This window comes from Sulfurimonas sp. C5 (genome assembly GCF_029872055.1).
GTDB lineage: Bacteria > Campylobacterota > Campylobacteria > Campylobacterales > Sulfurimonadaceae > Sulfurimonas.
On the sequence record NZ_JARXNQ010000003.1, the window covers coordinates 229,626 to 287,296 of the forward strand.

Genomic DNA, 57,671 nt, shown 5'->3' on the forward strand with positions numbered 1-57,671 from the left:
TATAATATAAGACAACCAAGTATATTCAAGGAGTATTTCACTTAAATTTTGGGGAATAGCTACCGTAATTAGAGCCCCTACCAAAAGTCCTACCAATAATGACGGGGCAATATCACCAAGCAAGGTAACAAATGCATACCTGAACATCCCTTTTATCGAAAACTTTGTTTTTTGAGTATTAGAAGAGGATGAACAACAACTCCCGCTACTGCAACAGCTTTGAACTTCTGCAGTCTTTTGTATTGTCTGCGGATTAAGAGAGAAACTTGCCGTCTTCGCCTCTGCTTGTGTTGTAAAAAGCTCTTTTTTGGTATAGAAATTTGCAATGATTCCGGCAATGATCGAAATAATTACCGAAGTGATAACACGATAAATCGTAAAAGCCCATCCAAACATCCCGTAAGTGGCCAAGATCGAATCTACTCCCGTAATCGGTGTCGAGATCAAAAACGAGAGTACCGAGCCGTTACTAGCTCCGCTTTTTTTAAGACTTGCGGCAAGAGGGATGACACCGCAGGAACATACAGGCAGAGGAATTCCAAAAACTGCCGCTTTTATAACGGAACCTATAGAGTTTTTGCCTAAATGATTTTTTACAATTGTTTCAGGAACTACTTCATGTAAAAAACCGGCAAAGATAAGCCCAAATAAAATATACGGAGCCATCTCATTGCTCAGTTCAAATAAAGTAGTAAAAAAAAGTGTCAAAAACTCCATCAATTTCCTTTAAAAATTTATGTTAAAATTCAAAATTACAACATCATATTTTAAAAACAGTAAAGGCTTCCTTATGAATTTAGAGGTATTTGATTTTTTTAGCAAACTAGAACCAAAGACAAAAGAGTACCTCAAGATGAGACTCCATCCCATAGAGGTACCTGAGAATACAACTCTTTTTTTTCAAGATGATATCTGTGACAGTATCTTATTTTTAACTTCGGGAGAAATAGAACTTGTAAAGCATATAGACGAAAATGAAACAAAGCAACTGTATACTCTTAAAGCAGGAGAACAATGCATCGTAAATATTGCTTCAACTCTTTCGCAAACTCCGGCTCTAGCAAGTGCTACGACAACAACACCGATTGAGGGTTATATCATCGATATGTACTCTTTAAAAGATCTAATGAGAATGAGTGAAGTGTATCAAGGTTATGTGTTTTCACTTTACAAGGTAGAATGCTAATTTGTCATTTTTTAGTTTTTTCGTTATAATTCCAGTTCAAAATTTTTACAGAAAGTGGGTGATGTGATATGCCAGGTATTATGCTACGCACAGATGATAATTTTGATGCAGCTTATAGACGTTTCAAAAAGCAGACTGACCGTAACCTTATCGTTACTGAAGCTCGTGCTCGTCGTTTCCACGAAACTGAAACTGAAAAGCGTAAAAAATTCAAAATTGCATCTCGCAAGAAAATGCTTAAACGTCTTTATATGATGAGACGTTACGAATCACGCCTGTAATATAAGCCTTCGGGCTTATATACCTCTAAAAACCTTTTAATTTTCCCCTAACATTATAATCAACATTCAAACTTCAACTTTTAAAGATTGTACTTTTTATATAACTGTAGTTTCCATCTTCTTTAGATATATCACCATATCTTCAAACTCATCACCTAGTTCGCAGCGTATATCATTTATGTGAGCATCAATAAATGTCGGTGTAAATTCAACTTGAGACAGCGGTACAAGGGTCTCAAATGTTATCCCCAACTGATCAAAACAGTAGTCAAAGTCTGTGATCTCTTCTTGATTAGCAATCTCAATAGCATGAGTAATTGCCTGTATATTAAGTCTCATCACTAAAAGCTGTATCTCTTGCTCTGATAAATTTTCAAGAGCACTTGCCAAACCATTGATGATATAATCATATATGATTCTAGATAGTACGATCTGTCTTTTAGTTTTTAATGACAATTCTTCCATTGGATCACTTTATTGTTAAAATCTTCCCGTAATTTCGTTATACATATCAAGTGCATAACGGTCGCTCAGTCCCGCTATATAATCAGCTACAACACGATGTTTTTTTCTCTCTTGTAATTGCTCGTAATAAAACTTAGGCAACATTTTCGGCTCTTCCATAAGCCCTTTGTACAAGCCTTTAATTGCCTGTGAACCCGCATACATCTTACGGACGATGTCTTTATGCTCATACATCTTTACATGAAGCAGTTTTTTTAGTTTTTTGATCTTTGTTTCAAGCTCTTTTTCATACCCTATAGGAAACTCTTCCTTATCTTCTACTCTTTGCTGTGAATATTCAAGAAGTGAATACACAAGGTGATTGATCATGTGTGAGCTGAATCTATAACGAAACATTTCGTCATTTTCACTACCAACCCCTTCTTGTGCAACTTTTTCAAGTATTTCACATACCAGTTCACTCTCTTTTAAATCATCAAAAGAGATAAGTCCTGAATGAACTCCGTCGTCAATATCATGACTGATATACGCAATCTCGTCCGCACGGTCAACAATCATAGCTTCATATGTAGGATGTTTTTCAAGATCAAAGTATTTATCTACCACATCCGGGATAAAAGATTTTCTATAAGGATAGGAATGTTTCAATATTCCTTCTAGAGTTGCAAATGTCAAGTTAAGCCCGTCAAAATTTTTATAACGTTTTTCTAACTTGGTAACAACTCGAAAACTTTGAAAGTTGTGTTCAAAACCGTTATTAAAACCGTCAGCTTTTAAACACTCATCTAAAGTATCACCGCCGACATGTCCAAAAGGAGTATGACCGAGATCGTGTGAAAGAGCTATAGCTTCTGCTAAAGATTCATTGAGTCCAAGTTCTGAGGTGATTGATCGGGCAATTTGAGAGACCTCGATCGAATGAGTGAGGCGAGTACGGAAAAAATCACCTTCGTGATTTAAAAATACCTGCGTTTTGTATTCTAGTTTTCTAAAGCTGCCAGAGTGGATAATTCTATCCCTGTCTCTGGCAAAGGGATTTCTAAAATCTTTGTCGATCTTATAAAATCTGTCTGTGAGTTCCATTACGCTTTTTTAATAAACTCTGTTTTTAAGAATATTTTTGTTCCGTTTACACGTCCTTCGATGTGTGTAGGATCATTAGGAGCAAGTGCAATTCTAGTAACTGTTGTACCGCGTTTTGCAGTAAATCCGGCACCTTTAACCTCTAAGTCTTTCATAATTACAATACTGTCACCGGCATGCAGTTCAACACCGTTACAGTCTTTATAAACTAACTTGTTAGCTTCTGCATTGATCGCTTGATCAGCCAGTTTTTGCTCTTCCTCTTCTAGATACATCATATCAACCATATCTTGACGTCCAAGTTTGTTTAGTAAAATGTAGCTAAGAACTTTCACTGCCGATGTTTCGCTCCACATAGAGTCATTTAGGCAGTTAAAGTGGTTATCATCTAGATCACCACTCTCAATCTGTCCTTTACAAGTAGCACACACGTATACGCTTTGTTCTTCACTACCGTCACTAACAGGTAGTTCCATTAACGTTACGTCTTCATTACTTCCACATAATTCACATACTTCGCTTCTTGCCATATTTTTTATTCTCCCGTCTTATCAAATTCTATATCTTTATTCGATACTTTTTTATCTTCACTAACTTTATGAAATGCCTTGTCGGCCTCTTCTTCGTTATATGCTCTACACTCTTGAGGGATCTCGCCGCTTTCTGTATTTACCTTATCACACATAGTACCTGTCACTGTAAAGTACGAACAGCCACTAAAAAAAAGTAATCCTAAAAGAAGTAATTTAACCATAATTTTTCCTATTTATTTTTTACAATGAGATCAATATATTTTTTCGGAGTAGCAGCTTTCATTGCCTCAGCTAACCATCTGATTTGAAAGTATGCCGCACCACTGTCTCTTAAAGTAAAATAGTTTTTCAAACTTCTTAAGTTAAATGTTACAACCATATCAACTTTCACGTTGTCAGAGATGATATGTTTAAAGGCATCCCCTACATTGCGCTTTTTCTTTCCTGCTTCTAATGCTTCGTAAAGCTTCTGTGCATCACTGCTAAACTCTTCAATAAAACCTAAAGAGCTCTTTGCAACAGCAATAGAAAGAAAATCTTCCACTTTTTTTGATTGAAACAATAATTTGTCATACATAGCACCGATCTCTAAACGATTGTAGTCTTCATCAGCTGTTACAAACATATCATAAGAAAGTACTTTTTGGATAAAAAATTCTTTGTCCCCACCGTAAAGTGAAGCTACAAATGCATTAATAATGCTGCTCATCGTGTAACGAGTACTTCTTACACTAATTGCTTGAAGTCTGTGTCTCGCATGTTCTTGTAAAACACCTCGGCTTGTTCCCCTAACTAAGTAAGAGAGATTAGCATGTTCTAAAATAGAATGGTGGAAATAGGTCCACGCCAGATCATCAAGTAAAGCAGAATCTTCAATAGTGTTGAGCTCATCTTTCATGCTCTCATCCGGTAAGATGTTGCGTATAGATTTAATAACCTCGTTTTCACTGTTTTCAAAGCTATCGTAACATGTCCTCGCTGCCGCTTCAGCTACTCCTATACCGGTATCCTGTAGAAGCACTACCTCAGGTTTTGTATATTTGATCCCGTAAATCTCTTCCATTCTTCATATCCTCAAACATGCGATGGTGTATTCTACTATAATAAATATTAAATTATTTAACGACACCGTTGAGAATCGGAACAAAATCACAATCCTCCAATTCCTCTTCGATAATCCGCTCACCCCTTTTCATAAAACGGGTAATTACTTGCTTGTTTCCTTTTTGCATCGGAGCGACCAAAATCCCGTCATCTGCAAGTTGATCAAAAAGTTTTGCAGGGATCTCTTTAGCCGTCGCCGAAAATAAAATACGGTCATAAGGTGCATACTGAATCCAGCCATTTTGCCCGTCATCCGTGCGTGCATGAATATTATTAAGTCCCAGATCACGAAAACGCTTTTTAGCTTCGAGGATCAAACTCTCAATTCTCTCGATCGTAAAAACACCGCGAAAAAGATGTGAGAGAACAGCTGCTTGATATCCGCTTCCGCAACCCACTTCTAAAACTCTGTCAGCACCTCTAGGAATAAGATATTCCGTCATTTTTGCAACTGTCAATGGAGAACTTATGTATTGATTAGAACCTATCGGTAACGCATCTAATTTATATGCATTATGACGGAATCCCATTGGAACAAATGCTTCCCTATCTGTTAAAGCTATTGCTTTTTTCACATCCTCATCTAAACCGCCGATTTTTGCATCGCAATCCTCAGCCAACTTTGCCGTTTTTGTTGCCTTTATCCTGTCTAACACCTATTTTATTCCTACATCCAAATATCGTCTCATTATTGAGATCTCTTTTTTCTTATACTCTTGCTCTAAGCAAGGCGTATTCCCGTTTCTACTCTCTATTCCCTGTGGCGTAATTATCCCGCTTAATGCACTGCAGGCATATTCTGCGGAATCACTTGCACAAACATAACACTGATTGATAATTGCTAATGTTTGCGTAAGAGCTCTAAAGTGTTCACTTCTGGATTTACCCCACCAAGCTGGGATTGCAATAACATCTGCACCCTCACATTTTTGCCATAATTCTTTAAAGCGAAGCTCAAAACAAATGAGCAATGCAAGTTTTACCCCTGCAATTTCGATAATCTCAAAATCATCATCGCTTCCCTCTTGCATATACTTATGCTCATCACCTAACTTAAAAAGTCTTGCTTTTGCCCTTTGGTATACTAACTCACCGTTAGCAAATACCTTTGCCATATTAAATACTTGACCTTCAATGAGTTCTAACATAGTAAGGATAACAATCTTGTTTTGTGAGTGTTTTTGAATTTGAGATGTAAAATATGAAGCGCTTGCAACAGCATGATCTAAATTATCATAATCAAATCCTGTAAGACACACTTCCGGTGCTGTCACTAAAGAGTTTTCTTCTATATTTTTGAGCTGCTGTAAAAACTCTTCAAGATTTTTTTCATAATCTGAAGAGGTTTTTAATGAGAGAGTTACGAGATTTTTTACTTGCAAGTTTTAGAAATCGTCATCAAATGTCAAACTACCTTTTGAATAGTTTGTAACATTTCCTTCAAAGAAGTTTGTTTTTTGATCATTAAATCTTGAGAAATCATCTACCCATTTGATTGGATTTTCTACATTGTAAAGTTTTTCAAATCCAACAGACACAAGTCTGTCATCTGCTAAGAACTTAATATACTGCTCAACAATAGCGTCAGTTAAACCTAGAATCTGTCCCTGAGTTATGTATTTACCCCATTCGACTTCAAGCTCTACCGCTTGTTTAAACATCTCAATCACTTCCGCTTTTAGTGTTTCTGTAAAAAGATCAGGACGTTCTTTTCTAAGTGTATTGATAAGGTTTTTAAATAAAGCCAAGTGAGTTACTTCATCACGTTGAATAAAACGGATCATTTGCGCTGAACCTAACATTTTTCCTGAACGTGCAAGTGTATAGATATATGTAAAACCACTATAGAAATAAATACCTTCTAAGATTTGGTTAGCAAAACACGCTTTTACAAAGTTTGATTCTGTTGGATTTTTTGCAAGTTCTAGATACACTGCTGCAATTGCATCATTTTTGTGTTTTAGCATCATATCACGGCGCCATAGTTCATAGATCTCCGCCGAATTTGTTGAAATCGAGTCAACCATAACTGCATAACTTTGAGAATGAAGAGCTTCTTCAAAAGATTGACGCACTAAAATAAGGTTGATCTCCGGAGATGTTACATATGGATTGATATTATCGATAAGATTGTTTGTTTGCAGAGAATCCATAAAAATAAGTTGTGAAAGTGCTTTATCGTACGCTGTTTTTTCAGCTGTTGTTAGATTTTTATAATCATTTACATCTTTAGTCATATCAACTTCTTTTGGAAACCATGTGTTATTTAACATAACCTCCCAAAGGTTATATGCCCATTGATATTTGATGTTGTTTAATTCAAAAATCCCTGTCGGATTTCCACCAAATATTCTTCTATCGTTAACATTTTCTTTTGTATCTGGATTATATATTTTTTTTCTATCCATAATTATGCACTCCAACTTTTAATGTATAAAATTATAGCTTTGTAAGTTTAAAATGAAGCTTTTAAAAAAAGAAAAAATTTTGTAGATTTATAAGAGGAGATTATCTCGAAATATCAAAAGCAATATTTCGAGATAAAAGAGGAATTATATTTAGATAAAGTTTATTTCTCTACTTTATTTATTTTTTCCTCATCATATCTATAGTTTTTAGCAATATCATCAGCTTCTTTTTCAGCAGACTTCATAAGTTCATCGCTAAACTCACCTGCAGTATGACCAGTTTCGTGAGAATATACAATATAAATACCTATTAAAATAACTAAAAGTGCTAATTTTGGATGATTATTTTGATAAAAATTAAATGCAAGAAGTGCCAATAATACAAGCGGACCTAAATAAAGTAAAGTATCCATACAATCCCCCTTTAAACATTTTATGGGATAAAGTATATCATAGATCGGTATCTCCTCCTAATAATTTAGAGGAGATACATCAAGAGAGTTATTTAGTTTTTCTAGACTCTCTACGGCGTTCCGCTTCAGTTAAGTATCTTTTACGGATACGGATGTTTTCAGGAGTAACTTCAAGAAGTTCATCATCTTCGATCCACTCTAGTGCACGCTCTAGAGACATATCACGTGGTGGAACAAGTTTAATAGCTTCATCAGCACCTGATGAACGTACATTTGATTGCGCTTTACCTTTAATTGCATTTACAACTAAGTCATTATTTCTTGAGTGCTCACCAACAATCATACCTTCGTATACTTTTGTTTGCGGAGTAATAAATAATACACCACGATCTTGAAGGTTAAATAATGAATATGCTAACGCTTCACCATTTTCCATAGAGATAAGTGCACCGTATGAACGTGATTCAACGCTTCCAGAATATGGACGGAACTCTAAGAAAGAGTGGTTCATTACACCCTCACCTTTTGTATCTGTTAGGAATTGTCCACGGAAACCGATAAGTGCACGTGCAGGGATTTCAAACTCGATACGTTGGAAACCTGAACCCATTGGAACCATTGATTTCATTTCAGCTTTACGTTTACCAAGTCTCTCAATTACAGTACCGCCTAATTCTTCAGGAACGTCAATTACAAGGTGCTCGAAAGGCTCACATTTAACGCCTTCGATCTCTTTAACAATAACTTCCGGACGAGAGATACTGAATTCATACCCTTCACGTCTCATGTTTTCAGCAAGAACAGTGATTTGAAGTTCACCACGTCCACTTACTTTAAATTTACCCTCACCGATAACTTCTAACTTCATCGCAACGTTCGTACGCATTTCAGCTTCAAGTCTGTCTTTTAGTTTATTTGAAGTAACGTGTTTACCCTCTTGACCTGCAAGTGGAGAATCGTTTACTGCATAAACAACAGTAAGTGTTGGCTCTTCAATGTGCATTGGATCAAGTGCTACCGGATTAACAGGATCACAAACAGTATCACCAACATCAACAGTTTCCATACCAGCGAAAGCAACAATGTCGCCAGCTTCAGCTTGGTCAATCTCCATACGGTTAAGACCGTGGAAACCGATCAGTTTTGTAATACGTCCTTTTACGATCTCGCCGTCAGCTTTTGCAAGAGCTACTTGATCACCTTTGTTAACTGTACCGTTGAAGATACGGCTGATACCGATTTTACCTACATAGTTATCATAGTCAAGTGTAAATACTTGCGCTTGGAAATCGTTATCTGCACTTCCTTCCGGCTCAGGAATCTCATTGAGAATAGTCTCAAAAATACATTCGAAGTCACCATCTGGCTCTTCCATGTCTAATTTTGCGATTCCGTTACGAGCAGCAGCATAAATGATAGGGAAATCAAGTTGATCATCAGTTGCATCCATATCAGAAAAAAGGTCAAACATCTCATCTACAACACGCTCTGGTTCAGCTGAAGGTTTGTCAATTTTATTAATAACAACGATAGGTTTTTTACCAAGTGCTAGCATCTTTTTAACAACAAATTTTGTTTGAGGCATAACACCTTCATACGCGTCAACAAGTACTAAAACACCGTCAACCATTTTAAGAACACGTTCAACTTCTCCACCAAAGTCGGCGTGACCCGGAGTATCGATAATGTTAATTTTATGATCTTTATATCTGATTGCCGTGTTTTTAGAAAGAATCGTGATACCACGCTCTTTTTCTAGAGCGTTGCTATCCATCGCTCTTTCATCATGATGTTCGTGAGAACCAAATGTACCAGATTGCTCTAAAAGCCCATCAACCAAAGTTGTTTTACCGTGGTCAACGTGTGCAATAACTGCAATGTTTCTAATCTTTTGCAAGTGTGTTCCTTTTTAAGGCTAAATATTTTCGCAATTATACCCTAATTTAGGTTAGAAACTTGTAAAAATATGTTATACTCATTCAATAAGTAGTTTATTTTTTTCTTTTAAAAACCCCAAAAACATATATTTTTTGACCTATTCTTTTATAAATCAAACTTAAAAATAATTAGAAAGTCAGTGATGCAAAAAATTCAATATCCCATTATTTTAAACATTATCTTTGAAAAGTTAAATCTGTTCGGTATAAAACCTGTGATTATTGGTGGTTATATACGTGATCATTTACTTCAAAACGATTCAAAAGACATAGATATTGAACTTTATAACGTTGAAAACATCGATCAAGTAGAAGATATTCTCAAAGAATTCGGTAGTGTAAACGAAGTAGGTAAGGCATTTTGTGTTATTAAACTCAATATTGAAGATCTTGATCTCGATTTTTCACTTCCAAGGATCGATAGTAAAATAGGATCCGGGCATCGCGGCTTTAAAATAACAACCGATTCGCATCTTGATTTCAAAACTGCTACTAGCAGACGAGACTTTACGATCAATGCTGTAGGATATGATGTTATTGAGCACAAACTGCTTGACCCATTCGGCGGTATTGAGGATCTGACTAACAAACAACTAAAAGCGGTAGATCTCAATAAATTTGCCGAAGATCCGCTACGTGTATTTCGGGCAATACAGTTTGCCTCAAGGTTTGAACTGGAGATTGATGAAAAGCTTTTACATCTATGTAAAATAATGGTAGATAACAATCAACTAAACTTTTTATCTAAAGAGAGAATCTTTGCAGAAATTGAAAAACTTCTTTTAAAATCTAAAAATCCTTCAAGTGGTTTTATTTTTCTAAAAAATATTGGTCTCTTTAAAATGTTCGTGGAGTTTAATACTCTCAGTCATGAAGAGTTTATTGAAGTTATTACATTACTGGACAACTATAAAAGATCTTCTGAATTTACTAACAAACTCTCACTCATAACCATGTTTGTCATTCTCACCTCAAAGTTTCAAATAAGGGATATAGAGATTTTTTTACACCGTCTGACAGACGATAAAGAGATTATTCATAAAGTACTCAATATCCATAATTTTATAAGGACTCCGAGTTATACTCTGTCAATGAGGATTGATAAAAAAGTATTAGAAAGCTATCTTCAATCAATTCAAATGAAAAACTATAAAGCATTTATGGATATGGTAGAACCAAAAATAAAAGGGAAAGATCTTATAGCTCAGGGAATTAAACCCTCTGTAGAATTTTCAGAAATTTTGGAGGAAAAATACCAAAAACAGATAAAAGGCTATTTATCGTAAGTCTAACGTTTTTTCTATGCTATTGATTTTATAAACGTTTTCTATCGCTGTTTCTATCGCTTTTATTAAACGTGAGTGATAGATATCTTTTTGCTCATCATCATAATCGTTTATGATATCTCTATAAGTTTCTACAAACTGCTGCATCAACTCTATTGCTGTGACAGAAATTTTTATTGAACCTGCAGCTAACAAAACTAACTCGAAAGCTTTTTTCTTTTTAGAATCCGTATCGTCGGCTTTGAGGTAAAGTTCCCCTTTCTCATTGAGAGGAGTAACAAGCTTTTTTAATACTTCGTTCAAGCCGATTGCAGAGAGTTCAAAGTCTTTCATGCCGTTTTTGACATAAAGCCTCATATCACTCAAATTCATTTTGGAAATTTTATCAATCATTTTTGGATCAATACTTCCCTTTTTATGGAAAACATTTTTTATCGATCCAAAAATATTTTTCATCATCTTACTAACTTTGAATAATTTTAGAACTATCAATCTCTATAACAGTATGTACGTTTCCTCTTGGTTTGAAATCAGCTGTTAATTTCATATATTTAGGCTTGATCTTATTATATATTACATCGTAAATTTCATTTGCTGAATTTTCATGAGAGATATAACGTCCCATAAATGAGTTGATATAAAGCTTCAATGCTTTAAGTTCTACAACATATTCATCCGGCGTGTATTCCAAATAAATTGTAGCAAAATCCGGATATCCGCTTCTTGGACAAAGTGCCATAAATTCCGGTAAAGTTACTTTTATAAGATACTCTTTTTTATTTTCGTTAGGCCAGATCTCAAGATCTTTTTCAACGTCAAACTCACGTATCTCTTTTTCTCCATATTTCATATTAAACCCCTATTTTTCGTAAAACTTATCAATTTCAGATATATATCTGCCTTGGATAAAATCTATACCTAATTCATTAACCAAATTATATCCATCTTTCTCTTCAATATTTTTTATCCAAGTTTTTATATTTTTATCATGTGCCATCTTATTAAAACCGTCAAGTATATTTTTACTTTTTTCCATCTTCTCATAACGGGAATAATAAGTATCAAAACGGATGAAGTCTATATCTAGTTCTCTGAGATATAAAAAACTTGTATGAATCGAACCTATTCTATCTATTCCTACAGATATATTGTATTCTTTTAAAGAGTGAATAATAGTGTTATATCTGTTAGTATGTGAAAAATATTCCATCTCATATAACACAAAAATGATTCCCAAATTTTTCTTATCTTTCATAAGCTCTTTTACTTTAGACAAGAACTTTTCATTTCTCAAAGTTGTAGGAAAAATATTTATAGCAACTTTTCCTTCATTGCCGCATAAAGAGACTATATGTTCAAAAACCATTAAATCATATTCGACACCGAGTCCAAATTTGTTAATTATTTTTATAAATGTTTTTGGAAAAATATATTTTCCGTTATTAGCTTTTAATTTAACAAAACACTCTTTAAAACGTTCATTTTTTCCTATAACATCTTGCGAGCTGATTAATAGTTTACTATTCTTGATTGCACCGATAACCATAGATTCTAACTCATTAGGATCAATATTATCTTCTTTAGTATTCTCTTTTGATAATCTATTTCCTTCTTGAATCTCAAGAAGGTTTTCAAGAAGATAGTCTAAATTTTTAGAGTAGTTTATATCTGTGATACCGCCTGATATCTTTACCTCTATATCACCTACTTTGAACTCTACACTTTTAAGGCACATAAGGTCTAAAACTGTTTTATAGTCCTCTTTATTTCCATCCAAACCTACTAAAAAATCTCCGCCTCTAAAATGACCTATAGGAAATCCTTCGATTCCCTCGTTTTTAAGATAATCAGCAATCCATCTAGCAACTTTTTTTAAAACTTTATCCCCGTTTTTTATTCCATATAGATTATTGATATCACCTAAATTATCTATACTGATTAAAATCAGAGTGTAATGTTTTTTCTTTTTTATTTCCGATTTTAAATACTTAAATAGATATTCACGTGCAAATGTTTTTGTAACGTCATCCGTAATTTTTACGTTAAAACCATTATATATGAGATAAAAAATAAAATAGACTGTAAAAACTAAAAGGAAAATTGCTTCAATATAAAATGAAGGTTCTAACGTAGTATAGTTTGTTATAAGAGTGTGGGAAATAAAAGCGACAATAAGTGCAAAGATAGGAAGTCCCATTCTAAGCGCTAACTTAAAACGGTATTCCCTCTCTTTTGTTTGTGGTAAAAGCATTATACGTCTAGATGTTTTACATCTTTTGCATGAGTTTCAATATAGTTTCTACGAGGTTCAACTTCATCACCCATAAACAGTGTAAATGCATCTGAAGCAGCCTCTGCATCATCTATAGTTACTTGAAGAAGTACACGATTCTCAGGAGTCATAGTTGTTTCCCATAATTGATCAGGATTCATCTCACCAAGACCTTTGTAACGTTGAATATATGCACCTTTTTTCGCATAATCTTTAATATCTTCTAGTACTTCTAAAACATCTTTGTCAAAAGAGATATCCCAGTCGTTGATCTTTCTGTAAACATAATCAGCTTCACTAAAGTGTGGTGCAGCGAAAAGTTCATCATTTACTAATAACTCTTCCATCCCACCTTCAGTTTGAACAAACAGATGAATCTCGTTTGTTTCTTCATTAAGTGTATGTGTAAGAATATTATTATTGATTGAATCCAAGAAAGTTTTAATATCTTCAAACATATCTTTTGCCGGCTTAGCAATGATATCCGGATTTTCAATAAAATGACGGATCAGTTTAACTAATGCATAACGACGTTCTAGTGCTTCTAATGATCCTGCATAATGATCAACCATTTTGAAAAATGCTACAAGATCGTTATGTCCTACACCCTCGATCTCTAAAGACTCAACACCGTTGTCGATTAAATAATCATTCATGATACGATCATCTTTGAAATAGATCTCTTTTTTACCTTTTTTGTAACGATAAAGAGGTGGCTGTGCAAGATATAAATAACCGTTTTCTACAATATTTCTAAAATAACGGAAGAAGAATGTAAGTAACAATGTCTGGATGTGACTACCATCAACATCGGCATCGGTCATGATAATGATTTTGTGATAACGCAGTTTTTCTTCATTATACTCTTCGCCGATACCACAACCCATAGCAGTGATCATGTTAGTAATCTCATCAGACTTTAAGATCTTGTCTAAACGCGCTTTTTCAACATTTAAGATCTTACCTTTAAGCGGTAAAATTGCTTGGAAAACACGATCACGTCCCATTTTAGCCGAACCGCCCGCAGAATCCCCTTCCACCAGGTAAAGTTCACAGATAGAAGCATCTTTACTTTGACAATCAGCCAGTTTACCAGGAAGTGTTCCAACACTCATAACATCTTTACGACGTGTTAGCTCTCTTGCTTTTTTTGCAGCTTCACGACCGCGAGCAGCCATCAGTGCTTTAGCAACGATCGCTTTTGCTTCAATCGGATTTTCTTCAAAATACTTGCTTAACGCTTCACCTGTGGCTTTTTGAACTAGTGGACGTACATAAGTATTTCCTAGTTTTCCTTTTGTTTGACCTTCAAATTGAGGTTCAGGTACACGAACTGAAACGATTGCAATAAGACCCTCTTTAACATCATCACCAGAGATCTTTACATCTTTCTCTTTCGCAGCACCGTTATTTGCATTATATGTTGAGATAACACGCGTTAAACCAGCTCTAAAACCAGCTTCGTGAGTACCACCGTTTGGAGTACGGATATTATTTACAAATGAAGCAAATTTTTCATCATAAGCATCGTTGTACATGAAAGCAACATCGTATTCGATATCTTCAGCTTTTCCTGTATAGAAGAAAACAGGTGCAACTGTTTGCTTTTTATTCATATCTTCAACATATTGAGAGATACCACCTTCAAAGTGATACACCTCTTTTTGTCCGCTTCTTTCGTCGTTAAATTTGATAGTGATAAATGGATTTAAGTATGCTAGTTCTTTAAATCTTTTTGCTAAATATTCATATTCAAAAGTTACAGTTTCTGTAAAGATCGAAGGATCGGCACTAAATTCAATTGTAGTACCAGATTTTCTTGTTGTTCCTGTAACTTCTAAAGCTTGTTGTGGGATACCTTTTTTAAAGTCTTGCTCATGGATCTGACCGTTTCTGTGAATAGTCATATGAAGATCAGATGAAAGTGCATTTACAACAGATACACCAACCCCGTGAAGACCACCAGAAACTTTATAAGTATCTTTATCGAACTTACCACCGGCATGAAGAACTGTTAAAACAACAGTAGCCGCACTCATACCTTCTGTCGGGTGCATATCTGTCGGAATACCACGACCATTATCTTGTACACGACATTTCCCATCTTTTGTAAGTGTTACTTCAATAGTATCACAATGTCCTGCCATTGCCTCATCGATAGAGTTATCAATAACTTCATATACTAAGTGATGAAGACCTCTGTGACCTGTATCTCCAATATACATACCAGGACGTTTACGAACAGCTTCTAAACCTTTTAGAACCTTAATGTTACTAGCACCGTAATTTTGTTCCATTTATTTACTCCAAATACTACTAATTTAGCATAATTATAGATATTCTATCGAAAAAAATATAAAAGTTAGATTTATAGGGTTTTATAAGTAAAATATATCTATTTTTAAAATTCTATATTCAATACTATGCCAAAATCTTGTTCTTTAGCTATTATTGGTCGTGCTTGATATATATAAATTTCTTGTTGTTTTATTGAATGCATAGGCTGATAGGTTTCAAATTTTACAGTAACATGAAGATCAAAAGTATCACTTAGACTATTAGAAATACTTCCTATTGGGTTTAATAAAAAATAACTGATATTTCCTAAAACTTTAGAGTTAAGTACTCTTCCTTCATTTTTATCAATCTTTTTTTCTAAACTATAAAAATATTCACCAAAAAATAAACCAAGAATGGGTGTAGAGATAAGATCTTGCCATGAGGGAATTTCTGCAACCGACTCATAACCATATTCCCACATAAACGTTGATAAGAAAGCAGAATATAAAAATGAACCTTCCTTAGATATTCCGTAATCTCTTGCTGCCATATAGTACCATGCACCAGTAAAAGAATGTCCTACATAGTTGACAACAAAACTATCTTTGTCCCATACAGGACCTTTTTTTATATTATTCTCCCATCTTTGACCAAGAGATTTTTTTCTTAATTCACTTTTATCCCATTTTGAAACTGATTCAGGTAAAAGGTAAATAACACCAACTGATCCAATCATGAGTATTTGAGTATAAAACGTACTTTCCGCTAATCTTCTTTGAGGTTGTGTTAATTGTTTGTTTATATTGATATTTTTGGGACTGTAATCTGTTTTTTGTTCAAGAAAAGTGTATGTAGGTTTTAGTAATAAATTTTTGTTGTAGAGTTTAATTTTTTTATTTATATTATCGGGATTTAAATTGACATTTTCACTCCCGTATAAAAAAATATACGAAAGTAAAAAAAGAGGTAAAAAAAATTTTGCCATGAATGCAATTTATTAGATAACGATTGGCATTACCACTGTTATAAAATTTTCATCACTTAAAATAAACGGAAGATTTCCTTCATTTAATTTCATAGTAAACTCTGAAGAGTTGATAGAATTTAAGAAATCAAGTAAATATCTTGAATTAATAGCTATCGAGAACGGTTCAGAAAAACCTGTTGAAATAGAGATTTCCGTTTTAGCTTCGATATTGTCATCACTTAAAGACTCAAAAGTGATGCCATTGCTAGAAAACGTGATTTTCACATCTGTAGAGATTGTAGTGATTTGTTTGATAGAATCTATCATATTTGCTTTTGGTAAAACAAGATTGTATTTTGTTTCTTTAGGGATAATTCTAGAATATTCAGGGAATTTTCCGTTAATAAGTTTTGTAAAGAACGTGTATTGGTTAGAGTGAATAATCAAGTTTGTTTGATCGTAATAAAGTTCAATATTGTCAAAAAACAGTTTTTGAATTTCAACAATAGCCTTTTTAGGGATGATAATTGAAAGTTGATTATCACTGCTGTTAGTAATATTTACAACAGCTAGTCTTCTTGTATCTGTAGAAGCAAAGTTAATTGAATCGTTTTGAATATCTATAAGAGCACCGTTTAATTCAAACTTTGGATTGTTTGTGTCGATTGCAGGTGTGATCTTTTTTAATGATTCGATTAAAGTATGTGACTCAATAGAGATACGTGATTTGTTTTCATATGTTGGGAATTCAGGAAAATCTTCATGTGAAAAAGTTGGTAGTTTGAATTTAGAACTTCCTTGTTCAATATGAAGCATACCGTTTCTAACTTCTAAATTAATATTTCCATCTTTTAAAATTCTTACAATGTCCAAGAATTTCTTACCGTTAGAAGTGATGCTACCTTCTTGTTCAATATTGATATCGTTAATTGTTACTAAGAAACCTATTTCATAATCTGTAGCTTTTAGAGTAAGTTGATTATTACTAGCATTTAAAAAGACATGAGATGTAATTTGTGAAGTATCTTTTTTTTCTAAGAAAGGTCCAGCATGAATAAGTATATTTTCAAGTATAGATTTCGATATAGTAATTTTCATATAAATTTCCCTATATATTTATATTTTTTTAGTAGTTAGTAGTAGGTGATCGTGAATATGTGAAAACAGATTCAAAACCGCTATAAACCAGTACTTTATTGATGTGATGAAAATTTTTTTTCTATTCACATCTGTTCACTTTTATAATTATATCTTTTTTTTTACAAAACTACGAAGAAGATGAAAGTTTATTTGTGAGTTCGTCAATTTTCACTTTGAAATCTTCATCATTTTCTATGAGTTCCGTAATCTTTTTAATCGTATGTGAAATAGCCGTATGATCTTTCATACCAAAGTACTGAGCGAGCTGAGGCATCGTATTTTGTGTAAGTTCACGGCAAAGATAAATAGAGATTCTTCGTGCATACACAAGATTTTTAGCACGTCCTTTTGAACGAATCTCACTTGGTTTAATATTGAGATCTTTTGCCACTACATTAGTGATAGTATCTAAAGTTAGGTTTTGACGGTTTTCTTTGATTTGATCTTTTAAAACATTTTTAGTAAATTCAAGATCGATATCCACATGCATCAATTGTGAATAAGCATGAAGTTTTGAAAGGATACCTTCTATCTCACGAACGTTACTTTCAATAACAGTTGCTATGTAATTTACGATCTCGTTAGAGAGTTTAACTTTGTTGATTTCACATTTTTTCTTGATGATCGCAATTTTTGTCTCTAGCTCAGGCGGTTGAATATCGGCAACAAGTCCCCATTCAAAGCGGCTTTGAAGACGCGCTTCAAGACCTGCAATTTTTTTAGGATGCTTATCGGCCGTAAGGATGATCTGCTTGCCTGCACCTTTAAGTGCTTCAAATGTATGGAAGAATTCCTCTTGGATACCTTCTTTGTTAGAAAGAAATTGGATATCATCAATCAGGAGTACGTCACATTTTCTGTACTTCTCTTGAAATCTGTCCATTGTTTTGTTTTTCACATGGCGGATGAAATCATTTAAAAACTGCTCAACCGTAGCGTAGATAACAACTTTACCGCTGTTTTGAAAAACGTTACCTGCTGCTTGCATAAGGTGGGTTTTTCCAAGACCTACACCACCGTAGATAAATACGGGATTATAAACTTTTCCTGGATTTTCACTTACACTTTTGATCGCAGCATAGGCAAACTGGTTAGAACCTCCGACCATAAAGTTGTCAAATGAATAAGAGGGATTAAGAAGTGAACTGGTTTTATTGGCAATCTCTTTGGCAGCTTTTACTTTCTTTGTTGTCTGCGCAGATTTTAGCGTGATGCTGATAGTAACTTTGTTTCCCGTCTTGATTTCAAAAAGGTGTGCCAGTTTATCAGTATATTTGTTTTTGATCCAATTCACAACAAGTGCATTTTGTGCATAAAAAACGGCCAAGTCACTTGAAGATTTTTTCACATCATATTCAAGATGTTTGATATATCTGTTATATTCCAGTTCAGTTATCTCATTTTTGAGCTCTTCTAAAACCTCTTGACCTATATTCACATTTCACTCGCTTATTTCAATATTATATGTGAATATTATCTATTTGAACCATAAAATAGGGTTAAAATGATGTGAATAAATAAAAAATTTCGGGGTGATTATTAGGGTATAATTCACCTTATGAATAAAATTAATATACTCGGCATAGATCCCGGAACTAGAAACATGGGATATGCGATCATTTCTCTCGAAAATCATAAAATTTCTTTAGTTGAAGCGGGTCTTATTAAGATGAAAGCAGAAGATCTGCAGTTTCAAATACCCCAGATGGTAGAAGGGCTTGAACAATTGTTTGCCAAGTATACTATTGATGAAGTGGCAATGGAAGATATCTTTTATGCACACAATCCTTCTACTACCATTAAACTGGCACAGTTTCGTGGAGCAATTATGCTAAAACTACTGCAGGAGTTTGGACAGTTTAGTGAATACACAGCCTTACAGGTGAAAAAAGCGCTTACGGGTAAAGGAAAAGCATCTAAAGAGCAAGTTGCTTTTATGGTTAAACGTCTTTTAAACATCAAAAAAGAGATAAAGCCACTAGATATTTCAGATGCTATGGCAGTCGCTATTACACATTCGCAAAGAGTAAAATTTAAATAATTTAGTTATGATTGCATAATTATTTTGAGGAGATACAATGTCAAAATTTGAAAACGTAACAATTGTAAAAGAAGCAAACATTTATGATGGAGGAAAAGTATCAAGTAGAACAGTTGAGTTTGCTGACGGTACTAGAAAAACTCTTGGTGTTATGCTTCCAGGTGAATATACTTTCAATACTGCTGAGGCTGAAATTATGGAGATGATGAGCGGAGAGCTTGATATCAAACTTCCTGGTGAAGACTGGAAAACATTAAATACGCCGGAAACTTTTAATGTTCCTGCAAATTCATCTTTCGATCTAAAAATCAAAACAGTAACAGATTACTGCTGTTCTTACATTCAAGAATAGTTAGTCTGTATATTTAGATATCAGCTGCATTAAACTCTCTTTAGGGAGTGCACCTGATACTCTTTCAACTTCTCTTCCATTTTTAAATACTATCAATGTCGGAATACTTCTGATCCCAAATCTAGCACCTAAATTTTGTTCATCTTCTGTATTTACTTTTGCAAATACAGCTTTGAGTGGAAAATGCTCGGCAGCTGCTGTGAAATTTGGAGCCATCATTTTACAAGGTCCGCACCATGGTGCCCAATAATCTACAATGACAGGTAATTCACTATTAACGATAAGTTCATCGAAGTTAGAGTTAGTTAGTTCAACAGGTTTTGTATCGAGTAGAGAGTTTTTACATTTACCGCAGTTTGCTTTTTTATAACTCTCTTTTTTAGGAACGTTATTCACGCTAAAACAATGAGGACATACTACTTTCATAATACTCTCCTTAGTTTTTAAATGATTCTATACTTTCAGCCATACCGTAGTCTGGATATTTTTTAGGATCTAAGATAGCTTGAGCTAAATAGTTGTTATCGAGATTAATAACAATAGGGGCTAAAAAATTTATTATCGATTTTTCAAGAGGTTTTTGAATGATTAAGATGTTATATACACTTACAGTAGAGTTTTCATTTATCTCTAAAAGGGCTTTTACATCTGCAGGAAGGTCAAAGGCATATTCTCTAAGTAGATTTGGTCTAATAAGGGTAAATGATATATTTTCATCATTTACATCAACCATTGTTGAGAACAGTTCATCTATCTCTTTTATTTCTACGTTAGAAGTGTTTTCAAAACCGTACAAAGTACCTTTAATTTGATAAGCCATTGCTATCCTTTTAGAATTGTCCCTCTTGATATTTAAGGGTTTCAGAAATTATATATAAAGATGAGCTCTTTATAGCTGAAATATTATAACACGCCCCGATACCAAATGCAAACTTATTTTCATTAAAAAGGATGCTTATACCCTCTTCCATATCGATGAAGTTTAGTTGGTTATCTTCTACAAGGTTTGCAGCTTCTACACTGCTAAATAAAAACTCTACTGTAATCCAGTCGAATCCTCTAGCTTTGTCTTGTGTAGCTATAACAAGTTTGATCTCAAAAGGATTAACAACTTCAAGTTCACGAAGCTCTGCTCCTTTGAAGTTATCAAATCTATCTAAGAACTCTGCAAGAGCCGGTTGTGTTAGAGGTTTCATTTTATTGACAGCCTACACATTCCATAGATCTGTCTTCAACATCGTTTTTCACTTCAGGAGACTGGCTTCTTAAGTAGTAAGTTGATTTTAGACCTAACTTCCATGCTAACATATAGATTTCGTTAAGGTATTTACCGCTTGCTTTGTCAAGAGTGATAAAGATATTAAGAGATTGTCCTTGATCGATCCATTTTTGTCTGATCGCTGCTGCTTTTACCAGGATAGTTTGGTTGAGATCATAAGCAGGAGTATAGTATGTCCAAGTCTCAGGCGAAAGTTTTGGAACAACTACAGGGATAAGTCCACTTAAGTTTTCTTCAAACCATTTACGTTTAAATACAGGCTCGATTGCTTGAGTAGTACCTGTTAAGATTGAAATAGAGCTTGTAGGTGCAACAGCCATAAGGTAACCGTTTCTCATTCCCTGATTTTTAACTTTTGTACGTAATTCATCCCATTCGTAAGATGAAGCAAATAGTCCACCGCGATCAACTAAATTGATCACTTCCGCATTTGCATGATCTTGAGGGAATACACCTTTAGACCATTTACTTCCTTCAAATTCCGGATAGCTTCCTTTTTCAGCCGCAAGATCAGAAGAAGCAGAGATAGCGTTATAACAAACAGCTTCCATAACTTCATCTACTTTATCAAAGTGTTGTTGACTTCCCCACTCTATTCCGGCTTCTGCTAACATTTGTGCTTCACCCATAACACCAAGACCGATTGAACGGCTTCTCATGTTAGTGCGTTTTACTTTTTCAACAGGGTAGAAGTTAAGATCAATAACGTTATCAAGTGCACGGATGGCAGTAGGTACGATTCTGTCAATATCCTCTTTCGTATTGATGCGTGATAAGTTGATAGATGCTAAGTTACAAACAGCAGTTGCACCGTTTACTTTCTCTTTTTCAACAACAAAGATCTCTCTGCCGCCTAAAGTATCAAGAGCAGTTACTTTTTTTGCAGGCTTTTCTATACCGCTATCAACTTTAATAATCTCTTCTTCATCATAACTCTCATATGAACCGTCTTCAAAAATGAATTTAGTTTTATAGTAGTTAGGTTCTGTGTTTTGAAAGATTTCAGTACAAAGGTTAGAACTTCTAATAACACCAAAGTGATCGTTTGGATTTGCACGGTTAGCATTATCTTTAAAACATAAAAATGGTGAACCTGTTTCAAAGTAAGATGTCAGAATCTTTTTCCAAAGGTCTTTAGCTTTTACTTTTTCTTTAACAAGAGCTTCATCATTTTCAAGTTCTATATAACGTTTTTCAAATGCGTCCCCGTAAAGCTCTGTTAATTCTCTTGTATCGTACGGATCAAATAGAGTCCAGATACTGTCTTCTTGTACACGCTTCATGAATAGATCGTTTATCCAAAGAGCAGGGAAAAGATCGTGTGCGCGACGACGCTCTTCACCAGAGTTCTTTTTAAGATCTAGGAAATCACTTACGTCTATATGCCATGGTTCAAGATAAACAGCAATAGCACCTTTTCTAGTTCCTAATTGATCAACTGCAATAGCAATATCGTTTGTTATTTTTAAAAACGGTACGGTTCCGCCTGCAGCATTTTTATGACCATCAATATACGAACCCATTGAACGAACTTGAGTCCAATCCCAACCAATACCGCCACCAAATTTAGAAAGCATAGCCATCTCTTGGTAAGCATCAAAAATACCTTCGATGTTATCAGGAGTTGAACCAATGTAACATGAACTTAACTGGTGTCTTGTAGTTCTTGCATTTGAAAGTGTCGGTGTCGCCATCATAACTTCAAATTTAGAAATCATGTCGTAAAACTTGATTGCCCACTCTTCACGATTTTCTTCACGTTGTGCCAAGAACATTGCAATTGCCATAAACATATGTTGCGGTAACTCTATTGGAGAGTTTTGTCTGTCTTTGATTAGATATCTGTCATAAAGTGTTTTCACACCAAGATAGTTAAACTGTAAGTCACGTTCAGGTTTGATATGTTTTTCAAGTTTTTCAAGATCATACATATCTTTTAAACCTAAAAGGATACGACCCTCTTTTTCACCACGCTCAAAATATTTTTTCAGTGAACAATAACCAGTAAAGCCGTTTACTTCATGATATAAGTTATAAAGGAAAAGTCTAGCTGCAACAAATGTCCAGTTAGGAGCATCGATATCAATTTTATCTACAGCAGTTTTAATAAGTGTCTGCTGAATCTCTTTTGATGTGATACCATCACGGAAATGAAGTTGTGCATCAACTTCTAGCTCACTTTGGCTAACACCTTGTAAATCCTTTACGGCTGCAGAAGTGTACTTTTGAATTTTTGTTACATCTAATGGTTCTGTTCTTCCATTTCTTTTTATAACTGTTATCATGAATCGTTCCTAATATAATTGTGAATTCTTTAGTAAATAATTAGAAATTATTTAGTAAAAAACTACGTTAAATAATTTTGATTTTATCCACTGTAAACTTTAAAAATGATGAAATTATTTGGAAATTTATATATATAATTTGAGATAATATTTCAGATTATTTGTAACTTTATTTTGATAAAAATATCTAATGATTTTTTGTGAATATATTTAGTTGATAAATAGTTTTATTTTAGATTTTATTTAGAAAATTTATACAGAAATATAGTAAAAGTAGTTTGGAATTAGATTATAGAAGTTAGTTGATTTGATTTGTTGAAGATTTTTTTCTATGCATGTAATATAAAACTCCTGTGATTAAAATACTAATAGCAATAAGACTTATAGTCCCATCTTGAATATTAATGTTTATATTGAGTTCTTGGATATTCATTGCTAACCTTGTATTGATATATAAAGCGATTGTATCCATGCTAAACTTTAAAAAGAATGAAATTTTTGTAAATATTATAGGTGTTTTGAATGTTTTTGGAGGAAAAGAAACTAAACTAACTAAAGCATTTTTATTATAATTTTACGGGCAAAAGATTTTCTATAAAAAATCTTTGCACCTATAAAATATATATTTAGCCAAATACTCTTTTGAAGATAGCATCAACATTTTTAGTGTAGTAATCGTAATTGAAACACTCACGGATTTGCTCTTCAGATAGTTTACTTCTTAGTTCATCATCTGCTAAAAGGTGGTTAAGATATAATGACTCACCGTCTTCATTTGTAGTTGGTTTTCCTTGACCAATTTCTTCCCATACTTTCATTGCATTTCTTTGAACGATTCTGTATGCGTCTTCACGGCTTACACCCTGTTTTGGAAGTTCAAGCAATACTCTTTGAGAGAAAACTAACCCACCAGTAAGGTTTAGGTTTTTCATCATATTTTCTGGCATAACAGTTAGATTAGCAATAACACTGTTCATACGGTGAAGCATAAAGTCTGTTGTAATGAATGCATCCGGTAACCAAAATCTTTCAGTTGAAGAGTGAGAGATATCTCTTTCGTGCCATAATGCTACGTTTTCCATTGCAGGTATAGAGTATGCTCTAATCATTCTACAAAGACCTGTAATGTTTTCTGTAAGAATTGGATTACGTTTGTGTGGCATTGCAGAAGAACCTTTTTGTCCTTTTGCAAAATACTCTTCTGCTTCATAAACTTCTGTTCTTTGTAAATGTCTAACTTGAACAGCAAACTTTTCAACTGAAGAAGCAAGTAATCCTAAAGCAGTTGCAAGTCTTGCATATCTGTCACGGTGAACAACCTGGTTTGAACAAGGCTCAGGTTTTAAACCTAATTCTGCCATTGCTAATTCTTCAAGTTCTAATGGAGCGTGAGCAAAGTTACCCATTGCACCAGAGATTTGACCTACAGAGATAACTTCCATAGTCTCTTCAAGATTTTTTAGGTGACGTGCAACTTCATCGTACCATACTGCTAAAGTTAAACCAAATGTAATTGGCTCACCATGAATACCATGAGAACGTCCAACCATTAAAGTAAATTTATGTTCTTCAGCACGTTTTTTAATAGACTCCATTAACATCTTTACATCTTCGATGATGATTGTTAAAGAATCTCTCATTTGTAAAGCTACACCAGTATCAACTGCATCTGAAGATGTCATACCGTAGTGGAACCAACGTGATTCATCACCAAGTGATTCTGATACAGATGTATTAAAAGCAATTAAGTCATGTTTTGTAACCGCTTCGATCTCTTCAATTCTTTCAACTGAGAATGTAGCGTTTTCTACAATTTTTTTACAATCTTCATCAGGAATAAGTCCAAGTTTATTCCAAGCTTTTACAGCTGCTTTTTCAACTTCTAGCCACGCAGCATATCTAGCGTGTTGAGTCCAATGTTTAGTCATCTCTTCACGAGCGTATCTTTCTACCATATATAACCCTTCTATAATATGTTATCATTCGCATAATTTAAATATCGAATTTTACAGTAATAATGATGAAAGAGGGATTAATTGCCATTTGTAATTGAGAAGTTTTCCGTAGAGAAAAAACAAAGACTGTTTCTATTTCTAATGAAAGAGCTAGGCTATACTCAAAAAGAAGCACAGCGACTTATTGCAAAAGGAAGAGTGGCTTACAATGGGGATGTAGTTACTAAAGCATCAGAGGAAGTTGAAGGTGAAATAGAGTTTATCCATTTTGAACCAGTTACGAAAGGATTGAAACCTATATATATAGAAAAGGAATTTGTAGTTTTCGATAAGCCAAGCGGAGTACTTATTCACCCACAAAATAGAAATACTGAATATTCATTAATAGATGAATTGAAATATCAATACGGTAAAGATGCAAATATTACACATAGAATAGATAAAGAGACCAGTGGTCTTGTACTCTGTGCTACAAATAAACAAAGCGAAAAAGATATTAAGATAATGTTTCAAGAGAGAGATATGAAAAAAACATATCTTGCTATGGTACATGGAGAGTTTAAAGAGGAAATGATCGTAGAAGCTCCCCTACTTCGTTATCAAGATAAAAACTCTGCATTAATAAGAATGGTAGTTAAAGTTGATGAAAAAGGAAAAGCTTCTAAAACATCTTTTAAACCGTTAAAGTATTTTAAAGAGTTAGATATGACTCTAGTAGAGTGTAAACCACATACCGGAAGACAACATCAAATACGTGTTCATTTGTTTCACGTGAAACATCCAATAGTTGGTGATCCTGTTTACGGTCAAAAAGAGGAAGATTTAGTTCGCTATTTAGATCGAGAGCTTACAGATGAAGAGAGAAAAGTTTTAAGCGGAGCATCAAGATTATTATTACATGCACATGAACTAGAATTCGAACTTTATAATCACACATATAAAATCAAGAGTGAAGTTGATTTTGAAAAACTTTCTTTAGAACTTCTAGGATGTGAATAACTTTTATAGCTTGAACATATCAAAATGAAAAGTTAAACTTATAATAGAAAATAATTTTTATAAAGCCCTGAAAATAGGGTTTTTAAGCATGCTTTTATACATCTATATAAGCTAATATTTATATAAAAAAACTCTTAAATATAGAAGAAATTTTGAAATTCATTCAAAGTTATACATAATATAATTCACATATTAGAACAATGTGTGAATAATACACACTCGTAACAAATTTTAATATTTTTTTTCGATTATAAGTTACTTTAAGTAATGAAAGGTAAAAAGTAAAAATAGATTTTTTTAAGATTAGTCAGGTATTATTACATTCATAGACGACCTCCCTGGTGTGTTGGTCGTCTTTTATACTTCGTTGTATCTTTTAATGATTTTTTTCACGCGAGAACGGAGGTTTTTAATAGCATCTGTACTTGTATTTCCATCTACTGCTAAATTTTCAAAATCATCACCTAGCTGTGCTTTTGCTATCCAACCAATTTTATCATGGTATTTAATCCCTACAAAACGAACATCGCCAAAATGAGATTTACACAGTTTATAAACCTCTTTGATTCTGTCTGCGTCAGTTTTTTCTTTTTTTATTGCCATAATTTCTCCTTTTTAATTAATCTTCTTTAACTGCAGCATATAAAAAGCCGCCTACACCTACAGCAAATACTATAACAACAACTATTACTTCAAATATATCTACACTTGTAAAATCACCCATGATTCCTCTTTATTATATAATGATTATTTTTAAATGATTATACAAGAGAATAATCAATAGATTGTTGTAGAAGGAAAAGAGGATGAGCTAATCTTTAAGATTGTTTCATCTCTTCTTGAGTTTTTTCTTTGAGTTGACCACATGCAGCGCTGATGTCTATACCTTTAGAATCACGTATTGTAGATAATAAGCCATGTTTTATAAGATATTCTTGGAATTTATGCATATCCTCATAGCTAGGGCGTTCATAATCACTTCCCGGATATGGATTAAAATAGATAAGATTTACTTTTGCTTTGATTCCAGAGAGCAGTTTAACAAGTTTTTTTGCACTTCCAAGATCATCATTTTTGTTTTTAATAACTAAATATTCAAACATAACGCGTTTTCTTGTGTCAATTGGAAAACGTTTTACCGCATCTATAATAGAGTTAATGTTATGCGCCTTATTCATAGGAATAAGTTCAGTTCTAAGAGCATCATCAACTGCATGAAGTGAAATTGCAATGTGAACACCTAGATCCATCTTTCCTAGAGCATCTATTTTATTGCTCAAACCACTCGTACTAACAGTTTGTCGTTTGCCCGATATAGACAGACCGTCATCCTCTTTAAATATCTCTATGGCTTTTGCCAGGTTATCTAAGTTATCTAACGGTTCTCCCATACCCATATATACTATATTGATTTTACGGTTATGTTTGTGTTCGTTATCACGTTTGAGATTTACTACCTGAGCTACAATCTCCCCAGCTGTAAGATCGCGTGTAAAACCGCCTTTAGCCGTTAAACAAAATGCACACCCTACTTTACATCCTACTTGTGTTGATACACAGATAGTATATTTTGCTTCTTGAATGAGTTTCCCATCTTCATCGAACTGGTCCTCTTTCATTTTAAGCCAAACAGCTTCAACCGTTTTGCCGTCTTGGAGTTCAAAAAGATATTTGATTGTACCATCACTCGATTCCTCTTTACGTACAATCTTCATAGGATTAACAATGTATTTTTCTGCTAACTCTTCTTTGAGATTTTTAGGAATGTTTTTCATCTCTTCAAAGCTTTGCGCATACTGGTGATAGAGCCAGCCATATATCTGTTTTGCTCTAAATGATGGTTTTACAAGCTCACTAAGCTCTTTTAACGTAAAATCGTAAAGCGATTGTTTTATGTTAGTCATCTTTGTGTTAGTTCCTTGATGCGTCTTTTAGTATGCTCTTCTAGTAGCTTTTTTGCTTTTTCATGGTTTTGTATAAAGTCTTTATGTGCATTTTCATCAGTATAATTTGTAACACAAAATACACCACCTGCTGGAATATTAAACTCTTTTGCGATCTGTAAAACGGAAAAAAATTCCATGTTTTCTATACCTATTCCATAGTTTAAAAACTTTGCTGTTTTCTCTTTACACGTACTTATATAATTTGAACTATTCACAATAACATCTTTTTTTTCTTCAATGTTAGTAGATACTACATTGTCAATAGGTGTATAAGCACAGTTGTCTAAAAATGCAAGTTCAATGTTAGCTGCTGTTTTACTCTCTATAATGTCAAATATATTTGCTTGACCGTAACTGCCTGCAGTCCCTACAAAGAGTAAAAATTCAGGTTTATCAAACAAACAAAGACGTGTTATATTCATTGCAGTTTCAACAAGCCCTACTCCCATAGGAGTTGCAAAATCAAATGTTTCGTTGTTCCCTGCACATATGATCATTTTTTAAACTCACACATATCTTCTAAATTGAGTCTAAATTTTTGAGGCTGAGGGTTTTCTCTATAACCAAAAGTACAAACCAAAGAGATCTCTTCTTCATTTGTATCTATTGAAAGAAGTTGTTCTAAAGCCTCTTTTTCAAAACCTTCAATTGGACATGAGTCGATACCGATGAGTGCTGCAGAAGTAATCATTGAGCTAAACATTATATATGCTTGACGAGTACCCCATTCGTAAATATCATCGCTCTTAAGAGATTTATGAAAGTTTTCATATACCTGCATATATTTTTCTTGAGCTTCTTTTGGAAGTTTTCTTTGAGAAAATTTATCTTTTACCCATTCACTATACGGTTTTAAATCTTTTGTTCTTGTTTTAAAAATTACAAGATGTGAACAACTATCGATTTGATTTTGGTTCCAACAAAATGGTTTAATATCTTTTTTTAATTGCTCATTTGTTATAACTGTTAGTCGCACACCCTCCATACCAAATGAAGTTGGACTAAGTCTTGCTGTTTCTAGAATGAAGTTAAAGTCTTCATCATTAATTTTTTTTGTCGCATCAAAAAGTTTGCATGCATGGCGAAAGTTATATGCGTCTAAAAGAGTTTGTTTGATGTTTTCCATTTTACAACCTTACTGGGATGTTATTCTCGTGTAAATAGTGTTTAAGTTCCATTATATCGATCTCTTTATAATGGAAGATACTTGCAGCTAATGCTGCATCTGCTCCTGAATTAAATGCATCTTTAATATGTTCCATAGTCCCTGCTCCACCACTTGCTATTACAGGAACGTTAACAGCTTCAGAGATAGCTTTTGTAATATTTAGCTCGAATCCGGCTTTTGTACCGTCAGCATCCATTGAAGTAAGTAAAATCTCACCACTTCCACGCTCAACAGCTTCTTTTGCCCATTCGATAGCATCTATACCTGTGTCTACCCTACCTCCGTTAAGGTAAACGTTGTATCTGTCACCTGTCTTTTTCACATCGATTGCTGTAACTATACATTGGCTACCAAATCTCTTTGCACCTTCATCGATAAGTTCAGGACGTTTGATTGCAGCTGAGTTCACACTTACTTTATCACAACCTACATTTAAAAGTTTATAGATATCATCAAGCTTACGGATACCACCACCAACTGTAAGTGGAATAAAGATCTCTTTTGCAACCTGTTCTACTATATCTACTATAGTATCGCGATTGTCAGAAGAAGCTGTAATATCTAAAAACGTGATCTCATCTGCACCCTCTTCATTATAACGACGAGCTACTTCTACAGGATCACCCGCATCTTGTAAACCGACAAAGTTAACACCTTTAACAACACGACCATCTTTTACATCCAAACAAGGGATAATTCTTTTAGCAAAATAATTCATAAGTGTATTATACAATTTTACTCTTAATGAGTGGTTTGTTTCACGTGAAACATGTGATAAAATTATTATAATATTTTATAACATTATTCATTTTGATATATTTACAGCTATTTTAGAAATTTTTAAATATAATACTAATATAATATTTTTTAATGATAAACCAAGCTTTATATTAGGATTTAGGTTATGACAAAAGAAGAGGTATTGGAGCATTTAAGATCTGCTAAATCTGCACATATTAAATGGGTTCAAAAGGCAAAACTGCTTATAAACGGGATTGATGTGGAAGAGAGTGCTATACCAGTAGATTCAACGGAATGTAATTTTGGGAAATGGTTCTATGGTGACGGACAAGTGTTGAACTCTTTATCTAATAATCCTCTAGAGTGTATGCAAAGTATTGAAAAATTGCATTTTAAATTACATGATCAATATTTACAGATCTTTAATATCTATTTTTCACAAGAGAAAAAAGCAGGTTTTTTTGCCAAACTTCTTGGTATGAAAAGAAAAGAGATCAGTAAGACTGAACATGATTTGGCAGAGAAATATTATTTCGAAATGGAAGATATATCAAAACAACTGCTGGAGGAGATTAACAGGCTTGAACGCCGTTTAATTGCAATTCCTAAATCTAAGATAGAAGAATTGGTCTAAAATAGGAAATTTTTATAATATTATTACCTTACTATAAGGAATAATGTTATAAACTCTTATCCATGAATAACCATAATGTTGTGGCAAAAAAGAAATTTGGACAAAACTTTTTACAAGATCAGGAAGTTTTGCGCAAAATCATCGAAGCGATGCCCAAAAATGACAATAAAATTGTTGAAATTGGACCTGGCTTAGGTGATTTAACTAAATTTTTAGTTGATGTCAAAAGTGTAGAAGCTTTTGAGGTAGATACCGATTTATGTAAACTGTTACAGAGTAAATTTCGAGAAGAGATCAATACCAAGCGACTCCATATAAACTGTGGAGATGTTTTAGAAGCTTGGCAGAGTGAGCTTATAGATGAGCCGTATGATTTAGTGGCAAATTTGCCCTACTATATTGCGACAAATATCATCTTAAAAGCGCTTGCAGATCCGATGTGTAAAAATATACTCGTAATGGTTCAGCTTGAAGTTGCAGAGAAATTTTGTGCAAATGAAGGCGATAAAGTTTTTGGTTCTTTGGGGGTCATTACCCAAAGTGTAGGAACTGCTAAAATAGTAGTAAAAGTTCCGCCAACTGCTTTTGATCCTCAGCCAAAAGTTGATTCTGCAGTTTTTCTTATTGAGAAGCAAAAAGATAGATCAGACAATGCTTTTGAGGCTTTTTTGAGAGTTGCATTCACACAGCCTCGAAAAACATTGATGAAAAATCTTTCTGCTAAATATGAAAAATCAAAACTTCAAGAGGCTTTTAGTGAACTAGAGCTTTTATCGACTATTCGCCCTCATCAAGTTTCAACTAAGGACTATCACCAACTCTATAAAAAAATCATATAAATATACAAGGAGTTTGGATGGCAGAAGAGACAAGAGAGGTTCAACAAAAACCTCAAACAGACCTTAAAGCAAACCACAGAAGAAATGCGAAGCGTTCAAAAACAAATAACCCAAGTAACCAAAATAAGTCTTCAGACGAAAAATCTGCAAAACCTGCAAATAACAGAAGTAGAAACAATAATAGAGGTAGTAGCTCAAGAGGGCGTAGACAATCGACTCCTACAGATGAAAATCTTAAATCTTTTGTTACAAAAAACCAAGAGTCTCATAAAAAAAGACTTAATCCACACTATAAATTAGACCTAAACTCAAAAGCTAAAGTACGTATCACACCACTTGGTGGTTTAGGTGAAATCGGTGGGAATATTGCTGTTTTTGAAACAGAAAACGAAGCAATTCTAATTGACGTAGGGATGAGTTTCCCGGATGAAGAGATGCACGGTGTTGATATCTTAATTCCTGATTTTGCATACTTAAGAGAGATCAAGCATAAGATTGTAGCGGTTATCATTACCCATGCTCACGAAGACCATATCGGTGCAATGCCGTATCTTTATAAAGAGATGCAGTTCCCTATTTACGGAACGCCTTTACCGTTAGCGATGATCGGAAATAAATTTGACGAGCACCATTTAAAAGATTGTAGAAAATATTTTAATCCAATCGAGAAGCGTCAAGTTTACAAAATCGGTAATGACTTTGAAATCGAATGGATGCATATGACACACTCGATTATTGATTCATCTTCATTAGCAATTACAACAGAAGCAGGGACTATTATCCATACTGGTGACTTTAAGATAGATCACACTCCTGTAGATGGATATCCAGCAGACTTACACCGTTTAGCATATTATGGAGATAGAGGAGTACTTTGTTTACTAAGTGACTCTACAAACTCGCATAACCCAAATCCTACACCGTCTGAGTTAACTGTAGCACCGGCACTTGATCGTGCTTTTTCTAAAGCTGAGGGCAGGGTGATTCTTTCAACGTTCAGTTCAAACATCCACCGTGTGTACCAAGCTATTCAGTATGGTGTAAAACATGGGCGTAAGGTATGTGTAATCGGTAGAAGTATGGAAAGAAATATCGAGATTGCGATGCAATACGATTATATTAGATTCCCTAAAAACATCTTTGTTGATGCGGAAGAAGTTTCTCGTATGAATGACAAAGATGTTCTTATCGTGACAACAGGTTCACAAGGAGAGGCTAACTCTGCTCTATTTAGAATGAGTATCGGTGAACACAGACATATTAAGATCAAGCCGACAGACTTAATCATCCTTTCTTCTCGTGCAATTCCAGGGAATGAAGGAAGTATTTCAAATATGATGAACTTCATCCAAAAATGTGGGGCTACTGTTTCTATGGACAGAGATATTCACGTTTCTGGTCACGCTTCGATCGAAGAGCAAAAACTAATGCTTCGTTTAGTAAATCCGAAATTCTTCTTACCTGTTCACGGTGAGTACAATCACGTTATGAAGCACAAAGAGACAGCTATTCTGTGTGGAGTACCTGAAAGAAACGTTCTTCTTATGACAGACGGTGAGCAGATCGAAGTTGCACCAAAATATATGAGAAAAGTTAAAACTGTTAAAACAGGTAAGACATATATCGATAACCAAAATAATCTTGAGATTGAAGATGATATCGTAATCGATCGTCAAAAACTTGCGAATGACGGTGTTGTAATGATCGTGGCAGAAGTAAGTGAACAAGATGCGAAAATGCTAAACAAACCAAAAGTAACTTCATTTGGTTTAGTAGCGGACAAAAAAGACAAAGCGTTTGCAAAAGAGATTGAGGATGTACTAGAAAACTTCCTAATCAATATGAAACCAGGTCTTATCAGCAACCATAAAGCGTTTGAGGCTGACTTACGTCAAGCGGTACGTAAACATATCTATAGAAGAATGAAAAAATATCCGCTTATCGTTCCTCACACTTTTATCCACTAAAAACTTTATAAGTGCATTCTTATGCACTTATCTCCTACATAGAAATTAGCTATGACTCAAGCAGAAAAATCAGATTTAAAAAATACGATAAAAGACTCTTTAAAAAACCTACAAATAGAATTGGAAGAGTTAGAAAAGAGATTAATACCAATTAAAAAAGATTGTTCATTGGACCACGCTGCATATCAGACACTACTTCAAGAGCAAGCAGTTTTTTTTAATAGATATCAAGAGCTTCAGGAAAGATTTGAAAGATTATCTTCTGTAATGGTTCGTATAGATAATACTGAATACGGAATATGTCAAGAGTGTGAAGAGGAAATAGCCGTCGAGCGACTAAAACTTGTTCCGGAGTCTATTTATTGCGTAAAGTGTCTGAATAGGTTTTAAATAAATTTTTTATTACATTATTTTCTCAGCAAGATAGTGTTATGCTATCATTAAAAAAAAATTCAAAGGCAAAACTTTGTCAGATAAAAATACAGAATTTGAAAATGCAGTAAAGATGATGATGGAGCATGTTGGAGAAGATCCTTCTCGTGAAGGCTTACAAGACACTCCAAAACGTGTAAGAAAAGCGTATGAATTTATTTATGGTGGATATAAAGAAAATCCAAAAGAGATCCTCTCATCAGCACTTTTTACAAGTACAAACGATGAGATGGTACTTGTAAAGGATATCGAATTTTATTCAACATGTGAGCATCACTTATTACCAATTATAGGACGTGTACATGTAGCATACATTCCAGATGGTAAAGTTGTCGGACTTTCAAAAATTCCTCGTGTTGTAAATGTTTTTGCACGTCGTATGCAGATTCAAGAGCAATTAACGGAGCAGATAGCAGATGCAATCATGGATACGATTGAACCAAAAGGGGTTGCCGTTGTCGTTGAAGCACGCCATATGTGTATGGAGATGAGAGGGGTTGAGAAAATTAACTCTACTACTACTTCATCGGCTCTTCGTGGTTTATTTAAAAAAGATGATAAAACAAGAGCAGAGTTTTTCTCTTTAATTAATTCTCCGTCAGGGACTAAATTTTAACACATGCCGCTCTCATCACTAAAAGATAAACTCGGCAATAAAAACTATTCGGTTGCATTTGGCGAAGTTGTAAAGATCAATGCAACTGTGATTATTGCAAAAGGTTTACGTGTAAGCATTAGTGATATGGTTAAAATAGTCTCAAACGATACAGGGCAGGAAACGGTCGGTATGGTTACTGAGATTGACGGAACTTCTTTTTATATTACACCGTTTAGTTTTGTAGAGGGATTCCGCTCGGGTGATCGTGTATTTCTTGATGCAACAGGTTTAAATATTCCTGTCGGTGATGCACTTTTAGGTCGCGTAGTTGATCCTTTTATGCGTCCAATTGACGGCAAAGGTCCTATAGAGAGTGCAAAACTCTCTCCAATTATCAAAGCACCGATTGCTGCGATGAAACGTGGTATGATCGATGAAGTATTTGGAGTAGGGGTCAAAAGCATTGATGGTCTTTTAACTTGTGGAAAAGGACAAAAGTTAGGGATATTTGCAGGAAGCGGTGTTGGTAAATCTACTTTAATGGGGATGATTGTTCGAGGTTCTGAAGCCCCAATTAAAGTAGTTGCACTTATTGGTGAGCGTGGACGTGAAGTACCGGAGTTTATTGAAAAAAATCTTGGAGGCGATCTTACTAACACTGTTATAGTTGTTGCAACAAGTGATGATTCTCCACTTATGAGAAAATACGGTGCCTTTGCTGCTATGAGTGTTGCAGAGCATTTTAAAGATAAAAATCAAGATGTACTTTTCATTATGGACTCTGTAACCCGTTTTGCTATGGCACAGCGTGAAATAGGTTTGGCACTTGGTGAACCACCGACCTCAAAAGGGTATCCGCCTTCATCTTTGACTCTTTTACCGCAACTTATGGAACGTGCAGGAAAAGAGGTAGGCAAGGGTAGTATTACTGCATTTTTTACGGTCCTTATAGAAGGGGATGATATGAGTGATCCAATTGCCGATCAGTCCCGCTCTATTTTAGATGGGCACATTGTTCTCTCAAGAGAGATGACAGATTTCGGTATCTATCCGCCAGTACATATTTTAAACTCGGCTTCGCGTGTAATGAACGATATTATCTCTCAGGAACATTATAAAGCAGCTATGAAATTTCGTCGTTTATATACACTTCTAAAAGAAAATGAGACGCTGATCAGAATAGGTGCTTACAATAAAGGGACAGATCCGGAACTTGATGAAGCGATCGATAAAAAAGAATCGATGCAGCGCTTTATTGCTCAGGGTGCAATGTTTAAAGTAATGTTTGAAGAGGTTGTAAACGAACTTATTGAGATAATGGAGTAATTAGTTTTTATATTCTCGGACGATAGATGCAGATTCCAGCCAAGCATCACGATCTTTAAAAAGCTCTTGATTGGTTGTGATTGCCAGTTTTTTCTGCGAGAGCTTCTCATATGTCCTCATTAATGTTTTTATCTCCGTATCCAAGCCGAAGATATCAATGTAAGAGTAAATAATACTTTCTGCTTTAGTATATGCTCTTTTTGAGAGAAGCTGTTTGATCTTTGTCTGAAAGCAAAGGCGAATAAGATCACCGACTTTTGCACTTCTGCTTTTTAAAACTATAAGTTCTCCCAAAACCTCTTTAATACCTTTAAGGTCCCCTTTTAGTGCTAAATTTTCACATTTATCTATCCGTTTTAACCAATGGCTTTCAAGCATTTTCGAGAGCTTTAAGGGCTCTAAAGACTTTGATTTGTCCAATGTAAGATAACAATTAAAAAAATCATTTTTCTCATAGTAAGAAAGCAGGGTTTTTGTATTGTTTGCAAGTTCAAAGAGCTCTTGTAGCTGTTCGCGTATTTGCGGAATATATTGAACCTGTTTTATTTTTTCAATAGCGATAGGAATATCAGTTTGATAGATGTTATTTCGAATCTCTAAAAGTTTATTTTGTAACTTATCTAAAAGATCTTGATATTGCGGGAGTTGTGCAAAAACAGAGTTTTTTTTGATTAAAGAAGCAATGTTTTGATAGTTTTTAGTTTTTATAGCACTAAGAAAAAGTAAAAAATCTTTATTGTTATGTATTAGAAGTTTTACAAGAAGTTTTTTGGATTGAACACTTTTATAAACAGATAATATCTCATCAGCTATATCCATTCTTCCTATTTTAATTTGTTTTTGGGCAAAATCGAATGTTTTTTTAAATTCATCTTCGAGTTTTTTATAAGGATAAGTCCTTTTTAATGTCGGATAGTTTTCACTGATAGAGTAGGCTAGATGATGTTTTTTAGCTAAAACAAGGGTATGAAACTTCTTGTATTGTTCAAAAGAGTTAAGAACAAGGTTAATATCATCTTTTTTGCTTTTGATGGTTGAAAACTGGCTGAGCAAGATCATTGCTTCTTGTTTATTTGAATTGATGAGGGCATCCAATGCCTGATTATATAATCTATTATATATATCTTCAAGTTCTTGGTAAGCAGGTGTTGATAGCAGCAAAGGATTTTTTTCAACAAGCAGGTAAGCGCGTTCAAGTAAATTTCTTTTGATAAGATCTTCAAACTCTTCTAAGCGGGAAAAAGAAGTTTTTTCTACACTGTTATCTTCAAGAACAGCAACAATAGTATCTTCTTCTACTAAAGTAAAAGATTTTACATTTAAATTAAATTTGATAAGCTCATTGGAAACTACTTTTTGTGCATTTAGATCAAGAAGAGCAATTTTGTTGGATTCCCCGCTAACCATCGCATAATTTGTATTAGGGATGGGAATAATAGTTGAAACGATACCTACTGGACTGGTAATAGTTTTAGTGTGCCTATATTGTGTCAGATTGTGAAAATAAATATTTGAGTCAATAGTAGCAGAGATAAGAAGTTCATTATTAATGAATTTGAGTGTGTTTACTCGTACTCGTGCAGACTGAATGGTTTGTTTGTGTGTTAATGAATGGAGTTTTATAATGGTAATAGCACCCCCATAACCGCTGCATGCCACATATGTGTCATTTGATTCAATTGCGCCTACATAGTTTTTATCAATTACTTTTTTTCCAATTGGATTGTTAAAAGGGAAAGAACAAAGACGTGATAGACTTGTTTTTCCATCATATCTGTACTGTACAACACGACCGTTTTTTGTTCCTGTTATAAGATAGGGAGAGTTTTGTACAAAATGGAGTATCTCGATATCTCCCGTATAGCTAATGATAGTTTGTAAAACGGCTTTTGTTTTTGTATGAATTATATAGATAGTTTTTCCATTGGCAATTGCAACGAGTTCTAAACTTTTATGAAAGTCTATAGCTGTCGTTTGGCTGGAAAGGTACTCAACAGATATATTGCTTAATGCCTTACATGTCAGTGTAGAAAAAGATTTTATAGTTTTATGTTGAAGTGCATAGATAACTTTATCGTCATTAAGTGCTTGGAAGGCAATAATATTGCCTCTTGCTCGAAAACATTCTTTTTTTTCGATCATTCGTTCTCAACTCTTCCTGCTAGCATAATATGGAAATTATTATAGCTGTCACACACTTTAATAAATCTTTTTGAGTAAGAGTTGGACAGAGACCCTGTTATTAAATTCATTTTTTGCGATGGTATAGCTACATGTAATTTTTTTATCTTCAGGCATTTCAAAAACAGTCCGAAATGCTATGAGTTCAATTGTTTTTCTTTGGTGAGGATACTGGCGCACTTCTATTTTTGAATGAGCTTTATCAGCACCTAAAAGTTTTATACTGACAACTTCAGCATTTTCAAGTAAAAATGAAGGGCGTGAATTGGCTTCACCGAAAGGCTCAAATGAGTCTAAAAGATCTAAGATCTCATTGTCTATTTCGTCTGTTGATAATATGCCGCTGAGTGATTCTTGGGGAATGAAGTCTTCTCTTGGTATAGATACGGCACTGGTATTGATGGCATCTCTAAATGTGTCAATCAATTCACTTTTTAGACCTAAACCGGCAGCCATTTTATGCCCACCGAATTTAGTTAACAAGTGTTCATTTTCTTTTATTAGTGCGTAAATATCGACGTTTCCGATACTTCTTGCACTTCCTTTTGCATTCTCACCTTCTATACTGAGTACTATTGCAGGTTTTGAGTAACGATCGACTAGTCTTGATGCAACAATACCAACAACACCTTCATGCCAACCTTCTGAGGCAACTACAATTACTTTATCGTCAGAATTTACCTGTTCAAGAGCCATTTGCGTCGTTTTGGCTTCAGTCTCTTTACGAAGTTCATTCAGTTTTCCAAGAAGTTCAAACTGATGATAGGCCTTAGATGTATTTTCAGCAGTATAGAATTCTAGTGCAATGGAGGCATCTTCAAGACGTCCCGCAGAATTGATGCGAGGTGCAATCATAAATCCTATATCTTCAGAACTTATCTGGGATTTATTTAAAAAATCTCTGATAATGATAGAAGAGGGACGAGATGAATGCATCATATAACGAAGCCCCTCTTTTACCAGTGTACGGTTAATATCAATCAGAGGCATTACATCGGCAATGATTGCAATTGCCAAAATGTCTAAAAACTGTCTCATGTCTATTTTAAGATCAAGTTCTCTTTTTACAAGTGCTAAAATGAGCCAAGCCAGTTGTGCACCGCAGATCTCTTTAAATGGGTACTGGCACTGAGGAAGTTTCGGATCAACGATCGCATAGGCATCTGGTAGATTTTCCGAAGGGGTATGATGATCGGTAATGATAAGATCTATGCCTCTTTCTTTGCAGATCTCTGCAGCTTCTATAGCCGTAATACCGTTATCGACAGTAAGTACAAGATCTGCGTCAACACGTTCCAAAATCTTAGGGCTTACCCCGTAACCGTCTGTAAACCTGTTTGGAATAATAGCTTCAAGAGGGTAAGGAATTTGTCTGAAAAAGTCCACCATAATGGCAGTAGAACTTACACCATCAACATCATAGTCGCCGACTAACACTATCTTCTGGTTTGTTAGTATTGCCTCAGCTATTCTTTTTGCGGCTTTTTCACCGTTAAAAAGTAGTGCAGGATTTGGAATATGTGAAAGTTTTTTATCTTCTCCGTCAAATCTGCTTAAAAGCAGATTGTAGAGGTCTTGTTTTGAAAGAAATTGATTATTCTGATTTAAGAGCTGCATCAACAAACGCTAGAATCGAAGGGTTTGGAGTTTGTAGACGAGATGTGAATTCAGGGTGGAACTGCACACCTAAGAACCATGGATGATCTTTTACTTCAACAGCTTCGATAAGACCGTTTGATTCTCCGGTTACGATCATTCCAGCAGCTTCAAGCGCATCTCTATATGTAGGGTTTGCCTCATATCTGTGACGGTGTCTCTCATAAATTGTTTTTTCACCGTTATATGCTTCTCTTAGAAGTGAACCCTCTTTTGTATCACAAGGGTATTCTCCAAGACGAAGAGTTCCACCCATCGGTGATTGGTGTGTACGAAGCTGCATACCACCACTTTGATCTAAGAAATTGTCAATTAGATAGATCATAGGATGCGTTGTTTCTTCATTAAATTCTACAGAATTTGCATCTTCATAACCTAGAACATTTCTAGCATACTCTACAAGTGTGAGCTGCATACCAAGACAAATACCAAGATATGGTACTTTGTTTACACGTGCATAGTTGATTGCCTGAATTTTTCCTTCAACACCGCGATTACCGAAACCACCTGCAACTAAAACACCGTCACAATCAGCTAACAATGCTTCTGCACCTTTTTCTTCGATCTCTTCAGAATCAACCCAGCAGATCTCAACACGACTGTCTAAGTGTGCACCTGCATGGATAAGTGCTTCGATAAGAGACTTGTAAGACTCTTTAAGTGCAAGGTATTTTCCGACAAAACCGATAACCACTTTTCCTTTTGGTTGTACGATTTTCTTAACAAGGTTATCCCACTCTTCCATATCAGGTTCAAGCTCACCTAGTTCGAGTTCTTTTGCGATTGGTTTTAAGATGTTTTGTCTTAAAAAGCTCATCGGAACATCATAAATAGATGCAGCATCAAGTGCTTCTACAACACTGTCAGCATGGACATCACAGCTCATTGCAAGTTTTTTCTTGAATGTTTTAGGAAGTGCATTTTCACTTCTAGCGATAATCATCTGTGGAGTGATACCGATACGGCGAAGCTCTTGAACAGAGTGTTGTGTAGGTTTCGATTTTAATTCACCTGCAGCTTTTATAAATGGGATCAGTGTTACATGGATAAAGAAAGTTCCTGCAACCTCGTCATCATGTTTCATTTGACGGATCGCTTCCATAAACGGTAAACCTTCAATGTCTCCAACTGTTCCACCAAGCTCAACAACTAAAATGTCATGCCCTTCACCGGCAGCTTTGATACGGCTAACAATTTCACCAACGATGTGAGGAATTACTTGAATAGTCTGTCCTAAATATCCACCTGCACGCTCACGCTCAATTACAGTTGAATAAACCTGACCCGTTGTAAAGTTTGAAGTTTTTAAATATGACGTATCTAAAAATCTTTCGTAGTTTCCAATATCTAAGTCGGTTTCAGCTCCATCTTTTGTTACGAATACTTCACCGTGCTCTAAAGGAGACATAGTCCCAGGGTCAACGTTAATATATGGATCTATTTTTAACATACCCACTTTTTTACCAGCATGTTTTAAAAGTGTACCAATACTTGCCGCTGTGATCCCTTTACCAAGAGAACTTAAAACCCCGCCGGTAACAAAAATGTATTTAGTCATATAAAAATCTCCACATATTTATAAATATAAACGTGATTATATACTATAATCACTTATTAAATTATGAAAGTTTGGCATGGAAAATACACTTCTTTATATTATTATCGCTTTAGGGATATCGATAGTTCTCAATATATTTCTAAAAAAGATAGGAATATCCCAGATAATAGGGTACATTTTAACGGGAACGCTCATTGTATATCTTTTTGATCTAAGAGATGCCAGTCACTCCCATGAATTAGAACTTATAGGCGAATTTGGAATTGTATTTTTGATGTTTACGATAGGGCTAGAGATCTCTTTGGGTAAAATGAATAGTATGCGTCAACAGATCTTTGGTAACGGTTTTTTACAGGTAGGTCTTACTTCCGTTTTATTTTATTTTATCGCACATTATGTTTTTAATGTTGCTTCTACTCCGTCTTTACTTATAGCTCTTGCATTTTCCCTTTCATCTACGGCTGTGGTACTAAGCTATTTAAAAAGTTCAAAAGAGATTTATAGACCTTACGGGCAAAATGCTACTGGAATTTTGATTTTTCAAGATATAGCGGTCATCCCTATCTTAATCTTAATCGGTTTTTTAACAACTGAAGGTGATGAAGGTGTCGCAACTATTCTTTGGCATACATTGACAAGTGCCGTCGTAGTAGTGGGACTTTTGTTTATAGTGGGTAAACGTCTGGTTTCATGGCTACTTCATTTCTCAGCTTCTTCGGAATTGGATGAGCTGTTTATGGGAAGTGTTCTCTTTATTGTTGTAGGTGCTTCACTGTTTGCTTCGGCAATGGGATTTACATATTCACTTGGGGCATTTGTTGTGGGGATGATTATTGCTGAGACAAGATATCATCATAAAGTAGAGGCTGATATTGCTCCTTTTAAAGATCTTCTTCTAGGAACTTTCTTCGTTACTGTAGGTATGAAGATAGACGTAATGCTTTTTGTTGATAATATAGGTTCAATTCTTTTACTCTTTTTACTGGTATTTATTTTCAAAAGTATAATAGTTTTCGGTGTTTTAAAACTCAGCAATAATGTACCGACTTCTTTAAAAGCAGCACTTTCATTATCACAAGTCGGAGAGTTCTCTTTTGTTATCTTTGCACTGGCTACAAGCGGTGGTTTGCTTGATCCTAAACTTTCTATGTTTTTAGTGCTAATCGTAATTTTTTCTATGATGATTACACCTTTTTTTATCTCTAAAATTAATGATTTTGTAAACAGTATTGTCAAAGAACAGTTTGTGCAGACAGACTTTTCAACATTAAAAGGGAAACAAAATCATGTAATTGTTTGTGGATATGGTGTAGTAGGTAAGTTTGTTGCACAGCAGCTTGAAGAGTTAGGGATAGATTTTGTAGTTATAGATAACTCTAACAAACATGTTATAAAAGCATTAAAGCACGGTAGAGATGCTTACTTAGGGGATGCTTCAAAAACAAGCATTTTAGATGCATTACATATAGACAAAGCGGCTGCCATTATTGTCACACTTGATAATGTAGAGAAAAAATATAATATTTGTGAAGCAGTACTAGAACATTCAAAAGATGCGAATGTAGTTGTTAAAGCGACTACCTTAGCAGAACAGGCAAAACTTTCTCATTTACCTATCACATCTATAGTAGATGGAAAAGTTGAGGTAGCACGTGTATTAGTTGATAGAATGATAACGTGTCAGCTTGAAACAAAGTAGCAGGACGACGCAAGAAACTTTTTAGTTTCCGCGGCTTCCAGGTTTAATAGCTTCACTTCCATCTTTACATAATGGACAATTGTCCGGTGAATACATCTCAAATGTAAAGTCAGCTAATGCAAAGAATGGGATATCTTGAGGTAATTTACAGTTTGGCTGTGTTTCAACATCACTACCTTCTCTATGACAAAAACCACGATTTGCCAGTGCAGCAACACCAACGATTTCACCACCAAGCTCTTTTACAACAGCTGCAGCTTCCATAGCTGATCCACCAGTTGTAATGATATCTTCACACATTAAAACTTTTTCACCTTTGCTTACTTCAAAACCACGACGGATTGACATTTCTCCGTTTACACGTTCAGCAAAAATATAACGCACATCTAAAGCTTGTGCTAAAGCATATCCTGCGATAAGTCCGCCAAGAGCAGGTGCACATACAGTGTCGATCTCTAAACCGCTTGCTTTAATCTGTTTAGCAAGTTCAGTCGCTAACATTGTAGCTGTTTTAGGATCTTCTAAAACTTTTGCAGATTGAAGGTAGTATTGTGAATGGTTTCCAGAACTAAGTTTAAAGTGACCCTCTAATAGAGCGTTTGCATCCATATAAATTTGTTTGATATCCATAGGTCTTCCTATATTTATGATGTAGTAAAAGCACCAAAGGTGCGTGGGTTCTCCGCAGAGGGAGAACCAAGCGTTAGCGTAGACAAAGAGAATAATTTCTTTGGCGTGATTAAACTTTTAAAATCTCTGCTTCTCTGTCTTTTAAGATAGTGTCGATCTCTGCGATGAATTTATCAGTTAGTTTTTGGATATTGTCTTGAGCAGATTTAGAATCATCTTGAGTGATCTCTTTATCTTTTTCAAGTTTTTTTACTTTGTCATTTGCATCACGTCTGTCGTTTCTTACTGAAACTTTCGCTTTTTCACCCATACCTTTCATTTGTTTAACAGTATCTTGTCTTTGTTCAACTGTCATTGGTGGGAAGAAAAGTTTAATTTGTTCACCGTCGTTATTAGGATTAACACCGATGTTTGCAGCTGCAATAGCAGATTCGATATCACCTAAAAGGTTTTTTTCCCATGGATTTACTACGATAGTCGTAGCATCTGTAGCAATCACTGAACCAACTTGATCAAGTGGTGTCGGTGTCCCATAGTAATCAATTTTAATGTGATCAAGAACGGCAGTATTTACTTTACCCGTTCTTAATGTTTTAAACTCTTTGAGCATGTGCTCGATGCTTGACTTCATCTTCTTTTCGCAAGTGTCAAAAATCTCGTTTGTCATGATGCGCTCCTCTATTTTGTAGTATTTGTTTCAACTTTTACTGCCGGAGCAGCTACTGCTGTGTTCTCAACAATCTCATCAACGACTGAAGATTCTGCAGCTTTTGAATACATGTAACCTAGTGCAATAGTGTTTACAACAAATAAAAAACCGATAATAAACGTTGTTTTTGCTAAGAAACTGTTTGGACCTTTTGCTCCAAAAACAGAGTCGTTTGAACCACTGTACGCACCAAGACCTATACTTGAGCTTTTTTGTAATAATACTGCGATTGTTATAATAACTACTAAAACAATCTGTACAATAAGTAAAAGGCTAGTTGTCATGTCATATTTTCCTAAATAAAAAGTGGCGAATTATAGCGAAAAAAAGCTGTATTATCAAATGGCCCTTTTTTTACAGTTTATAAAAAACTAAGATTAGATACTATAAACTGATATTTCACAAGAAAAAACAATTTTCGTATTCTTGTATAAACTTTTACGAAATATAAAAGGCTTTGCATGAAATTGCATTCCTACGATATAAATAAGAACTATGAAACAAGTGTTGCTTACTTCTCCATGGAGTTTGCTGTTGATCAAGCTTTAAAAATATATTCCGGTGGTTTAGGCTTTTTAGCCGGATCTCATATGCGTNCTAAATAAAAAGTGGCGAATTATAGCGAAAAAAAGCTGTATTATCAAATGGCCCTTTTTTTACAGTTTATAAAAAACTAAGATTAGATACTATAAACTGATATTTCACAAGAAAAAACAATTTTCGTATTCTTGTATAAACTTTTACGAAATATAAAAGGCTTTGCATGAAATTGCATTCCTACGATATAAATAAGAACTATGAAACAAGTGTTGCTTACTTCTCCATGGAGTTTGCTGTTGATCAAGCTTTAAAAATATATTCCGGTGGTTTAGGCTTTTTAGCCGGATCTCATATGCGTAGCGCTTATGACCTGAAACAAAACATTATAGGGATAGGAATATTATGGAGTTTTGGCTACTATGATCAGGGAAGAAATGAAGACAGGACATTAAAACCCAATTATTTAAGAAAATTTTATTATTTCTTGGAAGAGCTGGAGTACAAAACTACTGTACGGATAGAAAACAATGATGTAGTAATAAAAGCTTTTTTAGTCCATCCGGAAGTTTTTGGAACCGCACCTATTATCTTACTCTCTACCGATATTGATGAAAATGATTACCTTTCTAGAACTATTACACATAAACTTTACGATTCCAATGAAAGAACACGGATAGCACAAGAGATTGTTCTAGGTATAGGAGGATTAAAAATCCTTGAAGCTATGAATCGAAAAGTAGATGTTTATCATATGAACGAAGGGCATTCCCTGCCACTTACTTATGAATTGTATACACGTTTAAAAGATATACAAAAAGTGAAAGAGCATGTTGTATTTACAACTCATACTCCAGAAGCAGCCGGAAATGAATCTCATAGATTTGATTTTTTATATGAGATGGGTTTTTTTAGTTCCCTTACAAAAGATGAAGTACATTCTCTTTGTCATTGTCATAAAGAAAAACTGAACCTTACCGTAGAGGCACTGAGATACTCTAAACGTGCCAATGCCGTTTCAAAAATCCATAAAAAAGTTGCACAAAATATGTGGAAAGAGATTACTGACAGCTGTGAAATAATCTCAATTACTAATGCACAAAATAAAAAATACTGGACTGATAAAACACTTATTCGTGCCCTTGATGAGCATGAAGATTATGAGCTGCAAGCCCGAAAAAAGCACCTTAAAAAAATTCTTTTTGATGAAGTTGCGGATCAGTCAGGCAAGATGTTTGATCCCGATGTTTTTACAATTGTATGGGCTAGACGTTTTGCAGAGTATAAAAGGCCGGGACTTTTAAAGTACGATTTTGCAAGATTTCAAAAATTGCTTGAAAACACTCAAATGCCTGTACAAATTATATGGGCCGGAAAACCTTACCCGACCGATAGCGGAGCAATCAGTCTTTTTAATGAACTGATCTATATGAGTCATAAATATAAAAATATTGCCGTGTTAATCGGATATGAACTCAGTCTTTCAAGATTACTCAAACAAGGAAGCGATCTTTGGCTTAACACTCCGCGTATTACTAGGGAAGCGAGTGGAACAAGTGGTATGAGTGCAAGTATGAACGGTTCGGTCCATTTTTCTATCGATGATGGATGGCATCCAGAATTTGCACGAGATCGAAGAAATTCTTTTACTATTCCGGCAGTTGAACACTCTTTAAGTCATGATGAACAAGACAAGATTGACAATAAAAATATGATGGATATTTTAGAACAGAAGATTCTTCCTACATACTATGAAAATCCGAAAAAATGGACAAAAATTATGAAAAATGCGATGACTGAAATTGATTTGGAATTTGACTCCACCAGAATGGTCAAAGAATATTATGAGCTGCTTTATGAATATAAAATACAAGAAAGAAAGGAAAATTAGATGAAAGCTGTTGTGATGGCCGGAGGATTTGGTACAAGAATTCAACCTTTGACAAACTCTAAACCAAAACCAATGTTGCCTATAATGAACAAACCGATGATGGAGCATACGATGATGATGCTCAAAAAAATCGGCATAACAGAATTTATCGTATTGTTGTATTTTAAGCCTGAGATTATAAAAGAGTATTTTAAAGACGGGAGTGATTTTGGGATCAAAATTACTTATGTACTTCCTGATGAAGATTACGGGACAGCAGGAGCTGTCAAACTTGCACAAGAGTATATAGGGAATGAGAACTTTATCGTAATCAGTGGCGATCTCGTAACCGATTTTGATTTTAGAAATCTTTTTGCTTTTCATAAAGAGAAAAAATCAAAACTCTCTATTGGACTAACTTCTGTAGACAATCCTTTGCAGTTTGGAGTGGTGATTGTCAATGAAGAAGGTATTATTGAAAAATTTTTAGAAAAACCAAGCTGGGGGGAGGTGTTCTCCGATACTATCAATACAGGAATTTATGTTGTTGAACCCGAGATTTTGGAGTATATACCGAAAAACGAGAATTTTGATTTTGCAAAAGACCTTTTTCCTTTATTGATGAAGCATGAGGTTGAGCTTATGGGATGCAACTTAAGCGGTTATTGGCGAGATGTAGGAAATCCAGAGAGTTATCGCGAGGTGTATGAGGATATCTTTGCCAAGCGTATTGATTTTCCATTGTATGGGCACAAAGAAAGTTTTCCAGACGGTGTGTTGTATTCGGAAAAACCATATCATCTGGACAAATCTATTGAGATTACAGGGACAGTTGTTTTAGGCAAAAAGGTGACTCTAAACAATGGTGTAAAACTTTATAATAGCGTAATAGCAGATAATGTTGTAATTGATGCGGAAGCTAAGATTAGAAATAGTGTGATCTGGGAGAATGTTTTTATCGGGAAAAAAACAAAACTTGATAACACTGTAATTTGTAATGACAATAGTATAGGAAAAAACGTCACTGTAAAAGCTGGACTCATTTTGGCTGAAGGGTGTGAAATTGGAGAGTTAAGCTCTTTTGAACGAGATATTACTGTTTGGCCGGATAAAAAGATCGAAGCGGCCTCTATAGTGAGCCATAATATAGTTTTAGGTAGTAGGTACAAAAATTCTATTTTTGAAAACGGAAGTGTGATGGGTACAAGCAATGTGGAACTCTCTTGTGATATGGCGACAAAACTTGCTGAAGCATTTGCTTCACAGTTACCTGTTGGTTCAACAGTAGTAGTTGGAAGAGATGATGATAAAAACTCACGTATGCTTAAACGTGCTTTTTTAGGAGGACTTCTTTCTGCCGGTGTACATGTACATGATCTTAAAAGCATACCGCAGCCACTGTTGCGCTTTACTTTGGCAAAAAATTCACAATATGTAGCCGGTGCACAGTTTAAACGCTGTATTAATGATCCGAGAAACTCTGAGATTACACTGTTTGACGAACATGCTGTACGTATTAATACTTCAGCTGCAAAGGTGATAGAAAAAGCATTTTTTACTGAGAAGTTTAGACGGGTTGAACATGAAAGTATCGGGGAGATCTTTGAGAGTCATTATTGTGAAGAGTGTATACAGTATAAAAACAGTATTGAGGAGTGTTTGGACCAAGTAGGCAGCCGACAAAGTAATCTGCGAATTGCAGTTGACCTTATGCATGGAAATGCTGCAAAAGTTTTTCCTACTATTTTAAATGAGATGGGAATAGAAAATATTGTACTTAATTCCTACTATGATGAGCAAAAGCTCTCAAATTTTGTCGTCATGAAAAAACGCTCTACTGAGAATATGTCGAAAATTGTGCAGAGTTTAGGATACGATATTGGAGTATTGATCGCTCCAAATGCTCAAACAATCACTTTTATTACAGATCGTGGGGAGGTACTCAACAAGATTAAATCACTTCACTGTATTTTATATCTGTTGAGTGTTACTACTAAAGAAAATGAGAAGAAAAAGGTGTTTTTACCTACTTGGGCACCTGATGTACTGGAATTTGATAATTTGATTATCGAGAGAGGAAAATATACCGATTTTACCGTAGAGCAGTTAAAACGTTACGATTTTATCGCTACAGTTGACGGGAACTACACTTTTAGCGAATTCAACTATACGCGGGATGCTCTCTTTGCAATTTTAAAGATTCTTGAACTTCTTAATGCCAGTGGTTTGAAACTCTCTGAGGTAGCCAAAGAGATCGATTATTTTTACTATAAAACGACAAAAGTAGAGTGCCCGCAATCTTTAAAAGCAAAGATGATGAGAAAATTTTTAGAGAGTGCTAAAGGAAAAAAATCTTCCCATTTGGACGGGGTGAAAATCTGGGAAAACGATACGGACTGGATTTTGATGATTCCTCACCAATACGGAGAATATTTAAATCTTTATATTCAAGCCAAAGACGATGTTGTCGGGGAAAATCTATTTAAACAGTATAAAGAAAAAATGGCAGACTGGATCGCCCAATAGGATAATACAATGAAGTTGAGTTTTTTATGGCATATGCACCAGCCGGACTATACAGATGCAACAGGTGTTATGCAACTGCCGTGGGTGTTTTTGCATGCTATAAAAGACTATTATGACATGCCTTGGATGGTAGAGGGAAAAGAGGGAATAAAAGCGACCTTTAATATCACCCCTTCACTTATAAAGCAGTTGCAACTCTATGCAAACGATCTGCGTAAATACGATAAGTTTTTAACGCTTTTACACAGTGAAACGGCAAAGTTGCAAGATGACGAAAAAGTTTGGATCGTGAAAATATGTAAAAGTTCTAATTATGAAACTATGATTAAACCGGTCAAGCGCTATAAAGAACTTTATGCACAGTATGATTATACCCACGCTGAACTGATTGAGCTGCAAGTTTTGTTCATTTTATCGTGGTGTGGGAACTATTTACGTCAAAATAGCGCTGTTATTCAAGAGTTACTGGAAAAACAAAGGGATTACAATGAACATGATAAAAAACTTCTCTTTGATGAGTTACAAAACTTTATGCAGGGACTTTTTGATTATTATAAAGCGTTGTATGCCAAAGGTTCTGTAAACTTCTCTACAACACCGCTTAATCATCCTATCTTACCATTGCTCCTTGATATGAATAATGCTTTAGATGCCCATCCTATGACAAATATTCCAAAAAATCATATTCCTTTGGAAGATGATGCTTTATTGCAAGTGCAAAGAGCTCAAGAAGTTTTTGAGGATATTTTTGGTTTTAAACCGAGCGGTTTTTGGCCGGCTGAAGGGGCGGTAGATCCAAAAAGCGTAGCACTTTGTTCTGCACAAGGAGTGGGATGGATCGCAACAGACGAGGCGATTCTTTTCAAGTCCTTGAACAAAACAGATAAAGGGGCACTTTATCATCCTTATATATATGATGGTATGAGGATTTTTTTTAGAGACCACTATTTAAGTGATCTCATCGGTTTTACCTATCGTCATAAAAATGCTGAGGAAGCGGCTTTAGATTTTGTTAAAGAGTTGCAAAAGATAGAGTCTCAAAACAGTGATCCGCTTGTTTGTGTTATATTAGATGCAGAAAATGCCTGGGAGTTTTATAAAACAAACGGATATGAATTTTTCCAAAGCCTGTATACAAAACTGCAATCCCTTTCATGGTGTCAGACAGTAACGATGGATGAGGTGTGTACGCTCCCTGCAAAAAAACTTGAACATTTAGTTTCTGGAAGTTGGATAAATGGTGAGTTTAACACGTGGGTTGGCGGCAGTGAAAAAACAAGAGGCTGGGAGCTTCTTTTTATGACAAAGCAAGATTATGAACATCATAAAAAGAACATGGATTCCAAAAACAAAGAGTTGATAACACAGCATTTTTTAGCAGCAGAGTGTTCAGACTGGTTCTGGTGGTATGGTGATGATCATTTCAGTGAGTACGAAGCGGAGTTTGATGAGTTGTTTAGAAATCATTTGATAACAATTTACGATCTTTTAGAGATAGCACCTCCTGCGGATCTTTATATACCGATTACACAACACAAAAGTACACAGGATTTTTGGTTACATCCAAAATCGGATATCTCTCCAGTTATTAACGGTAAGCATGATTCATTTTTTGAATGGATAGGTTGCGGGGTAGTAGATGAAACAAAAGTATTTTCTACAATGGATACTCAGCGAGGTCCTGTAAAAAAGATCTTTTATGGACAGGATAAGCATAAACTTTACTTCTCTTTTGCAGCAGATATGGAAATTTTGTGTGAAAGTGATAGTTTGGAAGTAATTATTGAGCCGGGAAATATTCACGGAAAAATTACACTGCCAAACGAGACAATTGTTATAGATGATGTAGAGATTTTTAGTGTGTGTGACGATCTTTTGGAGATGAGTATTGCAAAAGAGTATTTGTCTTCAAAAGAGATATTGATCCGCTTTGAGATCGAAAAAGCTGGCAAGGTAGTGCAGATATTGCCGAGTTTCGGGGAGCTTAAAATCAATATAGATGATGATTATTCCCACGAGTGGTTTGTATAGGTAAGTGTTATGAGACAAGTCAGTTTTCTTTTTGGCGTGCATATGCATCAACCGGTAGACAATTTCAGCGAGTGTATAGCAGAGGCTGTGCAGAAAAGTTATAAACCTTTTTTTGAAGTGATGATGCGCTATCCGGAGTTTAAGTTCTCTTTGCATTGTAGTGGCTGGCTGCTGAATGAGATCAGGAAAAAATATCCCGAACTGTTTGCAATAATGAAAACACTTACACAAAAAGGTTCGATAGAGTGGCTTACGGCAGGATATTATGAACCAGTATTAAGTTCTATCCCTTCAAAAGATCGAGTAGCGCAGATAAAAAAGTTAAACAGATTTTTAAAAAAACACTTTGGAATTCACCCAAAGGGGCTTTGGCTCACTGAACGGGTATGGGAGAGTGCTCTGATTCCGGATCTTGTAAAATGTGACATAGAGTATGTAATAGTGGATGATTACCACTTTTTAAGCAGTGGATTTGCAGCTGATAATCTTGATGGATACTATACAACCGAAGAGAGTGGTTTAGAGTGTGCTCTTTTCCCTATCTCTAAGCCACTTCGTTACAATCTTCCTTTCTCCAATGTTGAAAAAGCGATCGATACTGTAATGCAATATGCAAACAGGAATGGGTCGGCTGCTATTTTTTTTGATGATGCAGAGAAATTCGGCTTGTGGCCACACACTTTTGAATGGGTTTATGCAAAAGGGTGGCTGGAAAGTTTTGTACATCAGATATTAGACCAAAAGTTCATTAAAACACAACACTACACAGAGTATATGCAACAACAGCACTCTTTGGGAATAGCCTATCTGAATAATACCTCTTATTTTGAGATGGGAGAGTGGAGTTTAAAAAATGAGAATGTCAAAACTTTTAATGCCCTGCAAAAGTCTCTTGGCCAAGAGTATATGGAAAACAAAGGAATAGCATTTGTAAAAGGGGGGATATGGAAAAACTTTTTTGTGAAATATCCAGAGAGCAATTATCTCCACAAACGGATGTTATGGCTTAGCAAACAAAGCAGCAGTTTCTCCGCTGTACAAAAAGAAGCTTTATATAAACTCCAAACAAATGATGTTTTTTGGCACGGTGTTTTTGGCGGGATCTATTTGCCGAATTTACGTGATAATGCCTATAAATATCTTTTAGAAATTGAAAGAGGGTTTGAACGAAAAGAGAGGGAGCTTTTAGATATTAACAAGGACGGATACCAAGAGTTGAAAGTGAGAACAAGTGAACTTTCCTTAGTATTTTCCTTAAAAGAGGGGGGAGCTCTTATGGAGTTTGGCTCTTTTGATACACTTTTTAACTGGCAAAACACGCTGATGAGAAAAGAGGAGAATTATCATTGTCAGCCTGAACTTTTGGAACATACGAAAGAGATAGAGTCCATCCACGATGCAGTGCTCTTGGATGAGGTGCTGAAAAAAGAGCTTGTATTTGACTCTATCCCCCGATACTCTTTTATCGATTGTTTCTCAGAAACTCCTTTTGTATTAAAGCATTTGAAAGAGGGGATTCAAAAGATACAAACACTTCAAAGCCCTGCTGAATGTAAGTTACAAAAGGGTAATATATTGTTTCTTACACAAGGGAGTGTTTTTGAGCATACAGAGGTGCAGATAGAAAAAAGATACAGGGTAAAACAAAAAGCGCTTCATCTTGATCTACAACTTCTTAGCAGATCACAAGAGCATCTATATTATGCTTTGGAGTTTAATCTCCATTTTGCCCATCTGCTCACACTTACACTTAACGGGGAAAAAATAGTTGACGGGTTCAGCCAAAAAAATTGCATGGAGATTGTATTGTATGATGATTTTACAAACAAATCAGTGCGTTTGCGAAGTGACAGGGAGTGTGACGTGCACGCATATTTAGCAAGCAGTATTGCCAAAAGTGAAAGTGGATATGATAAAACACCCCAGCAGATAACACTGTTCTTTAGCTTCTCCTTGGAACAAAAGTTGGACTTGCATGTGAGCTTGGAGATATGCGATGTCTGAGATAAGACTAGACAGAATTGCCAATCAGTATGTGATTATAGCTCCTGAAAGGCTTCGAAGACCAAATAGCATAACAGCCTCGAAACCTCTTGAAAATAGACAAAGTAACTGTCCTTTTTGTGAAGGGAATGAACATCTGACTCCAAAAGAGATCTTTGCCCTGCGTAAAAACGAGCCCGATATGTCTGGTTGGAAGACACGGGTTGTGCCAAACCTTTACAAAGCGGTACAGATAGAAGAAAGTGAAAGTTCAAAGCGTGACGGAATGTTTGAATCAGTTCCTGGACTTGGAGCACACGAGATAGTTATAGATACCCCTTGTCACTCATGTAATATAGAAGACCTTGATGAGAGTGATGTACAAAACTGGATCAAAACAATCGTAGCCAGAATAGAGGATCTTCAAAAAGACAAACGCTTGGTTTATATAAGCGTTTTTAAAAATGTAGGTCAAGAAGCAGGTGCTTCGCAGCAACATCCACATACTCAAATTATTGCCTTGCCCGTGATGCCAAAAGATGCAATCTATTTTTTGAGTAGAAATATGCTCTACTATCAAAGACACGGAAGAGGGATTGTTGAAGATATTTTACACAATGAGATTTTATTTAAAAAACGGCTTGTTACACAAACACAAAATTTTGTCGCTTTTTGTCCGTTTGCAAGCAGTTATCCTTTTGAAGTGATGATTGCTCCCCAACGTAATATCATATCGTTACAGAGAAGTGGTAAAAAAGAGATTGAGGAGCTGGGAATTTTAGTAAAATCGATTTTTACAAAGTTAGCAAAACAGTTAGGCTCTTTTGATTATAATTTGGCATTTATGCAAGCTCCTCTTAATCAAAATTTTGAAAATGAAAGTTATATCTCCCTTTTAGAACAAAATTTCCGTTTTACTCTACGAATAATTCCTAGGATCTATAATGTCGGAGGCTTTGAACTCTCCAGTGGCATGGCTATTAATTGTATGGAGCCTGAAGAGTGTGCAAGATTATTGCGAGGGGAGGAGATATGAAGGTATTATTCGCTGCCAGTGAGCTACTTCCTTACGTAAAAACCGGAGGACTTGCAGATGTTGCAGATGCACTTCCAAGAGCACTAAAAAAATATATGGACATCTCTGTCGTGATTCCATTATACGGGTTTTTAGAGATAGAAAGCCTCCAAGAGTTTGATCGTTTTGAACTTGAACTGGGCGGTATTTTATACAGTATTGAAATTTATTTTACCTTACAAGAGGGTTTGAGTGTTTATTTTATAAAAGCACCTCTTTTAAGTACTACGAAACACCTTTACGGTTATAACGATATTGATTATGCAAATAATGATCTACGTTTTGGAATCTTTAGTGCAGCTATTGTAGAGTTGTCTTTAAAGCTAAAGATTGATCTTCTTCATCTCAATGACTGGCATACTGCTTTAGCAGCACTTTTTATAGATCAGAGATCATTAAATATAAAAACTGTTTTTACTATCCATAATCTTGCCTATCAGGGGATATTTTCAAAAGAATCGTGCGAAAGGTTGGGGATTGATCCGAGTTACTTTAATATGGATGCCTTAGAGTTTTATGGACAGCTGAATTCTATGAAAGGAGGGATCGCATATTCTGATGCCGTGACAACGGTAAGTCCAAGTTATGCACAAGAGATTCTTACAGACGAGTTTGGATGTGGACTGGAAGGGTTCTTAAGCTACCATGATGACAAGTTAAGCGGTATATTAAACGGAATCAATACGAAAGTTTTTGATCCTGCAAATGATCCTTATCTTCAAGAGTGTTACAATAGTACGACGTTGGAGAATAAACATGAAAATAAAGTGGCTTTTTTAAAAACATCTAAACTCAAAGATCCAAGAAAAACATTATTTGTAGTGATTTCAAGATTGGTCGAGCAAAAGGGGATGGAGCTGTTGATAAAAGTTCTGCCGGATATGTTAGAGAAAAAGATTAATGTTTTTGTTTTAGGTGAAGGGGAAGAACTCTATACGAGCAAGCTAAATACATTGGCATCTAAGTACTCAAACTTTGACTTTCAAAACTCATACGATGAGGTGCTTTCCCATAAAGTGTATGCAGCGGCAGACTTTTTTGTGATGCCCTCTTTGTTTGAGCCTTGTGGCTTGGCACAGATGATTGCAATGCGGTATGGGACTATTCCTATTGTTCACGCAATAGGGGGTTTAAAAGACAGTGTTCATGAAGAAAAAAACAGATGCGGCAGAGGTATTGTGTTTGAAAAGTACACAAAAAAAGAGTTCTCAAAGGCGATAGAACGGGCTTTAAAACTTAAAAGAGATTCTGAAGCTTTTAAAGAAGCAGTGGTTTTTAATATGGAATGTGATTTTTCCTTTGAAACAGGAGCGAAGAGTTATATGAAACTGTATGAGAGTTTGTTTTGAAGCTGTGTATAGATGCTGGAGGAACATATTTCCGTTATGCTCTTTTTGAAGGAAAACAGGAGATCTCTTCAGGCAGTGATAAGTGCAACGGCATCGGCTTTATTCCTTGGATCGAAAAGTTGTTGCAAAGATATAAAGATGTAAAAACAATAGCTGTGGGATATGCAGGACAAGTAAAAAAGGGGATTATTCTCGGTGCTCCGAATATAGAAGTTACAGAACCAAACATAAAAAACTATTTTCAAAGCAGATACGATGTAGAGTTTTTGATACAAAATGATCTCTCCTGTGCTGTTTTAGCAGAAGCAAACTATTTTCAGACAGGGGAAATATGTGCACTGTATGTAGGAAGTGGACTTGGATTAGGGGTAATCACTAACGGAAGTTTGTTAAAAGGGAATAACGCGTTAGCTGGTGAGTTGGGGCATATACCCTATAAAAAAGTCCCATTTGTTTGCGGGTGTGGTAAAGATAACTGCATAGAGCTTTTTGCTTCTGGTTCTGGGTTTATAAAGTTTAAACGTTATTTGCAAATTGATGAAGACCTAACACTTCAAGAGCTAAGAGACTCTACACTCATAGAGCACACAGAGTTATACAAGGAGTTTGAAGAGGCTCTTTTACATGCAGTTGGAGTGGTGATAACTCTTTTTAATCCGGAGATTTTGGTTTTAGGAGGAGGGATCATTGCAGATGATGAGACTATTTTTGAAACGGTTACAACACGCTATAAAGAGTTTAGCATGCCGCAAAGTACGCAAGGGCTGCGTATTGTTAAAACAAAATTACAAAACGCAGTGCTGCAAGGTGCATCTCTTTTAAAGGAGGACCAATGAAACGAAAACTGAAAATCCTTTTTGCTGCTTCTGAAGCAGTTCCCTATGCAAAAACTGGCGGTTTGGCAGATGTGGCAGGAGTGCTCCCTAAAGCAATTGAGAGACTTGGTCATGAGATCATCCTTGTACTGCCGAGATATTACAAGATCGATAAAGCAAATCTTATAAAACTAGATACACCTCTTGGGGTACCTATGGGAAGTATGGGTGAGCTATGGGCTGCAGTCTACAAAACCACTTTGCCCCAAAGCAGTGTGCAGGTTTATTTTATTGATCATGAAAACTATTTTGGCAGGGCCGGTTTTTATGAAGACGATAACCGTTCATACGAAGACAACGGTGAGCGTTTTGTATTCTTTTCAAAAGCGGTATTACAGTTGTGTAAGATACTTCACTTTACTCCGGATATTATCCATGCTAACGATTGGCATACTGCATTGTTACCTATTTTGTCAAAAACCCGTTTCGTACATGATTTTGCTTATGCCAAAACAGTATTTACAATCCATAATATGCAGCATCAGGGGATTTTTCATAAAGGATTAATGGAACTCTTGGAGATTGGCTGGGAACATTTTAATGCACATGAGCTAGAAAGTTTCAATCATATTAATATGTTAAAAGGGGGTGTGATGCATGCTGATGCAGTAACAACCGTCTCGAAACGTTACGCTCAAGAGATACAGACATCGGAGTTTGGATTTGGATTAGATGGACATCTTTGGGCTCATAAGGAAAAGATCTTTGGAATTTTAAACGGTGTAGATTATGATGAATGGAATCCTTCAAAAGACACTTATATAGCGGAAACTTTTGATCGTGATCAAATGGAAGGAAAAACAGCATGCAAACGTGCGATTCAGAAGCATTTTAATTTAGAGCAGCGTGATGATGTAGCTTTAATCGGTTTTGTTGGTCGTTTTGCAGAACAAAAAGGGATAGGACTCATTGCAAGCGCTATCAACGGGATTTTAGACCATGATGTACAGATTGTTATGCTTGGAACTGGTGAGAAGTGGGCAGAAGGTTTTTTCTCCGGTGTCGCACACCATAGAGAAAATTTCGGTTTGCATGTAGGGTACAGTGAAGCGCTTGCACACCAGATAGAAGCAGG

Annotated in this window: 56 protein-coding genes (2 of these 56 cut by a window edge); 21 read left to right on the forward strand and 35 right to left on the reverse strand. The window is 35.1% G+C overall.

The window, feature by feature from the left end:
• Positions 1-717: the 5' portion of an SO_0444 family Cu/Zn efflux transporter gene (locus P6N22_RS07275; RefSeq protein ID WP_280331604.1), read on the reverse strand. It extends 372 nt beyond the left edge of the window; 717 of the gene's 1,089 nt are visible here — the first part of the coding sequence; the start codon lies at positions 715-717; the stop codon falls past the left edge of the window.
• Between the two features lie 73 nt (positions 718-790).
• On the opposite strand from P6N22_RS07275, the gene P6N22_RS07280 reads away from it, so the two are divergent.
• Positions 791-1,186, forward strand: a complete 396-nt coding sequence (locus tag P6N22_RS07280; protein ID WP_280331606.1) for a cyclic nucleotide-binding domain-containing protein — start codon at positions 791-793, stop codon at positions 1,184-1,186.
• A gap of 68 nt (positions 1,187-1,254) precedes the next feature.
• Positions 1,255-1,467, forward strand: a complete 213-nt coding sequence (rpsU, locus tag P6N22_RS07285) for a 30S ribosomal protein S21 (RefSeq protein ID WP_280331608.1) — start codon at positions 1,255-1,257, stop codon at positions 1,465-1,467.
• Positions 1,468-1,563: 96 nt separating this feature from the next.
• Here the strand turns inward: rpsU and P6N22_RS07290 are convergent, their stop codons facing one another.
• From P6N22_RS07290 to typA, 10 genes are all read right to left on the reverse strand, one after another.
• Positions 1,564-1,932 (reverse strand): hypothetical protein, encoded by a 369-nt coding sequence (locus P6N22_RS07290; protein ID WP_280331610.1) that lies wholly within the window; start codon positions 1,930-1,932, stop codon positions 1,564-1,566.
• Positions 1,933-1,947: 15 nt separating this feature from the next.
• The gene (gene dgt / locus P6N22_RS07295; protein WP_280331612.1) at positions 1,948-3,015 is read right to left on the reverse strand and encodes a dGTP triphosphohydrolase; all 1,068 of its coding nucleotides are present in this window, start codon (positions 3,013-3,015) and stop codon (positions 1,948-1,950) included.
• Positions 3,015-3,545: an alkylphosphonate utilization protein gene (locus P6N22_RS07300; RefSeq protein WP_280331614.1), complete on the reverse strand. Its 531-nt coding sequence runs from the start codon at positions 3,543-3,545 to the stop codon at positions 3,015-3,017. The genes dgt and P6N22_RS07300 overlap by 1 nt, the downstream gene beginning before the upstream one ends.
• A gap of 5 nt (positions 3,546-3,550) precedes the next feature.
• Positions 3,551-3,769, reverse strand: a complete 219-nt coding sequence (locus P6N22_RS07305; RefSeq protein WP_280331616.1) for a hypothetical protein — start codon at positions 3,767-3,769, stop codon at positions 3,551-3,553.
• An 8-nt stretch (positions 3,770-3,777) separates the two neighbouring features.
• Positions 3,778-4,611 carry an FAD-dependent thymidylate synthase gene (locus P6N22_RS07310; RefSeq protein ID WP_280331618.1) on the reverse strand — a complete coding sequence of 278 codons (834 nt, stop codon included), beginning with the start codon at positions 4,609-4,611 and terminating at the stop codon, positions 3,778-3,780.
• A 52-nt stretch (positions 4,612-4,663) separates the two neighbouring features.
• Complete coding sequence (locus tag P6N22_RS07315) at positions 4,664-5,308, reverse strand: protein-L-isoaspartate(D-aspartate) O-methyltransferase (protein WP_280331620.1); 645 nt, start codon at positions 5,306-5,308, stop codon at positions 4,664-4,666.
• Entirely contained in the window at positions 5,309-6,034 is a 726-nt protein-coding gene (locus tag P6N22_RS07320; RefSeq protein ID WP_280331622.1) for a carbon-nitrogen hydrolase family protein, read from the reverse strand. It lies immediately after the preceding gene.
• Between the two features lie 3 nt (positions 6,035-6,037).
• The gene (locus tag P6N22_RS07325) at positions 6,038-7,060 is read right to left on the reverse strand and encodes a ribonucleotide-diphosphate reductase subunit beta (RefSeq protein ID WP_280331623.1); all 1,023 of its coding nucleotides are present in this window, start codon (positions 7,058-7,060) and stop codon (positions 6,038-6,040) included.
• A gap of 161 nt (positions 7,061-7,221) precedes the next feature.
• Complete coding sequence (locus tag P6N22_RS07330) at positions 7,222-7,473, reverse strand: hypothetical protein (protein ID WP_280331625.1); 252 nt, start codon at positions 7,471-7,473, stop codon at positions 7,222-7,224.
• A gap of 88 nt (positions 7,474-7,561) precedes the next feature.
• Positions 7,562-9,370, reverse strand: a complete 1,809-nt coding sequence (gene typA / locus P6N22_RS07335) for a translational GTPase TypA (RefSeq protein WP_280331627.1) — start codon at positions 9,368-9,370, stop codon at positions 7,562-7,564.
• A 183-nt stretch (positions 9,371-9,553) separates the two neighbouring features.
• On the opposite strand from typA, the gene P6N22_RS07340 reads away from it, so the two are divergent.
• Complete coding sequence (locus tag P6N22_RS07340) at positions 9,554-10,696, forward strand: CCA tRNA nucleotidyltransferase (RefSeq protein ID WP_280331629.1); 1,143 nt, start codon at positions 9,554-9,556, stop codon at positions 10,694-10,696.
• Here the strand turns inward: P6N22_RS07340 and P6N22_RS07345 are convergent.
• The 7 genes from P6N22_RS07345 to dnaA all read right to left on the reverse strand — a co-directional run bounded on the left by P6N22_RS07345 (position 10,688) and on the right by dnaA (position 18,793).
• Positions 10,688-11,155: a hypothetical protein gene (locus tag P6N22_RS07345; protein WP_280331630.1), complete on the reverse strand. Its 468-nt coding sequence runs from the start codon at positions 11,153-11,155 to the stop codon at positions 10,688-10,690. The genes P6N22_RS07340 and P6N22_RS07345 overlap by 9 nt on opposite strands.
• A gap of 4 nt (positions 11,156-11,159) precedes the next feature.
• Positions 11,160-11,546: a preQ(1) synthase gene (gene queF / locus P6N22_RS07350; RefSeq protein ID WP_280331632.1), complete on the reverse strand. Its 387-nt coding sequence runs from the start codon at positions 11,544-11,546 to the stop codon at positions 11,160-11,162.
• 9 nt (positions 11,547-11,555) lie between these two features.
• Positions 11,556-12,947, reverse strand: a complete 1,392-nt coding sequence (locus P6N22_RS07355; protein WP_280331634.1) for an EAL domain-containing protein — start codon at positions 12,945-12,947, stop codon at positions 11,556-11,558.
• A complete protein-coding gene (gene gyrB / locus P6N22_RS07360; protein ID WP_280331636.1) occupies positions 12,947-15,265 on the reverse strand; it encodes a DNA topoisomerase (ATP-hydrolyzing) subunit B in 2,319 nt (772 codons plus the stop codon). Before gyrB ends, P6N22_RS07355 begins: the two co-directional genes overlap by 1 nt.
• 104 nt (positions 15,266-15,369) lie before the next feature.
• Positions 15,370-16,233: a DUF3943 domain-containing protein gene (locus P6N22_RS07365; protein WP_280331637.1), complete on the reverse strand. Its 864-nt coding sequence runs from the start codon at positions 16,231-16,233 to the stop codon at positions 15,370-15,372.
• Between the two features lie 12 nt (positions 16,234-16,245).
• Positions 16,246-17,313 (reverse strand): DNA polymerase III subunit beta, encoded by a 1,068-nt coding sequence (gene dnaN / locus P6N22_RS07370; RefSeq protein WP_280331639.1) that lies wholly within the window; start codon positions 17,311-17,313, stop codon positions 16,246-16,248.
• Positions 17,314-17,482: 169 nt separating this feature from the next.
• Entirely contained in the window at positions 17,483-18,793 is a 1,311-nt protein-coding gene (gene dnaA / locus P6N22_RS07375; protein WP_280331641.1) for a chromosomal replication initiator protein DnaA, read from the reverse strand.
• A 129-nt stretch (positions 18,794-18,922) separates the two neighbouring features.
• On the opposite strand from dnaA, the gene ruvC reads away from it, so the two are divergent.
• The gene (ruvC, locus tag P6N22_RS07380; protein ID WP_280331725.1) at positions 18,923-19,396 is read left to right on the forward strand and encodes a crossover junction endodeoxyribonuclease RuvC; all 474 of its coding nucleotides are present in this window, start codon (positions 18,923-18,925) and stop codon (positions 19,394-19,396) included.
• Between the two features lie 37 nt (positions 19,397-19,433).
• Positions 19,434-19,748, forward strand: a complete 315-nt coding sequence (locus P6N22_RS07385; RefSeq protein WP_280331643.1) for a pyrimidine/purine nucleoside phosphorylase — start codon at positions 19,434-19,436, stop codon at positions 19,746-19,748.
• Here P6N22_RS07385 and trxC read toward each other — a convergent pair whose 3' ends face one another.
• The 6 genes from trxC to purB all read right to left on the reverse strand — a co-directional run bounded on the left by trxC (position 19,749) and on the right by purB (position 25,267).
• Complete coding sequence (gene trxC, locus P6N22_RS07390; protein WP_280331644.1) at positions 19,749-20,174, reverse strand: thioredoxin TrxC; 426 nt, start codon at positions 20,172-20,174, stop codon at positions 19,749-19,751. It abuts the gene before it with no gap.
• A 10-nt stretch (positions 20,175-20,184) separates the two neighbouring features.
• Positions 20,185-20,568, reverse strand: a complete 384-nt coding sequence (fliW, locus tag P6N22_RS07395; protein ID WP_280331646.1) for a flagellar assembly protein FliW — start codon at positions 20,566-20,568, stop codon at positions 20,185-20,187.
• Positions 20,569-20,578: 10 nt separating this feature from the next.
• Positions 20,579-20,944 (reverse strand): hypothetical protein, encoded by a 366-nt coding sequence (locus tag P6N22_RS07400; RefSeq protein ID WP_280331648.1) that lies wholly within the window; start codon positions 20,942-20,944, stop codon positions 20,579-20,581.
• Position 20,945: 1 nt separating this feature from the next.
• The gene (locus P6N22_RS07405; RefSeq protein WP_280331650.1) at positions 20,946-23,312 is read right to left on the reverse strand and encodes a ribonucleoside-diphosphate reductase subunit alpha; all 2,367 of its coding nucleotides are present in this window, start codon (positions 23,310-23,312) and stop codon (positions 20,946-20,948) included.
• Between the two features lie 298 nt (positions 23,313-23,610).
• On the reverse strand, positions 23,611-23,784 hold the full coding sequence (locus tag P6N22_RS07410; protein ID WP_280331652.1) for a hypothetical protein: 174 nt from the start codon (positions 23,782-23,784) through the stop codon (positions 23,611-23,613).
• A 154-nt stretch (positions 23,785-23,938) separates the two neighbouring features.
• Positions 23,939-25,267, reverse strand: coding sequence for an adenylosuccinate lyase (purB, locus tag P6N22_RS07415; protein WP_280331654.1), 1,329 nt, complete (start codon positions 25,265-25,267; stop codon positions 23,939-23,941).
• Positions 25,268-25,348: 81 nt separating this feature from the next.
• Between purB and P6N22_RS07420 the strand changes: the two genes are divergently transcribed.
• Positions 25,349-26,266 carry an RluA family pseudouridine synthase gene (locus P6N22_RS07420; protein ID WP_280331656.1) on the forward strand — a complete coding sequence of 306 codons (918 nt, stop codon included), beginning with the start codon at positions 25,349-25,351 and terminating at the stop codon, positions 26,264-26,266.
• 357 nt (positions 26,267-26,623) lie between these two features.
• On the opposite strand, the gene P6N22_RS07425 is transcribed toward P6N22_RS07420, so the two are convergent.
• The 5 genes from P6N22_RS07425 to hisF form a co-directional block, all read right to left on the reverse strand.
• The gene (locus P6N22_RS07425) at positions 26,624-26,869 is read right to left on the reverse strand and encodes a hypothetical protein (RefSeq protein ID WP_280331658.1); all 246 of its coding nucleotides are present in this window, start codon (positions 26,867-26,869) and stop codon (positions 26,624-26,626) included.
• Positions 26,870-27,084: 215 nt separating this feature from the next.
• Positions 27,085-28,170, reverse strand: coding sequence for a 23S rRNA (adenine(2503)-C(2))-methyltransferase RlmN (gene rlmN / locus P6N22_RS07430; protein WP_280331660.1), 1,086 nt, complete (start codon positions 28,168-28,170; stop codon positions 27,085-27,087).
• The gene (locus tag P6N22_RS07435; protein ID WP_280331662.1) at positions 28,167-28,709 is read right to left on the reverse strand and encodes a purine-nucleoside phosphorylase; all 543 of its coding nucleotides are present in this window, start codon (positions 28,707-28,709) and stop codon (positions 28,167-28,169) included. The genes rlmN and P6N22_RS07435 overlap by 4 nt, the downstream gene beginning before the upstream one ends.
• Entirely contained in the window at positions 28,706-29,338 is a 633-nt protein-coding gene (locus tag P6N22_RS07440) for an NAD(P)H-dependent oxidoreductase (RefSeq protein ID WP_280331663.1), read from the reverse strand. The genes P6N22_RS07435 and P6N22_RS07440 overlap by 4 nt, the downstream gene beginning before the upstream one ends.
• A gap of 1 nt (position 29,339) precedes the next feature.
• Positions 29,340-30,098, reverse strand: a complete 759-nt coding sequence (gene hisF / locus P6N22_RS07445) for an imidazole glycerol phosphate synthase subunit HisF (RefSeq protein ID WP_280331665.1) — start codon at positions 30,096-30,098, stop codon at positions 29,340-29,342.
• Between the two features lie 186 nt (positions 30,099-30,284).
• On the opposite strand from hisF, the gene P6N22_RS07450 reads away from it, so the two are divergent.
• The 6 genes from P6N22_RS07450 to fliI all read left to right on the forward strand — a co-directional run bounded on the left by P6N22_RS07450 (position 30,285) and on the right by fliI (position 35,917).
• Complete coding sequence (locus P6N22_RS07450; protein WP_280331667.1) at positions 30,285-30,755, forward strand: CZB domain-containing protein; 471 nt, start codon at positions 30,285-30,287, stop codon at positions 30,753-30,755.
• A gap of 62 nt (positions 30,756-30,817) precedes the next feature.
• Positions 30,818-31,594, forward strand: a complete 777-nt coding sequence (gene rsmA, locus P6N22_RS07455) for a 16S rRNA (adenine(1518)-N(6)/adenine(1519)-N(6))-dimethyltransferase RsmA (RefSeq protein WP_280331669.1) — start codon at positions 30,818-30,820, stop codon at positions 31,592-31,594.
• A 17-nt stretch (positions 31,595-31,611) separates the two neighbouring features.
• On the forward strand, positions 31,612-33,561 hold the full coding sequence (locus tag P6N22_RS07460; protein ID WP_280331670.1) for a ribonuclease J: 1,950 nt from the start codon (positions 31,612-31,614) through the stop codon (positions 33,559-33,561).
• Positions 33,562-33,612: 51 nt separating this feature from the next.
• Positions 33,613-33,951, forward strand: coding sequence for a TraR/DksA C4-type zinc finger protein (locus P6N22_RS07465; RefSeq protein ID WP_280331672.1), 339 nt, complete (start codon positions 33,613-33,615; stop codon positions 33,949-33,951).
• Between the two features lie 76 nt (positions 33,952-34,027).
• Complete coding sequence (folE, locus tag P6N22_RS07470) at positions 34,028-34,609, forward strand: GTP cyclohydrolase I FolE (RefSeq protein WP_280331674.1); 582 nt, start codon at positions 34,028-34,030, stop codon at positions 34,607-34,609.
• A 3-nt stretch (positions 34,610-34,612) separates the two neighbouring features.
• The gene (gene fliI, locus P6N22_RS07475; RefSeq protein ID WP_280331676.1) at positions 34,613-35,917 is read left to right on the forward strand and encodes a flagellar protein export ATPase FliI; all 1,305 of its coding nucleotides are present in this window, start codon (positions 34,613-34,615) and stop codon (positions 35,915-35,917) included.
• Here fliI and P6N22_RS07480 read toward each other — a convergent pair whose 3' ends face one another.
• The 3 genes from P6N22_RS07480 to P6N22_RS07490 are packed head-to-tail and all read right to left on the reverse strand — an operon-like array spanning position 35,918 to position 41,312.
• Complete coding sequence (locus P6N22_RS07480; protein WP_280331678.1) at positions 35,918-38,059, reverse strand: hypothetical protein; 2,142 nt, start codon at positions 38,057-38,059, stop codon at positions 35,918-35,920.
• Between the two features lie 57 nt (positions 38,060-38,116).
• Positions 38,117-39,715, reverse strand: coding sequence for a single-stranded-DNA-specific exonuclease RecJ (gene recJ, locus P6N22_RS07485; protein WP_280331680.1), 1,599 nt, complete (start codon positions 39,713-39,715; stop codon positions 38,117-38,119).
• Positions 39,693-41,312, reverse strand: a complete 1,620-nt coding sequence (locus P6N22_RS07490; protein ID WP_280331682.1) for a CTP synthase — start codon at positions 41,310-41,312, stop codon at positions 39,693-39,695. Before P6N22_RS07490 ends, recJ begins: the two co-directional genes overlap by 23 nt.
• A 76-nt stretch (positions 41,313-41,388) precedes the next feature.
• Here P6N22_RS07490 and P6N22_RS07495 point away from each other — a divergent pair, with 76 nt between their 5' ends.
• Complete coding sequence (locus P6N22_RS07495; protein ID WP_280331684.1) at positions 41,389-43,011, forward strand: cation:proton antiporter; 1,623 nt, start codon at positions 41,389-41,391, stop codon at positions 43,009-43,011.
• A 21-nt stretch (positions 43,012-43,032) separates the two neighbouring features.
• On the opposite strand, the gene pyrE is transcribed toward P6N22_RS07495, so the two are convergent.
• The 3 genes from pyrE to secG all read right to left on the reverse strand — a co-directional run bounded on the left by pyrE (position 43,033) and on the right by secG (position 44,634).
• The gene (gene pyrE, locus P6N22_RS07500) at positions 43,033-43,641 is read right to left on the reverse strand and encodes an orotate phosphoribosyltransferase (protein ID WP_280331685.1); all 609 of its coding nucleotides are present in this window, start codon (positions 43,639-43,641) and stop codon (positions 43,033-43,035) included.
• 109 nt (positions 43,642-43,750) lie between these two features.
• The gene (gene frr, locus P6N22_RS07505; RefSeq protein WP_280331687.1) at positions 43,751-44,308 is read right to left on the reverse strand and encodes a ribosome recycling factor; all 558 of its coding nucleotides are present in this window, start codon (positions 44,306-44,308) and stop codon (positions 43,751-43,753) included.
• Between the two features lie 11 nt (positions 44,309-44,319).
• Positions 44,320-44,634 carry a preprotein translocase subunit SecG gene (gene secG / locus P6N22_RS07510; RefSeq protein ID WP_280331688.1) on the reverse strand — a complete coding sequence of 105 codons (315 nt, stop codon included), beginning with the start codon at positions 44,632-44,634 and terminating at the stop codon, positions 44,320-44,322.
• A 479-nt stretch (positions 44,635-45,113) separates the two neighbouring features.
• Between secG and glgP the strand changes: the two genes are divergently transcribed.
• The 8 genes in view from glgP to glgA are tightly spaced (at most 9 nt apart) and all read left to right on the forward strand, a layout consistent with a single transcriptional unit that may run on beyond the window.
• Positions 45,114-46,778, forward strand: coding sequence for an alpha-glucan family phosphorylase (gene glgP / locus P6N22_RS07515; RefSeq protein WP_280331690.1), 1,665 nt, complete (start codon positions 45,114-45,116; stop codon positions 46,776-46,778).
• The gene (locus P6N22_RS07520; protein WP_280331692.1) at positions 46,779-49,283 is read left to right on the forward strand and encodes a sugar phosphate nucleotidyltransferase; all 2,505 of its coding nucleotides are present in this window, start codon (positions 46,779-46,781) and stop codon (positions 49,281-49,283) included.
• A gap of 9 nt (positions 49,284-49,292) precedes the next feature.
• Complete coding sequence (locus P6N22_RS07525; protein ID WP_280331693.1) at positions 49,293-51,314, forward strand: glycoside hydrolase family 57 protein; 2,022 nt, start codon at positions 49,293-49,295, stop codon at positions 51,312-51,314.
• A 9-nt stretch (positions 51,315-51,323) separates the two neighbouring features.
• The gene (locus tag P6N22_RS07530) at positions 51,324-53,318 is read left to right on the forward strand and encodes an alpha-amylase/4-alpha-glucanotransferase domain-containing protein (protein WP_280331695.1); all 1,995 of its coding nucleotides are present in this window, start codon (positions 51,324-51,326) and stop codon (positions 53,316-53,318) included.
• Complete coding sequence (galT, locus tag P6N22_RS07535) at positions 53,311-54,333, forward strand: galactose-1-phosphate uridylyltransferase (protein ID WP_280331696.1); 1,023 nt, start codon at positions 53,311-53,313, stop codon at positions 54,331-54,333. The genes P6N22_RS07530 and galT overlap by 8 nt, the downstream gene beginning before the upstream one ends.
• Entirely contained in the window at positions 54,330-55,721 is a 1,392-nt protein-coding gene (locus P6N22_RS07540) for a glycogen synthase (RefSeq protein WP_280331698.1), read from the forward strand. The genes galT and P6N22_RS07540 overlap by 4 nt, the downstream gene beginning before the upstream one ends.
• Positions 55,718-56,557, forward strand: coding sequence for an ROK family protein (locus tag P6N22_RS07545; RefSeq protein WP_280331699.1), 840 nt, complete (start codon positions 55,718-55,720; stop codon positions 56,555-56,557). The genes P6N22_RS07540 and P6N22_RS07545 overlap by 4 nt, the downstream gene beginning before the upstream one ends.
• A protein-coding gene (gene glgA, locus P6N22_RS07550; protein WP_280331701.1) for a glycogen synthase GlgA crosses the window boundary here: on the forward strand, positions 56,554-57,671 show its 5' portion. Its footprint extends 361 nt past the window's final position; only the first 1,118 of its 1,479 coding nucleotides appear in the window; the start codon lies at positions 56,554-56,556; its stop codon lies off the right edge, out of view. Before P6N22_RS07545 ends, glgA begins: the two co-directional genes overlap by 4 nt.

Bases quoted from the DNA above. Each gene is read 5' to 3' on its own strand.
- P6N22_RS07280 (WP_280331606.1), top strand. From the start codon at position 791: ATGAATTTAGAGGTATTTGATTTTTTTAGCAAACTAGAACCAAAGACA.
- rpsU (WP_280331608.1), top strand. From the start codon at position 1,255: ATGCCAGGTATTATGCTACGCACAGATGATAATTTTGATGCAGCTTAT.
- P6N22_RS07290 (WP_280331610.1), bottom strand. From the start codon at position 1,932: ATGGAAGAATTGTCATTAAAAACTAAAAGACAGATCGTACTATCTAGA.
- dgt (WP_280331612.1), bottom strand. From the start codon at position 3,015: ATGGAACTCACAGACAGATTTTATAAGATCGACAAAGATTTTAGAAAT.
- P6N22_RS07300 (WP_280331614.1), bottom strand. From the start codon at position 3,545: ATGGCAAGAAGCGAAGTATGTGAATTATGTGGAAGTAATGAAGACGTA.
- P6N22_RS07305 (WP_280331616.1), bottom strand. From the start codon at position 3,769: ATGGTTAAATTACTTCTTTTAGGATTACTTTTTTTTAGTGGCTGTTCG.
- P6N22_RS07310 (WP_280331618.1), bottom strand. From the start codon at position 4,611: ATGGAAGAGATTTACGGGATCAAATATACAAAACCTGAGGTAGTGCTT.
- P6N22_RS07325 (WP_280331623.1), bottom strand. From the start codon at position 7,060: ATGGATAGAAAAAAAATATATAATCCAGATACAAAAGAAAATGTTAAC.
- P6N22_RS07330 (WP_280331625.1), bottom strand. From the start codon at position 7,473: ATGGATACTTTACTTTATTTAGGTCCGCTTGTATTATTGGCACTTCTT.
- P6N22_RS07340 (WP_280331629.1), top strand. From the start codon at position 9,554: ATGCAAAAAATTCAATATCCCATTATTTTAAACATTATCTTTGAAAAG.
- P6N22_RS07345 (WP_280331630.1), bottom strand. From the start codon at position 11,155: ATGATGAAAAATATTTTTGGATCGATAAAAAATGTTTTCCATAAAAAG.
- queF (WP_280331632.1), bottom strand. From the start codon at position 11,546: ATGAAATATGGAGAAAAAGAGATACGTGAGTTTGACGTTGAAAAAGAT.
- P6N22_RS07355 (WP_280331634.1), bottom strand. From the start codon at position 12,947: ATGCTTTTACCACAAACAAAAGAGAGGGAATACCGTTTTAAGTTAGCG.
- gyrB (WP_280331636.1), bottom strand. From the start codon at position 15,265: ATGGAACAAAATTACGGTGCTAGTAACATTAAGGTTCTAAAAGGTTTA.
- P6N22_RS07365 (WP_280331637.1), bottom strand. From the start codon at position 16,233: ATGGCAAAATTTTTTTTACCTCTTTTTTTACTTTCGTATATTTTTTTA.
- dnaN (WP_280331639.1), bottom strand. From the start codon at position 17,313: ATGAAAATTACTATATCGAAATCTATACTTGAAAATATACTTATTCAT.
- P6N22_RS07385 (WP_280331643.1), top strand. From the start codon at position 19,434: ATGTCAAAATTTGAAAACGTAACAATTGTAAAAGAAGCAAACATTTAT.
- trxC (WP_280331644.1), bottom strand. From the start codon at position 20,174: ATGAAAGTAGTATGTCCTCATTGTTTTAGCGTGAATAACGTTCCTAAA.
- fliW (WP_280331646.1), bottom strand. From the start codon at position 20,568: ATGGCTTATCAAATTAAAGGTACTTTGTACGGTTTTGAAAACACTTCT.
- P6N22_RS07400 (WP_280331648.1), bottom strand. From the start codon at position 20,944: ATGAAACCTCTAACACAACCGGCTCTTGCAGAGTTCTTAGATAGATTT.
- P6N22_RS07405 (WP_280331650.1), bottom strand. From the start codon at position 23,312: ATGATAACAGTTATAAAAAGAAATGGAAGAACAGAACCATTAGATGTA.
- P6N22_RS07410 (WP_280331652.1), bottom strand. From the start codon at position 23,784: ATGGATACAATCGCTTTATATATCAATACAAGGTTAGCAATGAATATC.
- purB (WP_280331654.1), bottom strand. From the start codon at position 25,267: ATGGTAGAAAGATACGCTCGTGAAGAGATGACTAAACATTGGACTCAA.
- P6N22_RS07425 (WP_280331658.1), bottom strand. From the start codon at position 26,869: ATGGCAATAAAAAAAGAAAAAACTGACGCAGACAGAATCAAAGAGGTT.
- rlmN (WP_280331660.1), bottom strand. From the start codon at position 28,170: ATGACTAACATAAAACAATCGCTTTACGATTTTACGTTAAAAGAGCTT.
- P6N22_RS07435 (WP_280331662.1), bottom strand. From the start codon at position 28,709: ATGATCATATGTGCAGGGAACAACGAAACATTTGATTTTGCAACTCCT.
- P6N22_RS07440 (WP_280331663.1), bottom strand. From the start codon at position 29,338: ATGGAAAACATCAAACAAACTCTTTTAGACGCATATAACTTTCGCCAT.
- hisF (WP_280331665.1), bottom strand. From the start codon at position 30,098: ATGAATTATTTTGCTAAAAGAATTATCCCTTGTTTGGATGTAAAAGAT.
- P6N22_RS07450 (WP_280331667.1), top strand. From the start codon at position 30,285: ATGACAAAAGAAGAGGTATTGGAGCATTTAAGATCTGCTAAATCTGCA.
- rsmA (WP_280331669.1), top strand. From the start codon at position 30,818: ATGAATAACCATAATGTTGTGGCAAAAAAGAAATTTGGACAAAACTTT.
- P6N22_RS07460 (WP_280331670.1), top strand. From the start codon at position 31,612: ATGGCAGAAGAGACAAGAGAGGTTCAACAAAAACCTCAAACAGACCTT.
- P6N22_RS07465 (WP_280331672.1), top strand. From the start codon at position 33,613: ATGACTCAAGCAGAAAAATCAGATTTAAAAAATACGATAAAAGACTCT.
- fliI (WP_280331676.1), top strand. From the start codon at position 34,613: ATGCCGCTCTCATCACTAAAAGATAAACTCGGCAATAAAAACTATTCG.
- P6N22_RS07480 (WP_280331678.1), bottom strand. From the start codon at position 38,059: ATGATCGAAAAAAAAGAATGTTTTCGAGCAAGAGGCAATATTATTGCC.
- recJ (WP_280331680.1), bottom strand. From the start codon at position 39,715: ATGCAGCTCTTAAATCAGAATAATCAATTTCTTTCAAAACAAGACCTC.
- P6N22_RS07490 (WP_280331682.1), bottom strand. From the start codon at position 41,312: ATGACTAAATACATTTTTGTTACCGGCGGGGTTTTAAGTTCTCTTGGT.
- P6N22_RS07495 (WP_280331684.1), top strand. From the start codon at position 41,389: ATGGAAAATACACTTCTTTATATTATTATCGCTTTAGGGATATCGATA.
- pyrE (WP_280331685.1), bottom strand. From the start codon at position 43,641: ATGGATATCAAACAAATTTATATGGATGCAAACGCTCTATTAGAGGGT.
- frr (WP_280331687.1), bottom strand. From the start codon at position 44,308: ATGACAAACGAGATTTTTGACACTTGCGAAAAGAAGATGAAGTCAAGC.
- secG (WP_280331688.1), bottom strand. From the start codon at position 44,634: ATGACAACTAGCCTTTTACTTATTGTACAGATTGTTTTAGTAGTTATT.
- glgP (WP_280331690.1), top strand. From the start codon at position 45,114: ATGAAATTGCATTCCTACGATATAAATAAGAACTATGAAACAAGTGTT.
- P6N22_RS07520 (WP_280331692.1), top strand. From the start codon at position 46,779: ATGAAAGCTGTTGTGATGGCCGGAGGATTTGGTACAAGAATTCAACCT.
- P6N22_RS07525 (WP_280331693.1), top strand. From the start codon at position 49,293: ATGAAGTTGAGTTTTTTATGGCATATGCACCAGCCGGACTATACAGAT.
- P6N22_RS07530 (WP_280331695.1), top strand. From the start codon at position 51,324: ATGAGACAAGTCAGTTTTCTTTTTGGCGTGCATATGCATCAACCGGTA.
- galT (WP_280331696.1), top strand. From the start codon at position 53,311: ATGTCTGAGATAAGACTAGACAGAATTGCCAATCAGTATGTGATTATA.
- P6N22_RS07540 (WP_280331698.1), top strand. From the start codon at position 54,330: ATGAAGGTATTATTCGCTGCCAGTGAGCTACTTCCTTACGTAAAAACC.